The 57,671-nt window shown below is 58.0% G+C and carries 43 protein-coding genes and 1 tRNA gene (2 of these 44 only partly in view); 26 read left to right on the top strand and 18 right to left on the bottom strand.

What is annotated here, in order from left to right:
- Positions 1–773, bottom strand: the 5' portion of a protein-coding gene (locus DSM110093_RS03180; RefSeq protein WP_243266653.1) for a transporter substrate-binding domain-containing protein. The gene continues 37 nt to the left of window position 1, outside the view; 773 of the gene's 810 nt are visible here — the first part of the coding sequence; it begins with the start codon at positions 771–773; its stop codon lies beyond the left edge, outside the window.
- Positions 774–946: 173 nt separating this feature from the next.
- Here DSM110093_RS03180 and DSM110093_RS03175 point away from each other — a divergent pair, with 173 nt between their 5' ends.
- Positions 947–1,603 (top strand): GntR family transcriptional regulator, encoded by a 657-nt coding sequence (locus DSM110093_RS03175; RefSeq protein WP_243266652.1) that lies wholly within the window; start codon positions 947–949, stop codon positions 1,601–1,603.
- On the opposite strand, the gene DSM110093_RS03170 is transcribed toward DSM110093_RS03175, so the two are convergent.
- Positions 1,600–2,487: a LysR substrate-binding domain-containing protein gene (locus DSM110093_RS03170; protein ID WP_243266651.1), complete on the bottom strand. Its 888-nt coding sequence runs from the start codon at positions 2,485–2,487 to the stop codon at positions 1,600–1,602. The two genes, DSM110093_RS03175 and DSM110093_RS03170, sit on opposite strands and share 4 nt — an antisense overlap.
- Before the next feature lie 117 nt (positions 2,488–2,604).
- Between DSM110093_RS03170 and DSM110093_RS03165 the strand changes: the two genes are divergently transcribed.
- The 4 genes from DSM110093_RS03165 to htpX all read left to right on the top strand — a co-directional run bounded on the left by DSM110093_RS03165 (position 2,605) and on the right by htpX (position 4,902).
- Entirely contained in the window at positions 2,605–3,309 is a 705-nt protein-coding gene (locus tag DSM110093_RS03165) for an SDR family oxidoreductase (RefSeq protein WP_243266650.1), read from the top strand.
- Positions 3,299–3,547, top strand: a complete 249-nt coding sequence (locus DSM110093_RS03160; protein WP_243266649.1) for a DUF6552 family protein — start codon at positions 3,299–3,301, stop codon at positions 3,545–3,547. The genes DSM110093_RS03165 and DSM110093_RS03160 overlap by 11 nt, the downstream gene beginning before the upstream one ends.
- Positions 3,548–3,654: 107 nt before the next feature.
- On the top strand, positions 3,655–3,894 hold the full coding sequence (locus DSM110093_RS03155) for a hypothetical protein (protein ID WP_243266648.1): 240 nt from the start codon (positions 3,655–3,657) through the stop codon (positions 3,892–3,894).
- Between the two features lie 81 nt (positions 3,895–3,975).
- On the top strand, positions 3,976–4,902 hold the full coding sequence (gene htpX, locus DSM110093_RS03150) for a zinc metalloprotease HtpX (protein WP_243266647.1): 927 nt from the start codon (positions 3,976–3,978) through the stop codon (positions 4,900–4,902).
- A 7-nt stretch (positions 4,903–4,909) separates the two neighbouring features.
- Here htpX and DSM110093_RS03145 read toward each other — a convergent pair whose 3' ends face one another.
- From DSM110093_RS03145 to DSM110093_RS03105, 9 genes are all read right to left on the bottom strand, one after another.
- Positions 4,910–5,953 (bottom strand): siderophore-interacting protein, encoded by a 1,044-nt coding sequence (locus tag DSM110093_RS03145; RefSeq protein WP_243266646.1) that lies wholly within the window; start codon positions 5,951–5,953, stop codon positions 4,910–4,912.
- Positions 5,954–6,012: 59 nt separating this feature from the next.
- Positions 6,013–8,109, bottom strand: coding sequence for a TonB-dependent siderophore receptor (locus tag DSM110093_RS03140; protein WP_243266645.1), 2,097 nt, complete (start codon positions 8,107–8,109; stop codon positions 6,013–6,015).
- A gap of 98 nt (positions 8,110–8,207) precedes the next feature.
- On the bottom strand, positions 8,208–9,032 hold the full coding sequence (locus tag DSM110093_RS03135) for an ABC transporter ATP-binding protein (RefSeq protein WP_243266644.1): 825 nt from the start codon (positions 9,030–9,032) through the stop codon (positions 8,208–8,210).
- The gene (locus tag DSM110093_RS03130; RefSeq protein ID WP_243267660.1) at positions 9,029–10,051 is read right to left on the bottom strand and encodes an iron chelate uptake ABC transporter family permease subunit; all 1,023 of its coding nucleotides are present in this window, start codon (positions 10,049–10,051) and stop codon (positions 9,029–9,031) included. The genes DSM110093_RS03135 and DSM110093_RS03130 overlap by 4 nt, the downstream gene beginning before the upstream one ends.
- Positions 10,052–10,056: 5 nt before the next feature.
- Entirely contained in the window at positions 10,057–11,058 is a 1,002-nt protein-coding gene (locus DSM110093_RS03125) for an iron ABC transporter permease (RefSeq protein ID WP_243266643.1), read from the bottom strand.
- Complete coding sequence (locus DSM110093_RS03120; RefSeq protein ID WP_243267659.1) at positions 11,058–11,975, bottom strand: iron-siderophore ABC transporter substrate-binding protein; 918 nt, start codon at positions 11,973–11,975, stop codon at positions 11,058–11,060. The genes DSM110093_RS03125 and DSM110093_RS03120 overlap by 1 nt, the downstream gene beginning before the upstream one ends.
- Positions 11,976–12,163: 188 nt before the next feature.
- On the bottom strand, positions 12,164–17,203 hold the full coding sequence (locus DSM110093_RS03115) for a GEVED domain-containing protein (RefSeq protein WP_243266642.1): 5,040 nt from the start codon (positions 17,201–17,203) through the stop codon (positions 12,164–12,166).
- 598 nt (positions 17,204–17,801) lie between these two features.
- The gene (locus DSM110093_RS03110) at positions 17,802–20,336 is read right to left on the bottom strand and encodes an ATP-binding protein (protein ID WP_243266641.1); all 2,535 of its coding nucleotides are present in this window, start codon (positions 20,334–20,336) and stop codon (positions 17,802–17,804) included.
- 78 nt (positions 20,337–20,414) lie between these two features.
- Positions 20,415–20,897, bottom strand: coding sequence for a molybdopterin-dependent oxidoreductase (locus DSM110093_RS03105; protein WP_243266640.1), 483 nt, complete (start codon positions 20,895–20,897; stop codon positions 20,415–20,417).
- 206 nt (positions 20,898–21,103) lie between these two features.
- Between DSM110093_RS03105 and DSM110093_RS03100 the strand changes: the two genes are divergently transcribed.
- The 5 genes from DSM110093_RS03100 to DSM110093_RS03080 all read left to right on the top strand — a co-directional run bounded on the left by DSM110093_RS03100 (position 21,104) and on the right by DSM110093_RS03080 (position 32,105).
- On the top strand, positions 21,104–21,724 hold the full coding sequence (locus DSM110093_RS03100; RefSeq protein WP_243266639.1) for a response regulator transcription factor: 621 nt from the start codon (positions 21,104–21,106) through the stop codon (positions 21,722–21,724).
- Positions 21,725–22,131: 407 nt separating this feature from the next.
- Entirely contained in the window at positions 22,132–22,644 is a 513-nt protein-coding gene (locus DSM110093_RS03095; protein ID WP_243266638.1) for a hypothetical protein, read from the top strand.
- Between the two features lie 46 nt (positions 22,645–22,690).
- Positions 22,691–25,300: an NEW3 domain-containing protein gene (locus DSM110093_RS03090; protein WP_243266637.1), complete on the top strand. Its 2,610-nt coding sequence runs from the start codon at positions 22,691–22,693 to the stop codon at positions 25,298–25,300.
- Between the two features lie 117 nt (positions 25,301–25,417).
- Positions 25,418–31,159, top strand: coding sequence for a hypothetical protein (locus DSM110093_RS03085; RefSeq protein WP_243266636.1), 5,742 nt, complete (start codon positions 25,418–25,420; stop codon positions 31,157–31,159).
- 223 nt (positions 31,160–31,382) lie between these two features.
- Entirely contained in the window at positions 31,383–32,105 is a 723-nt protein-coding gene (locus DSM110093_RS03080; RefSeq protein ID WP_243266635.1) for a hypothetical protein, read from the top strand.
- Positions 32,106–32,977: 872 nt separating this feature from the next.
- On the opposite strand, the gene DSM110093_RS03075 is transcribed toward DSM110093_RS03080, so the two are convergent.
- On the bottom strand, positions 32,978–33,901 hold the full coding sequence (locus DSM110093_RS03075; RefSeq protein ID WP_243266634.1) for an alpha/beta hydrolase-fold protein: 924 nt from the start codon (positions 33,899–33,901) through the stop codon (positions 32,978–32,980).
- 300 nt (positions 33,902–34,201) lie between these two features.
- Here DSM110093_RS03075 and DSM110093_RS03070 point away from each other — a divergent pair, with 300 nt between their 5' ends.
- Entirely contained in the window at positions 34,202–35,875 is a 1,674-nt protein-coding gene (locus tag DSM110093_RS03070) for a hypothetical protein (protein ID WP_243266633.1), read from the top strand.
- A gap of 26 nt (positions 35,876–35,901) precedes the next feature.
- Here the strand turns inward: DSM110093_RS03070 and DSM110093_RS03065 are convergent, their stop codons facing one another.
- Entirely contained in the window at positions 35,902–37,638 is a 1,737-nt protein-coding gene (locus DSM110093_RS03065) for an ATP-binding protein (protein WP_243266632.1), read from the bottom strand.
- Positions 37,639–37,669: 31 nt separating this feature from the next.
- Positions 37,670–38,212 (bottom strand): heme NO-binding domain-containing protein, encoded by a 543-nt coding sequence (locus DSM110093_RS03060; RefSeq protein ID WP_243266631.1) that lies wholly within the window; start codon positions 38,210–38,212, stop codon positions 37,670–37,672.
- A 294-nt stretch (positions 38,213–38,506) separates the two neighbouring features.
- On the opposite strand from DSM110093_RS03060, the gene DSM110093_RS03055 reads away from it, so the two are divergent.
- The 8 genes from DSM110093_RS03055 to DSM110093_RS03020 are packed head-to-tail and all read left to right on the top strand — an operon-like array spanning position 38,507 to position 47,234.
- Positions 38,507–39,682, top strand: a complete 1,176-nt coding sequence (locus tag DSM110093_RS03055; protein ID WP_243266630.1) for a SpoIIE family protein phosphatase — start codon at positions 38,507–38,509, stop codon at positions 39,680–39,682.
- Between the two features lie 2 nt (positions 39,683–39,684).
- Positions 39,685–40,029: an STAS domain-containing protein gene (locus tag DSM110093_RS03050; protein ID WP_243266629.1), complete on the top strand. Its 345-nt coding sequence runs from the start codon at positions 39,685–39,687 to the stop codon at positions 40,027–40,029.
- Between the two features lie 17 nt (positions 40,030–40,046).
- Entirely contained in the window at positions 40,047–40,481 is a 435-nt protein-coding gene (locus DSM110093_RS03045) for an ATP-binding protein (RefSeq protein ID WP_243266628.1), read from the top strand.
- Between the two features lie 8 nt (positions 40,482–40,489).
- Positions 40,490–42,232: a DUF3131 domain-containing protein gene (locus DSM110093_RS03040; protein WP_243266627.1), complete on the top strand. Its 1,743-nt coding sequence runs from the start codon at positions 40,490–40,492 to the stop codon at positions 42,230–42,232.
- Between the two features lie 23 nt (positions 42,233–42,255).
- A complete protein-coding gene (locus tag DSM110093_RS03035) occupies positions 42,256–43,380 on the top strand; it encodes an acyltransferase (protein WP_243266626.1) in 1,125 nt (374 codons plus the stop codon).
- 1 nt (position 43,381) lies between these two features.
- Positions 43,382–45,208: a cellulose synthase catalytic subunit gene (locus tag DSM110093_RS03030; protein ID WP_243266625.1), complete on the top strand. Its 1,827-nt coding sequence runs from the start codon at positions 43,382–43,384 to the stop codon at positions 45,206–45,208.
- Positions 45,205–46,557: a DUF3131 domain-containing protein gene (locus DSM110093_RS03025; protein ID WP_243266624.1), complete on the top strand. Its 1,353-nt coding sequence runs from the start codon at positions 45,205–45,207 to the stop codon at positions 46,555–46,557. The genes DSM110093_RS03030 and DSM110093_RS03025 overlap by 4 nt, the downstream gene beginning before the upstream one ends.
- Before the next feature lie 11 nt (positions 46,558–46,568).
- Entirely contained in the window at positions 46,569–47,234 is a 666-nt protein-coding gene (locus DSM110093_RS03020) for a hypothetical protein (RefSeq protein WP_243266623.1), read from the top strand.
- 375 nt (positions 47,235–47,609) lie between these two features.
- Here the strand turns inward: DSM110093_RS03020 and DSM110093_RS03015 are convergent.
- The 4 genes from DSM110093_RS03015 to DSM110093_RS03000 form a co-directional block, all read right to left on the bottom strand.
- A tRNA-Arg gene (locus DSM110093_RS03015) sits at positions 47,610–47,686 on the bottom strand.
- Positions 47,687–47,762: 76 nt separating this feature from the next.
- Complete coding sequence (locus DSM110093_RS03010) at positions 47,763–49,148, bottom strand: HAMP domain-containing sensor histidine kinase (RefSeq protein WP_243266622.1); 1,386 nt, start codon at positions 49,146–49,148, stop codon at positions 47,763–47,765.
- Positions 49,149–49,156: 8 nt separating this feature from the next.
- Positions 49,157–50,578 (bottom strand): FAD-dependent oxidoreductase, encoded by a 1,422-nt coding sequence (locus DSM110093_RS03005; protein ID WP_243266621.1) that lies wholly within the window; start codon positions 50,576–50,578, stop codon positions 49,157–49,159.
- Entirely contained in the window at positions 50,575–51,309 is a 735-nt protein-coding gene (locus tag DSM110093_RS03000) for a TVP38/TMEM64 family protein (RefSeq protein WP_243266620.1), read from the bottom strand. Before DSM110093_RS03000 ends, DSM110093_RS03005 begins: the two co-directional genes overlap by 4 nt.
- A 317-nt stretch (positions 51,310–51,626) precedes the next feature.
- On the opposite strand from DSM110093_RS03000, the gene rpmH reads away from it, so the two are divergent.
- The 7 genes from rpmH to DSM110093_RS02965 form a co-directional block, all read left to right on the top strand.
- On the top strand, positions 51,627–51,761 hold the full coding sequence (rpmH, locus tag DSM110093_RS02995) for a 50S ribosomal protein L34 (RefSeq protein ID WP_007118882.1): 135 nt from the start codon (positions 51,627–51,629) through the stop codon (positions 51,759–51,761).
- A 26-nt stretch (positions 51,762–51,787) separates the two neighbouring features.
- Positions 51,788–52,210: a ribonuclease P protein component gene (rnpA, locus tag DSM110093_RS02990; protein ID WP_243266619.1), complete on the top strand. Its 423-nt coding sequence runs from the start codon at positions 51,788–51,790 to the stop codon at positions 52,208–52,210.
- Entirely contained in the window at positions 52,207–52,428 is a 222-nt protein-coding gene (gene yidD, locus DSM110093_RS02985; protein ID WP_243266618.1) for a membrane protein insertion efficiency factor YidD, read from the top strand. The genes rnpA and yidD overlap by 4 nt, the downstream gene beginning before the upstream one ends.
- A 66-nt stretch (positions 52,429–52,494) precedes the next feature.
- Complete coding sequence (gene ttcA, locus DSM110093_RS02980; protein ID WP_243266617.1) at positions 52,495–53,364, top strand: tRNA 2-thiocytidine(32) synthetase TtcA; 870 nt, start codon at positions 52,495–52,497, stop codon at positions 53,362–53,364.
- A gap of 107 nt (positions 53,365–53,471) precedes the next feature.
- Positions 53,472–55,013 (top strand): bifunctional diguanylate cyclase/phosphodiesterase, encoded by a 1,542-nt coding sequence (locus DSM110093_RS02975; RefSeq protein ID WP_243266616.1) that lies wholly within the window; start codon positions 53,472–53,474, stop codon positions 55,011–55,013.
- 300 nt (positions 55,014–55,313) lie between these two features.
- Positions 55,314–57,185, top strand: a complete 1,872-nt coding sequence (yidC, locus tag DSM110093_RS02970) for a membrane protein insertase YidC (RefSeq protein WP_243266615.1) — start codon at positions 55,314–55,316, stop codon at positions 57,183–57,185.
- Positions 57,185–57,671, top strand: the 5' portion of a protein-coding gene (locus DSM110093_RS02965; RefSeq protein ID WP_243267658.1) for an MOSC domain-containing protein. 251 nt of this gene lie beyond the right edge of the window; the window shows 487 of its 738 coding nt (coding positions 1–487); the start codon lies at positions 57,185–57,187; its stop codon lies off the right edge, out of view. The genes yidC and DSM110093_RS02965 overlap by 1 nt, the downstream gene beginning before the upstream one ends.

The raw sequence follows: 57,671 nt of genomic DNA, 5'->3' as shown, positions 1-57,671 counted from the left end.
GCAAGGCTACCCTCGGCCGGGGCCACGCCAAGCCATTTTTCATAAAGCGTGGCCATGGTGCCGTCTTCTTTCATCGAAGAGATCGCATTGTTGATCGGCTCCAGATGCTCAGATCCTTTTGGCAGCATGATCGCAAATTTATCGCCTGTAGGAATTTCGACCGACACTTGAAGACCCTGCATCGTTGGCTGGGCAAAGGCATAGCGCAGGCTGACGATATCGTTCACGGCGGCATCAATACGGCCGCTGCGCAGATCGGTCAGCATGTTGGCCGTGGTGTCATAGCTGGAATAAGATTTATAACCCAACTCGGCCTCACGTTCCTTCAACCAGTTTTCGGGAAAGGAGGTCGCGATGGAACCAACACGCTTGCCTTCCAGCCCATCAAGATCAGCGATCCCCGCGTCGGCCTTAGTACCCACCCCAAGCGCGCCCGAGAAATAGGGTTGCGTAAAGGACTGCGCCTCTAGCCGCTCGTTGGTAATGGTCAGCGATGAAATAACCGCATCCACCCGGCCCGATGCCGTGGCGACAAACAGCGCGCGAAAGTCGAGGCCCTTGATCTCAGTCGTCGTGCCAAGGCGGGCGGCGACTTCGTTGATGATATCGACCTCAAAGCCTTCAAATTCACCAGCTTCGTTCTTGAATTCCCACGGCGGGTTCGCCGGGTAAGAGCCGATTTGCAGCACATCCTGCGCCATCGCAGAAACGCCAGTCAATGTCGTGAGGGCCGCAACGGTGAGGCCAACGATCAGATTTTTCTTCAGATTCATGTTTTTCTCCCTGTGAACATCCCCGCGCAGTGCGGCAAGTTTCGCCATATGGCTGCCAGCTTTCGTATACGAATACAATTAAATTTTCGCTGTTTGCAAAATTGTACCTAGCTATAAGCGTATTATTTACGCATGATCGACATTAAATTGAATACTTTTTTCAGGGGGTACGGATGTCTCGCCCAGCCAAACGCCATATGAAAGATCAGATCTACGACATCTTCCTTGGGCGCATCCAGCGGGGGGAGATTGGCCACGGCGAACGCTTTGTCGACACGGCTGTTGCGGAAGAGTTCAACGTCTCGCGCATGCCGGTGCGTGACGCGCTGATGCGCCTCTCTCACGAAGGTTACCTTGATAGTACAACACGCGGCTTCACTTTGCCGAACCTCTCGATGCGGCAAATTTGCGAGATTTTCGAACTCCGACGCCTGTTAGAGCCCCGCGCCGCAGCACTGGCGACCAATCAACTGACCGGAGACGACCTAGCGACCCTCACCCGTGCGGTGGAGCAAGCCGAACGTACGTTAGAGACCGGCGAGATCGAAAACCTTTACGCCGCCTCCGAAGACATCCGCCGCACTTGGATTATGGCGGTGCCAAATATCGAACTGCGCGACACCATCCTACGCTATATGGCGCAGATTCAGGCGGTTCGCATGGCCACGCTCCGTGATGCCACCGCGCATGAAACGCTCGTCGATCTGCAACGCGACATGCTGCGCGCCTTTGTCGAACGGGACGCGGCCAAGGTCGAACTTTTGTTGCTGCGCTATGTGCTTGCCGGGGAAGATAGCTTTCTGCGGCTTAAGGCAAACGAAAAGGGCTAGACCGCCTCACGTTCTGCGACGGCGCAAAGCCAATCACGCACGATAATCGCAGCGCTTGAGACACCTTGCCGCGGGGTGAGCAGGTAGAAATCCAACCCACCTTCCAGCACATGCGCAAACGGGCAGACCAAACGCCCGGCATCAAGATCGCGCTGCACCAAAAAGCGGCTCGCCAGCGCCACCCCCTGCCCTGCCAAAGCCGCATCAAGGCTTAGCGTCGTTTGATTGAATCGCAGAGCCCGCGCCGGTTTGGCGGTGTGACCAAAAGCCTCCTGCGTGAAACGGGGCCATAGGTCATGCGTGTCGTGCAGCAAGGTCAGGCACGACACATCCGCTGCCTTTAGTGGGTCACCACTGGCCTGAAGGTTGGGCGAACAAACCGCCACGACCTCCTGCGCGAACAGCAAATCTGCGCGCAGGCTTGCCCCGAACGGCGGGCGGGCTTGGCGCACGGCAAGGTCGATCCCGTCTGCATGAAAGCTGGCGACCCGGTCTGTCGCAGTGATCCGCAGGTCAATGCCGGGATGCGCGTCGGTAAAGTCTGACAGACGGGGGATTAACCATTTTGAGGCAAAAGTCGGCGTCACGCTGACGGTCACCCGCGCGGGCGCAATGCGTAGGGCATCCGTTGCCTCGAGCAACTGCTCGAAAGCGCGCGACACAGAGGCATGAAAGGCGCGCCCCTCTTCGGTAAAGGCAAGGCCGCGCGGCTCACGCAGGAACAAGCGCAGGCCAAGGTGATCTTCCAATCCGCGCACCTGCTGCGCCACGGCCCCTTGGGTCACGCCCAACTCCTCCGCGGCGGCGCGGAAATTCATATGACGGCCCGCCGCTGCAAAGGCGCGCAGCCCATTTAGCGGCGGCAGAGAAGTCTCACTAGACACAATAGATTTCCTACACTCACGCGACAGCGCATCTGGCTGGCCGCATCAGGGTGTCAGACTTAAATACAGAGCTAGCACAGACAGCACAACCGCTGCACATTTTATGGAGTATATCCGATGACAGCAGAAAAAGTAGCACTTATCACCGCAGGCGGCAGCGGCATGGGCGCTGGAGCGGCCCGCAAACTGGCCGCTGATGGCTTCAAGGTCGGCGTGCTTTCCTCCTCCGGCAAGGGAGAGGCGCTCGGCACAGAATTGGGTGGCTTTGGCATCACCGGCTCGAACCAGTCGCAGGAGGCTCTGGCCCAATTGGTGGACGGCGCGATGGACCGCTGGGGCCGCGTTGACGTGTTGGTAAACTCTGCCGGGCACGGGCCAAAGGGCGACATTCTAGAAATAACCGATGAAGACTGGCACGGCGGACTGGATGTCTACCTGATGAACGTGATCCGCCCCACCCGCCTGGTGACACCGATCATGGCGGCGCAGGGCGGCGGCGCGATTATCAATATCTCAACATTTGCCACCTTTGAGCCGGATCCGCTCTTCCCCACCTCCGGCGTTTTCCGCGCCGGTCTCGCGGGTTTCACCAAGCTCTACGCAGATCAATACGCGGGCCAGAACATTCGCATGAACAACGTCCTGCCGGGCTTTATCGACAGTCTGCCCGAGACCGAAGACCGCCGGGCGCGCATTCCCATGGGGCGCTACGGAACCGAGGCCGAAGTGTCTTCGCTGATCGGCTGGCTCGCTTCCGAAGGCGGAGCCTATGTCACCGGGCAGAACTGGCGCATTGATGGTGGGCTGACCCGTGGCGTCTGAGGCAATCGCGCGCGCAGCCCCGGCGCAACTGGCGTTCTGGGTCAAATGGGTGGCTTCGGTGATCCAGATCCTCGGCTATGCCGCCACCGGCTTTGGCTGGACGCCATGGAACCTCTACCTCTTTGTGGTGGGGGTTCTGGGCTGGCTGATCGTCGGTGTTCTTTGGAAAGATCGGGCGATTACGCTGGTGCACCTTGTCGCCATGGCCGCGATGCTGGCGGGGATGGCGAGCCAGTGATACGCAGGCGGCCCACGGGTTTTCATCCGGGGCCGCTTTATAGATCGCCCTTGAAGATCACCCACCCCCTCGGAATAGTGCCACTGAGCATGCAATCTGAGGCGGCCATGACCGAAACACCAAAACACCCCCTGCGCCGCATGCTGATAAGCCTCGCCATTTGGTTTCTGGTGGTGACCTTCGTGGTGCTGATTTATGCCAAAGGAGACGACCCCATGCCGCTGAGCGTCCTCAGCCGTCTTGGGATTGCCGCAGCCATCGTTGCCTTTGTGAACATTCCGCTGATCCGCAGGATCGGCCATATCTACCTACACACGACACCCGATGACGGTGATCTCGACAACTAGCCTCCTCTGCCGCCGCCTGCCTTGCACCCTGCGTAAATCGACCCATATTTCCTTTACAACAGACAACCGCGAGAGACCAAGATGGGCTATGTAAAGACAGCAATGCTGATGGCGGCGATGACCGCGCTTTTCATGGGGGTCGGCTACCTGATTGGCGGATCGGGCGGTGCGCTGATCGCGCTGGTCGTGGCGGCGGGGATGAACGTTTTTACGTGGTGGAACTCCGACCGCTTAGTGCTGAAGATGCACAACGCGCAGCCTGTCTCTCCCAATGATCGAAATGGGCTTTATGCCATGACGGCTGAGCTCGCCCGCAACGCCGGGCTGCCTCAACCCAAAGTCTATCTGATCGACACGCCGCAGCCCAACGCCTTTGCCACCGGGCGCAACCCGGCCAATGCTGCCGTGGCGGTGACTAAAGGGCTGATGCAAAGCCTCAGCCGGGAAGAACTGGCTGGCGTGATCGCGCATGAGTTGGCCCATATTCGCAACCATGATACCGCGATCATGACCGTGACGGCCACCTTCGCCGGTGCGATTTCGATGCTGGCGAACTTCGCACTGTTCTTTGGCGGCGCGCGGGAGCGGATGGGGATCATCGGCACGTTGATGATGATGTTCCTGGCGCCCATGGCCGCAGCGCTGGTGCAAATGGCGATTAGCCGGACCCGCGAGTACGCCGCCGACAAGGCCGGGGCCGAGATTTGTGGCAATCCGCAGTGGCTTGCCTCTGCGCTTGAGAAGATCGCAATGGGCGCCGCGCGGATCGACAATCATGCCGCCGAGCGTAATCCCGCCACGGCACATATGTTCATCATCAACCCCCTGCACGCGCATAAGCATGACAGCCTGTTCGCGACCCACCCGGCGACCGAAAATCGCATCGCTGCCCTGCGGGCGATGACGCCCGGCGGCAGCTCCGTAGAAGTGCAGCAGCCCAAGCCTACAACAACCCGCAGCCGGATTCCCAAAATCGGCAGACGGGGTGACGCCGGGCCGTGGAGCTAATCAGCCCTTAGGTTCGCCGCCAGTAAGCTGTGCAAATCTGCCGGGTCTTATCCATGCCGAGCGTAGTTTTGAAATGGCCGCGCAACTGCTGGGCGTTCTGAAACTCTCCGGCAAAAAAGGCATAGCCCAAACCGTCATCGGTCAGCGCCTGCGCGTGACCAAGAACGGCAGTTTCGAATTCTGCTGGTGGGAGGGCGTGAACCCGCAACTTGGTCTTTGGCAGGTAGTCTCGATAGGACACACCGCGCGGCAGGGCGGCCACCACATCGCCCACGGCACCCTCTGGCAGACGCGCCAAAAGCTGCGCAACGGCGGGCAGGCCCGTGCCATCTGCGGCTAGAAAATACGATGACGCTTGGGGCAAGGCGCTGATCCCCACCGGGCCCATAGCGCCAATCTTTTGGCCCGCAATCGCGTTCTGCGCCCATTGCGAGATCAGACCAGAGCCATGGCGCACCACGTCGATGTCGACCTCTTCGCACTCCGGGCGGATGTTCTTGAGCGTGACATAGCGCGCGTGCAGCTCATCCGCGCCTTTGGGCCAGACCGGCGCGCCATTTGCGCCCATCACGGGCCAAATCGGCGTGCGGCTGGGATCGCGCGGTAGGATCAACCGCAGATGCAGCCCCTGCGCAGCAAGCGTAGCAATGTCAGGGTAATGCAGGGTAACGCGCTGCATCCCCTCGAACAGGATATCGCTGTTCAAAACAGTCAGCAGCCGGAAGTTCTGCGGCGCAACACCCGCCTCCTGAGATATCCCCTGCCAGCGGATACGCTCGGCCAGCAACGGATCAAATTCTGCAACATGATGCACCATGCCCTCTTTCGAGAATTGCATGGCGTTTTCACCGGGCGCTTGGAGGTTCACTTCCAACCCGCGCGGGCGAAGGTCAAATTCCACGCGGTAGCCGTCTTGTTCAAACACATGGCCGGTTGCACCTTTGGCGCGGAAAACCATGCCGTGATCATCGACGAGATGCGACAGGATCTGCGAGAGCATCTCCTGAGGGGCGTCGAGGGGGATTGTGGTCTTGGCTTTGGCGATGGTCATCTGAGGCTCCTCCCGGTCAAAAAAAACGCGGCACACGAGGGTGGTGCCGCGCTTGAGGCTCACCAGCTGTGGGCCAGCTTCACGGTGACTTCACGGCCGGGGCTGTAGAAGTCAGCGTAGAAACCGCCGTAGGAGGTGTGCTTTTCGTCAAACAGGTTGGTGACATTGGCCGAAAGCGATGTCTGCTCGGACAGGTCATAGGTCACTGCGGCATCCACCACGACAAAGCTACCTGTGTCGCCTGCGGTGTTGCTGTCGCTATAGTAATAGCCGCTGTTGAACCGCGCGCCCAGACCAACGGTCAGATCACCGCGGCCAAGGTTTTCCCACGTCCGGCTGGCCCAGATCGAAGCGACGTTTTCAGGCACCAGACCGGGGCGATTGCCCACGTTGCCGGATGTGCCGTTCTCTTTGATCTCGGCATCCAGATAGCTGTAGGCGGCGGTGAGGGTATAGGCACCGACCTCGGCCTTGGCTTCCAGATCAATACCGCGCACGCCGATTTCACCGATGGTTTCCGGCAGGTTGGTCGCCGGGTTGGTGCGGGTGATGTTGCTTTTCGACAGGTCATAGACCGAGGCCGTCAACAGTGCATTGGTGCCCGCCGGTTGCCATTTGGTGCCCAGTTCGAACTGCTCGCCCTCTTCCGGCTCAACGCCAAAGCCTGCAGGCACGACCGACTGCGCGTAGTTCCCAAAGACCGCAATATTCGGTTTGATCTTATAGGTCAGGCCCGCCCGGCCTGTCGTTTCGCTGATGTCGTTTGTCTGGACCGTACCCGCAAGGTTGTTCGTCTCGGTTACGTCGATCCAGTCATGGCGCAGGCCGAAAGAAGCGATGAAACGCTCGTTCCAGTTCAGCTCTTGCTGGACATAAAGCGCCTTGCCTTCTGTTTCGGTGTCGAGGTCGGCAAAAATCGGAACGTCAGTTGGGCGACCAGTGTAGGTTGGATTGTCTAGATCAACCGAAGGTGCCGCGCCGTAATAGCGTTTGTCTGTGTCATCGGACCAAGAGAATTCGACCCCCGCAGTGGTGGTGCTGGCCGCCCCGCCAAAGAACCCTTCGTAGGTCAAATGCAAGTCAGAGATCATGTTCTCGCTGGTGCCATCGCTGGCAAAGAACGCGCGATCTACGGTGTCATCATCCGGGGTGCCGTCGCTGACATAGGCATAGCCAAAGTCGTCTTCACTGTCGCTATAGCGCAGGGTGCCGCCAAAACTCAGCCCATTGCCAAAGTCATGCGTGCCCAACACAGAGACGGTCGTCCGGTCGGTGCCGCGATAGTTGTAGTCAGGTTCGCCATAGAACACGTCGCCGCGGTCAAAATCGCCGCCCGCTGGGAAGCCACCGCTGCCCGGTACTGAATCGCGGTCAAGATGGTCGACGATCACGGTCAATTCTGACGCATCGGAGGGCCGCCATGTCAGGCCACCCATCGCGAACAACTCATCATTCTCGGAATAGGGATATTCCAGTTCACCGTTGCGCAGAAGGCCGGTGAAGCGATAGCTAAGCGTGCCCTCTTCATCCAATGTGTCGCCGAAATCTACGCCGGTTTCCAAGCTGCCGTAAGAATCCACCGATGTGTAGACGGTGCCGAAACGTTCGGCGCGCGGCCTTTTGGTGACATAGTTAACCGAGCCGCCGGGGTCCGACAGACCAAAGGTCGAGGAAGACGCGCCCTTGATGACTTCAACACGTTCAAAGGCAAAAGGCTCTTCGCGGACGGCACCAAAGTTTGCACCCAGCGTCAGGCCGTCACGGTAGGTATAGGCCTCGAACCCGCGCAGGATGAAATAGTCAAACCGGTCATCCGCGCCATAGCTGTCCGTGGTGGCACCGGCGGTGTAGTTCAACACCTGCTCCACGCTGTCCGCGCCGCGGGCTTCGATCTCGCGGCTGGTGATGACTGAGACGCTGGCCGGGATGTTGATGATCTCACCCGAAAGCTTGCCGCCGCTGCTCAATTCGTTGGCGACAACCGTTTCCGCATCCGCCGCGCCCGAGTTCTGCGCGCTTGCCTCAAGGATCACATCATCCAATTGGTACGTCTCTTGCGCGGATAGCGCCCCGGGCACCAGTGCCGTGCAGCACAAAAGCGCCGTTTTGATAGAGCCGCGCCCCAGTTGAAGATGAGTGAGTTTTGAAGAGGACATGGCGGTCTCCGTAATAACCTAGTTAATCAGTCGGGATTCCCTTACGCCTATGATACGGAGAGCGCCAGAGTCAATCTGACTAATTTAGTAAGTTATTCTCAGGCTGCGGCCTCTTTGTGGGAGTGCACAGTTTTATGGCGCCCAATCGGCACCATGCAGGGGGTCTGCGAGACGGGGTCGCTGACGATACGGCACGAAAGGCCGAAGACGGTTTTCACCATCTCTTCTGTCAGAACGTCAGCGGGCGGCCCCTCGGCACGGATGCCGCCATCGCCCACGGCGATCAGGTGGTCGGCATAGCGAGCAGCAAGGTTGAGATCGTGCAGCACCATGATGATTGTTGTGCCCTGCGCGGTGTTAAGGTCGACCAAAAGGTCCAGAACTTCGATCTGATGCGCCACGTCCAAGAAGGTGGTCGGCTCATCCAACAGCAGCAGATCGGTCTCTTGGGCCAGCGCCATGGCGATCCAGACCCGCTGACGTTGCCCGCCTGAAAGCGTATCAAGGTCTCGCTCAGCCAACTCTTCGGTCCCGGTCGCGGACAGCGCGCGGGCCACGGCGCTGTCATCTTCTGCCGACCAGCGCGAAAACAACCCCTGATGCGGATGCCGCCCGCGCCCGACCAGATCAGCCACGGCAATGCCCTCAGGCGCGATGGGCGATTGCGGCAGCAACCCCATGACTTGCGCCAACTTACGTGATTTCATGCGGTGAACCGACTGCCCATCAAGCAGCACCGCACCGGATTTCGGCTGTAAAATACGCGCCAGCGTCCGCAAGAGCGTCGACTTGCCCGACGCATTGCCCCCCACGATCGCTGTGATCTTACCCGCTGGCACGGTAAGGGAGACATCCTCCAGAATAACACGCTTTTCATAACCCGCGCCCAGATTGCGCGTTTCGAGACGGTGATCGTGGGTCATAATGTGCCCCCATTTCTATTGGCGCGAACGATGAGATATAAAAGGAACGGCGCGCCGATCGCGCCAGTGATGACACCCACAGGCAGGCGCGCGGGCAATAGGAACTGCCCTGCGTAATCCCCAGCGATGACGAGCACAGCGCCCACCAGTCCGGCCCCCAAAAGCAAGCCGCGCGAGCCCGGCAAAAGCCGTGCTGCGATGGGGCCAGACAGAAAGGCAACGAATGCGATTGGCCCGGTGGCCGACGTGGCGATGGCCACAAGCCCCACAGCCGCAAGCGTAACCCTTAGCCGCGTGACATCCGACCGGACACCAAGCGCTTCGGCGGTGTCATCGCCAAGACGCAGCACCTCCAGATCACGGGCGGTGCAGGCCAAAAGCCCGCCAAACACCAGCAGCGCCCCGGCCACGGGCAAGGCCTGCACCAGTTGCATGCCATTCAGGCTGCCGGTCAGCCAGCGCATCGCCTCGGCACGGTCCCACGCAGGGGCCTCTAGCAGGACATAGGCCGTCACACTGTCGAGCATGGCCGAGACGCCGATCCCGATCAGAATCAACCGTGCACCAGCAGCACCCCGGCGCGACGACAGAGCCCAAATCATGGCGGCCACACCCAATCCTGCCAGCACCGCGACAAGCGACACAAGCCAGCCATCGAAGGCCAGAATAACAATGGCAAAGACCGCCGCCGCGCCCGCGCTGGCGCTGATGCCAATGATGTCGGGGCTGGCTAGCGGGTTGCGCAGCATGATCTGAAACGCCACCCCGCCCAAGCCAAAACTGAACCCTGCCAGCAACCCCATCACCGCACGGGGCAACCGCAGCTCGGACACCACGAAAGATGCATTGGCCCCCGGCGCACCGGTCAGCGCGGCCACAACATCGCCCGGTGCCAGACAGCCGCGCCCGCAGCTGAGTGTCAGCAAGACAAGGCCTAACACCAGCGCTGCCAGAAACACCAATACCTGCAGGCGACGCGTGCCTGCTTTGCGGGGCGCCAGAGGGGCGGCAAGGCTCATATCACTCATAACCCGCGCATCCTGTGATTGCGCACCGTCCAGATAAAGAAGGGCGCGCCGACAAAGGCGGTAACAATACCAACGTCCAATTCATTCGGCCGCGCGACGATACGGCCCAGCACATCCGACAGCCCCAACATCGAGGCGCCTGCCAGCGCCGACAGCGGCAGCACGAGCTTGTAATCCACCCCGGCAATCATCCGACACAGATGCGGCACCACCAGCCCGACAAAACCAATCGGCCCGCAAAGCGCCGTCGCCGTGCCACATAGGATCACCGCCCCCGCCGCAGCCATGAGGCGCCCCAAGGCGACGCTTTGACCAAGGCCAGTGGCAAGCTCTTCGCCCAGAGCCAACGCATTCAGAACGCGGGCCGATGCAAGGCTTAATAGCAAGCCGACCAAGGCAAAGGGCACTGCAGGCAAAAGTGTCTCGAAACTTGCACCGCCAACACCGCCGACCTGCCAAGATTGCACAGAGCCCGCGATATCGTTGCGCGGTAGCACCACCGCGATGATAAAGGCCGATACCGCGACCGAGGTCGCCGTGCCCGCAAGGGTGAGTTTCAGCGGCGTCGCCCCGCCCTGACCGGCTGAGCCGATCAGATAGACGAAGACCGCCGTCACCCCCGCCCCGGCGATCCCGAGCCACAGATAACTATGCGCACCGTTGATGTCGAACCAAGCGATGCCCACAACGACAAACAGCGCCGCCCCCGCGTTGACACCCAAGATGCCCGGATCGGCCAGCGGGTTGCGGCTGATGCCCTGCATCACCGCCCCCGCAAGACCAAGCGCGGCACCCGCCAATATGGCCAGCGCCGTGCGCGGCATCCGCACTGCAACCGCCGCAGCCCCGATGGTTTCGATCTGGCCGGTTATCCCCGCCCAGATCTCGTCCCATGGGACAGAACGCGCGCCCACGGTCAGCGACAGGCCCGTCATCAGAGCCAACAAACCGAGCAAAAGCGCAAAGCCTGCCAACCGCTGGGGGCGCTGCACCTGCATTATTCGGCGCGCGTGGCTGCGGCGCTCAGGCGCGCGAGGTAATCGTCGAGCACATAGTCAATCGACAGCGGCGTCGGGTTAGCAGCGGTGCCCATTGGATCATTCGCGAGCAGCACAACCGACCCACGGGCAACCGCCGGGAACCGTGCGATCAACGGGTTTTTCGTCAACTCATCCAACCGTGCCTGATTGCCATAGGTGACCACCACGTCCACGTCTTCAAATAGGTCGATCCGTTCTGCACTGACGCGGCCTGAGTATTTTCCTGCCTCACTGGCGTCACGCACCGCTTGGGGTGTCGCCATGCCAATATCGGTCAGGAATTGCACGCGCTGGTCGGCGGCAGCATAAAAACCGATGGTACTGAGGTCACGCGGATCAAGGTGAGTTACGAACATGCCGGTTTTGCCTGCCAGTTCAGGATGCTCTGCGCGGGCGGTTTCGATGCGTGTTTCGATTTCGGCGACCATCGCGTCGCCCTCCTCGGCCATGCCAAGGCCGGCAGCATTCTGGCGGATCATCTCGCGCCATGTGGTTGTCCACGCCGCTTCGGGATAGGCGATAACCGGTGCGATACGGCTTAGCGTTTCATAGTCGGACTGCGACAGGCCGGAATATGCGGCGAGGATCACATCAGGTTGGGTGCTGGCCACGGCTTCGAAGTCAATCCCGTCGCCCTCATCGAAAAGCGTTGGCACCTCAGCGCCCAATTCGTCGAGCGCTTCGGTCACCCATGGCAGCAACCCATCGCCATCGTCATCACCCCAGGAGGCGCGTGCGAAACCGACCGGGACAATGCCGAGGGCCAAGGGCACTTCGTGGTTGGCCCAACCAACCGAAACCACCCGCTCGGGGCGCTCTGCGACAACCGTTTCGCCAAAGGCGTGTTCAACGGTGACGGGAAAGTCCTGGGCCATGGCGGCAGTCGCGCCCAAAGCCACACAAATGATTGACAAAGTTCTGAGCACTTTGGCCCCCTTTAATCCGATTCTTTTAGTAAACTATTGCGTGTTAAGCCGCGGTGCGCGGGGATGCAACAGGGCACATCGTCGGATCAGGGATTAGGAGGGTGCAGGGCCGCCTGCAAAAGCGACCCGTGTTTTGGCTATTGAATGCTGACTTCGAAGGCAACAAATCCCTGCGCGCCCGGTTGCAGCACCCCCGTGCAGGACCAGCGCAATGCACCATCATAGCCCGGTGCATTTGCCAGCGGTTCATCCAGCGTGCACTCCACCCCATCGGCCAATGTAATCGGGCTGGGCACCGCAGATGACAGCGCAGTATAGGGCGGCGTTCTGTCGTAGACGACGATATCACGCGCGGGCACGGTGCCGACGGTTTCGACATAGATGCGGTATTCCAGCAAATCCCCGGCAGAGGCACCGTTGCTGACCCCTTCGGGGCTGCCTTGGGTCACATTGCGGACGGTTTTGGTCAGTTGCAGCGTGCCTTGGGCCGCCTCTACCACCAATCGATCCGTGTTGTCGTTTTGCTGGCTCAACCCGCTGGCACCATAGCTGGTATCGGCCAAAAGGTCGAAACGATAGGTCGATCCCTGCGTCGCGGCACCTGAGGCAGTGACCCTTGCCAGCACGCAAATCAGCGTGCCCGCATCGGTTGACAGCGGTCCAGTGATCGTTTGATCGGCTGTGCCGTCGCAATCTGTGTCTTCGTAAAGCGCGGTTGAGAATGCCCCGTCGGGGGTAGAGGCTTCGCCCGCGATGCTGAACGATACGCTGCCCGGTGCGGCGGCGATATATTCATGCCGCAGCGCCAAGACCTGCCCGGCTCGGATAGTTCTCTCTTGCGACTGGTTCAACCGGGCCGCTTCGACCATGCCGAAATCGAGCGTAGCATAGGACGTGGCCGCCGCAGGTGTGAAGGTGATGCTGCCATCATACGGGTCACTGTTGACCAGCCCCGGCAGTGCGGCGCCGCTCTCTGACACGTTCAACAGGCCAGTGCCGGGCAATGCTGTGACAGTGACCGCACCGCTATACCCATCAGGCAAAGTCGCGCGCCATATGCCATCCGCCGCCACGGCGGGCGTAGCAAGCAACACGCCACCCGCATCAAATATCTGCACTTTGGCGCGATCTGTTCCCTGTTCACCGCTCTGCTGCGTTCCGTCATAGGCCGCGCCGCTGGCACCGATGTCAAAAAAGACTGTACCGGAAAGGACGGGTCCGGTTGTGCTAAGGGTCACGCTGGCGCGTGCCTCATCATCGTCTACCAACCCGTCGCCCAGATCATCCACCAGCGCGCCGGTGTCGGGATCACTGTCTGGGTCGATCAGCGAGCTGCCGATGATCTCTGCCTGATTTTCATATGTCCCGTCGCTCTGCATTGTCACGCGGATCGTCAGACTATGGCTGCTGCCCGCAAGAAGATCGCCGAGCAACCACACCCCGGTCGCGGGGTCATAACTATCGCCCTGCGCCGCCGCATCATCAGAGACATAAGCAAAGCCATCAGGGATCAGATCAAGCACGCGAACATCTGACGGGCTGCCGGGGCCACTGTTCGATAGGGTCAACACAATATCCAACGCATCCCCCGCCGCTGCCTCGGTCGCGGGCGTACCGTCCCCGGCGTGCAGGATGGTCTGAGCGAGCGCCAGATCGGCCTGTGTCGGCGCATTTTCAAACCCAAAGTCATAGCTGACGGCGCTGCCGCTTCCGATATCAACGGCAAGGCTTGCGATCGGGTTGCCAGTGGTCAGAACCAGCCCCGCAGGAATCTCGGGATCTGTCTCATCCACCTCCACCAGATAGCCGCGTGCCGTGTCAAGGTTGCTGAACAGATAGGCCCCCGCCGCATCGGTTTCGGTTGTCCCGACAACCGTGTCATCCGCAGGGTCAACCGGGGTGCCGGCATCATCGAAAAGCGTCACGCCAATGCCCGCAGGCAATGTGGTTTCCGCCCCATCGCGGCTGCCAGAACTGTCGGCGTCTTCGTAAAGTGTGCCCTCTATTGCGCCTTGCGGAAGCAGATTGACGAGGGTCACAAGGTAATCCTCGACCTCCCCATCGAAGTTCAAACCGCTGAACGGGTCTTGGGTCAGCGCGCTCGACGTCGACCAACGGACGCGCGCAAAGCTGGTGCCATTGCCGATGTCGGCGGGCACCGGGATATTCAGGGTGATCTGGTTGTTGAAGCTGCCATCAGTATCGCCAAGACCACCATCGCGGAAGTTGACGGCGACCTGCTCGGTCGGGTCAAAGACATTGTTCTGGTTGAAGTCGATCCACACTTGGAGGTTTGTGATACCTTCGATCACAGGTATGCCAAGGGCAAGCTGCACACTTAACGTCTCATGGGTTTGAATGGTCAGCGGCACGATCGTACCTGCTTCAAGCACCGGAAAGACGGCGATGGAATCCTCATCGTCAATCCCATCAAGATCGTCCCCATCCGCGTTAGAACTATACATGGTCTCAGTCTCGGAATCGGGCAACCCACCGCCAAGATAGATGTCCGGCACAATGATGTGACGCGGTTCGCCATAGCTTGCAGGTGCATCACCCCGGTCCACCAGATCGGCAGCCGCGATCACAAGCGAGTAATCCTCGACCTCGCCGTCGACGGCAAAACTGGCGACAGGCAACCCAGCCTCGGAAGAATAGCGGAAGCGCGCGAAAGTAGTAGAGGTCGTGGCATCGCTGGGCACGCTCACGTCGATCTGGATCACGCCATCGCCCGCCACGTCATCGAACCCGGTGCCATCGTCGCGCAGATCGCTTGCGATGTTTTCGCCAAAAGAGCCTTCGAAAACCCCATCGCCATTAAAGTCGATCCACGTCTGAAGGTAGCCCACACCCGTGACCGGAACATTGAGCGTGCTAATCACACCTTGGGTCATTAATGGGAAAACCACCGCGTCTTCGTCATCAGTATCCAGCAAGTCATCCGCCGTGGCCGAAGCGTCAGATTGTGCCACAAGTTCAATATCGGGCGGGACGTTTCCAAGGTAGATGAGGGGCGTATCGCTCACCCCATGGGATGCCGTCAGATATGAAATCGGCGCATCGCCAAAATCGACGCCCAACCCATCAAAGACAGCGATGATTACACGCGCCCGGTCACATTGCGTGGGGTCTAGGCTGTCGCAAAGCTCATACTCGATCTCATAGGTGCCAGAAGGCACGCCGGGCGGAACAATCACCCGACCCGCATCTGCGCCTTGTGTCTCAAGTACGGGCACCGGGTCGCCGGTGTTTTGTGGCACGGCCTCGGTTAGGACATCCAGCGTTGCGGTTGGGAAGGCGGCTGGCAGGCCGTTGATCGTGTCGTTGGTCATGACCTCTCCGGCGGTGCCACCCAGCAAGCTGTTAAGGGGGGTCGCCGTATAGTCATCGTCGCCCGCCACCACGCTGGCCGAGGTATTCGTCACCGCGCAGAGCCGGATCGAAGAACCGCGCGCCGCATCATTTTGCGAAGTTCCGGTATAGCCGTGAATGAATTCACCTTCCGTAAAGGTGCTGTATTCGTAGGTCACATAGTTGTCGAAACTGCTCTCATTCGGCTCATCAATCCAATTGGTCGGATCGCCAGACTTGGCGGGGTCCATCGTGACGGCCTGCCCATTAGCGGGGAATGAGGCAAGCGGTGCGGTGTGAAAATATGAAATTCCATCGGGTGCAAGCAAAGGGCCGACAACGTCAGAACTGTCATCCGTTGTGTCGCGGCTGTCCACATCGGTCTGCTGAATGATCACACCGTTCATGCGGCTTTGCTCGACCGGCGTCCCTTGGGGGTTGGACGGGGTCGCACTGCCGTCTTGGACAAGACGTAGCCGGTAGGTGACAAAACCATTGTCAGTCGGCGTCATTCGCGCTTCGAGCGTCCCGTCAATATTGACGTTTATGGCGTTACTAATTTGTGTCGCCTGAAACACGACATCCAAATCGTTACCGTTAATGTCTGTGGTGACATTGTCATAAACGAAGATGTCTGAGGTGGTCAGCGCGAAGGCGCTCCCCGCACCTGCCAATTGGGTGCGCGGCTGCCCAAAGACAGATTGCGGCGTACAGGTTTGCGGCCCCGTATCGGTCGACAGAACATTGGCGACGATGCTGGCATTCTCTGGGTTGGATTGCAGGCGGGATACGAAAGGCGTGCCGATTGCACCGATCCCTGCAGTTGCCGTGCTATCGACCGCGCCCGACAGCGCATCAGCGGCCGTAACAGTATATTCCGCCGTACAGGTTACCGTGCCACCGGGTGCCACGGGTGCGGTGATCGCGGGGCAAGTGACCGTGTCTACAAGGCTGTCTTGGATCACCACATCTTGGTTCGGATTAAAGGGCAGCTCGCCTGTGTTCGTCACCTCATAGATAAAGGTAATCGTATTGCCTTGGAGCGCGGACAGCGGGCTGGTGAAACGCGTAAGGTCGATGGTCTGATCCGTGGTGAAATTCACCTCTGCAAAAATGCCAATCCCCCGCGCGCCCGCGTCGTAAGGCAGCGTCACAGGGTTGTAGTAGCTGCGCACCTCACCGATGCTTTCATCGTACCAAATCTCGATCCGCGAGGTTGCGTCGGGATAGGTAAGCCGGATCGACCCGTTCGGATCGTTGTCGGATGTAGGAGAAAGAACGGCGCTCCCTTCGATGAACAAACACTGCGCCTCGTTTGCATTCAGCAGTCCCGTATCGCCAGAGCCCAGACCGGGGCCAACAACCACGGTGGGCGCGGAGCCTAGCGTGCTAATGCTCGGGTTGCCGTTGTCACCAAAGGCAGTGACAAAGTCGCACCGATCGCCCGTGCTGTGCGCATCTGTGGGATCCAAGTCGAGGATATCGACCGATAGGTTGTCGACTTGAAACGCCACTCCGCCAGAGCTTGCCGATACGCTTGCGGTGATCCTGTCATCCCCGCGCCGCCCCGCGTTCAGCGCGGCATCGCCGATGACAACCAATGATTCCACACCGCCGCCGAAAATGTCTACGTCATCCGGGCTAAAAATCGGGTTGCCCTGCGCATCAGTGCTATAGGAGCGCAGCAGCCCTGTCATCTCTACGGTCGCATCAATCTCAAAGCCGTATTGATCATCTAAGGTTCGCACCAGGGGCCCGGCAAATCCTGCGGGCCAATCGAATGTCGACCAATCGATAGAGAAATCCCCGGCTTCCGCGGCTGTCATGGCGACTGTGGCGCAAACGGATAAGGAAACGCCGCACAGCATTTTTCGACAATGAAGATGTTTCACAATATACCTTTCGGTCCCGGCCATTGAATCCGCAGAAACAGGCACCCAAACGATGTTACGAGCTTAATTTTCCCTACCTTTATCGCGAAGTTTCGCCCCCGAGGCGAAGGTCCATTCGATCAAACCCAACGGCCCAGTGGATAGCGCGATATACTTGAGGATAGGTGAAGATCCCTGACAAACCCCCGTCGAATGCGCCCCCCGGCCTTCCCCCAAGGGGAGGGATGGAGAAAGCCGGAGGGGCGCATCGCTGCAAGACAATCAAGGAGCCGCTCCCTGGGGTAGGGGAACGGGTAGCAGCTCCTGAGAAGGCCCGCGCGCCGAAGCATTTTTCAGACAGATCGGTCGAAAAAAGCCGACTGTCAGCTTGGGGGAGCGGTCATTGAACGGGTCAACGATGCCTTCATGCAGACCCATCGATTGGCGGGTACATTTCAACATAATCCGTGCCGCGCGCTGTTGCATCTCAGCGGGGGTATAATCGGGCTAGCCTTAAGGATAGGTTACAATCCTCTTGGACTGCTTCCCGTTCTCAGAAGCCAACCCGCGCCTGCATCGCCGCCTTCGTGGCGTTCCACGTATCCGGCAAAGCATTGCATAGGCCGCGTGCCTCTTCGTGCCTGTCGGTTTTGCATGCGGTCTCGATCTCTTTGAGCAACCCATGCAGCCGATCCGCCCCGAGCATGCCGCACATCCCGGCCATGGCGTGGGCACGCGCCTGTAGATTAGGCAAGGCGTCGGCCGCCATCAGGGCTGGCAGATCATCCGCGACCTGATCGGACAGTTTTTGAACACGTTCGCGCAGTTTCTCTTCGCCCAGCAGGTCGATCAAATCCAACATCTGTTGGTCGTTCAACAAAGGACGTTTCGCGGGTTTTCCCTGAACCGGTGTCGGCGCATTTTCCGCCTGTTTTCGCAACGCCTCTTCAGGCAAAGCCGTGCGCACCTGAACCTCTCGCAATTCAGCGCGCAATACTTTCATATCCAAGGGTTTTTGCAAGAAACCCGACATGCCGACTGCACTAAACTCCTCGCGCTCTTTGGGCATGGCATGGGCCGTTACGGCAATAATCGGCGTCGCATGGTTAGGGCCACTGCCGGATAGAATTGCCTTTGTCGCCTGAATACCATTCACCTCTGGCATGGAGATATCCATCAAAATCGCGTCGAAAGTTGCGCCTTCCGCGATATCAATCGCTTCGCGCCCCCCGGTCGCAAGGGTGACATCATGGCCGATCCGCTCAAGCATCGCTTTGATAAGCTCGCGGTTGATCTCATTATCATCCACCAACAACAGGTTCAGCCGTTGTGCTGGGGTCTGCTCAACACGTTTGTTATGCACATCAGGCGTCTCATCACAGCAGGTCTCTATCATCACAGCGAGTTCCACCGGCAGGCGCAGCGTGAAGCTTGTCCCCTCCCCCACCGTGGACTCGCAGGTGATCTCGCCGCCCAGCCGTTTGACCAAACGGCGCACGATCCCAAGCCCCAACCCGGTGCCCCCGGTTCGGCGCTCATACCGGCTGTCGAGCGAAACGAAATCTTCGAAGATACGGTCAATATCACTGGCCGGAATGCCAGAACCGTTATCTGCGACCTGCAGGTGAAACTCCTCCCCCGCATCTGCTTTGGCAAACCAGCCTCTAAGGGTCACATCGCCGCCGGGGCTGAACTTGATCGCGTTGCTTAATAGATTGACCAGCACCTGCTGGATCGCCCGAGGATCGGTAACGATGGATTTGTCGTCCAACTGTGTCAGATCAAGATGCAGTTGGGTGCCACCAGCTTCGGCCAGAGGCTCCATCGTGTTGATGATCCCCGTCATCAGCGCGGTCATATCGCAGGCCTGCCGCACCTGTTCATAAGTCCCCGCCTCGCTGCGCTCAATCGCTAGCACGTCATTAATATGCCCCAGCAGAATTTCCCCCGAGGTCATTGCTGCATCAAGATAGCGTTTCTGCTCATCATCGAGCCTATCATCCAGCAACAATTGCAAAGCAGAGATCACACCATTGAGCGGGGTGCGCATCTCATGGCTCATCATGGCGAAGAAACGTGATTTTTCTTGATAGGCGTCCAAGGCCTCATCACGTGCGGCGATGATTTCGGCTTCGCGCAGGCGCTTTTCGGTGATGTCACGGATATAAGCGATGAAAAGCGACCCCTGCGCCGACGGCGATTGCGAGACGGACATCTCTACCGGGAAAATGCGACCCTCTTGGTCGATCATCTCGAATTCGCGTCGGCCCTTATCGGCCACCTCTGTTTCACCGGTTTGGTGGAATTTCATAAGACGTTCGCGGTGCGCCATGCGGTCAGCAGGGGGAATCAGCAGGCTGATATAGTCACTGCCCTTCGCCGCCTCATGGGTGATCCCAAATATCTCTTCAGCTGACCCATTGAAATCTTCGATCTCTCCCTGCGCGTTGATGACCACGATAGCATCCAGAGAGGCTTGGAGTGTCGTGGCAAGGCGGAGGTGGTTTTCTTCGACCATCTGCGACGTGCTGTTTAATCGGCTGGCCTGCCGCGACAGGCGATAAACAGCGCCGACCAATGCCAAGGTAACGATCAATACAATCGCCGCCATCACTTCGATCAGGCGCACAATTTCATGGCGTTCGTTTTGGGATATTTCACTGGCGATCGCGATGGAAGCCAAAGCGATTTCGCGCGGGATATCTTCTACTGCGCGCAGCATCCCGTCAATATCGCCCAGCGCGGCGGCCAGTTCGGCATCCGTGCCATCAATCGTCGGCAAGAAACTATCGAGTAGAACCCGCAACTCGCGGATCTGCGGCTTGGCCTCGGCATTGTTGCGTACCCGCTCGGCCAAAAGAACGCGGCTGTAGAAGATGTCGAACCGTTTGCGAAGCTCATCCAGCGCTTCGGGCGTGGCGGATTGTGCCTCGGCCAAAGCACGGTCTGTCTTGAGAAACTCAATCTCAATTTGGGTAAAAACCCATTCGGCGTGATCCTGCTGCGCACTATCGAGAGCCCGAATCCGATCCCAGATGTTATAGGCCAGATAGGCGGCGATACTCATCCCTACAACAAGGATGAGCATCAGAACCTGCCGGCTTCTGGCGCCTGTTGGCCCAACTCTTCCTGCGTCGTTCATCTGGGCCCTCTGAACCATTTTCAGCTACTCGACACTAATTCGATCAAGCTGCCAGATCGATCGGCTGTAGACCAGTTCAGTCTGGTAGGCGATGTCGTTGTCATAAGGGTAAACAACCCAGAGCGGCCCTTTATCACGGCGCGACATTTCTTCACCGTTGGTGTGGTAGGCGATGATCGGGCCATCCTCGACGGCGTCGGACATCGGGATTTCCACGGCGTAGTCATTGATAGCCGTTGCGGTGATCGTTCCCTCATCGACGTTCAAGGTCTCAAACAGGTGTTTAAGAGAGACGCCTTCAAACGCCTGCGCGCCATCGGTCCAGATGGTTGTCGTCTCAAAGCGAGAGACCGGCATCGACTTAAGGTCTGATAGCGTAAAGCTGTGGGTTTCTTCGGCCAACGTCACATTAAGCACTGCTTCTTCGTTTTGGGCGACCACCGCAGAGGCAAGGCCGATTGTGAGTGCGGCAGCGGCGATGGTCTTGGCGAGAGTTTGAACGATCATGTCTAGTTTCCTTATCTAGCGTTATGACCTGACATACCCTGCCCGAAAGGAAGGCGCGAAGGCGCAAGAGTGCATCCCTACTATACCAAAGGATAGGTACACGTGCCTTTGCGACCTTTTCACTCCGGGCTTTTATCTTTCTTTCCAAAGAGGCACCCTCTACCAATAGGAGTACCCCGGCCACGTTAGGCTTCAGGAGAACTATTATGTCTTTGCGTATTTTAATTGCCGATGATCACGACATGGTCCGAGAGACCATCGCTATGTTTCTTGATGCAGATGGTGCAACCGTCACCGAAGCGGCAAGCGTTCTGGCAGGCGCACTGGACAAGATCAAAACCCAACCACCCTACGATTTGGTGCTGCTTGATTATACTATGCCCGGCATGAAAGGCCTGCAAGGTCTGCAGACCGTACTTGATATAAATGAAGGCCGCCCCGTCGGGCTGATCTCTGGCACGGCGACCAGACTAATTGCAGAACAAGCACTGGAAATGGGGGCTATTGGCTTCCTGCCAAAAACATTACCCGCGAAATCACTGGTCAACGCGGTTCGCTTTATGGCCGCGGGGGAAACCTATGCCCCGGTCTCATTCATGTCGGGCAAAGATAACCCCGAAGAGACCGATTTTGAGAAAGCCCTGTCAGAACGCGAGCGCCAAGTGCTGCGCGGATTGATGACTGCCCAGTCTAACAAAGAGATCGCGCGCGACCTCGATCTGCAGGAAGTAACGATAAAACTGCATGTCAAAACACTTTGTCGCAAATTGGATGCAAAGAATCGCACGGATGCTGCGATTCTTGCACGTGACGCTGGCTTCGTCTGAAGCTGCGTTTTCACGCTTGCCCCCCCCTCTGCGTTTGTAGCGAAAGCGTGGCGTAACCCGCCTCAGTCTACGCCGCCTTTGTAAACCTTGATCGCCCGCCTTGCGCGGGCGTTTTTGCGTTAGCTTTATGGCCCTGGCCAGCGAATTAAAGATTCGCGGGCGCCATTTTTCCCTTCGAAATTAACCATCTTCGTGCCTCATCACCGCGCCAATTGATAGCCCGCAGCGCGACTTGATAGGCCCTCCTATCCTTTCGAATAAACGCCTGACCGCAGGCTCAGCGCATTAACCGTTCGCTCAGATGATCTCGGTATCCGTTTCCCCGAAGATCAGAACAGGACAACGCAATGGGCGTGTCCGTTCATTGCAACTGCCGGCGCTTCACCGGTCAACAAGGGAACTATTAGATGCGTATCCAAATCTCCCAGCTATCCAAAACACTCATTGCCAGTACGGCCTTGTCCATCGTTGGCTTCGCCGCCGCCGCGGACGCACTGTCGAGCGAATTTTCCTTCCGCGTGGTAGAAACCAACGCCGAGGGTGAAGAGGTTCTCGTTGAGCGCGAAACCATCCGCCCGGGCGAAGTGATCTCCTATGAGCTGCGTCACGAGAACATGACCGACGGCGCGATGGAAGGTCTCGTCATTGCCGCACCGGTCCCAGATGGCGTCTCTCTCGCGCTCGGGTCCGAAGTGACCTCGGTCGCCGCCGTGTTTGAAGTCCAGGCCGAGATGGATCCAGAGCAGGAAGGGCTGGAATGGTCGACCGTTCCCGCCACCCGCAAGGTCGTCGATGCCGAAGGCAACATGACCGAAGAGCCGCTCCCCGAAGAAGCCGTCGCCGCTGTGCGCTGGACCCTGTCGGAACCGCTCGAAGCAGGCGGCTCTGCCTTCAACAGCTACCGCGTGCGCCTGAACTAACCCCGGCGCCTCTCTCTCCAACCTCCATAGAACTAGGAATATTAACGTGAAATACCAAACAACCTTCTTGCGCTCTGTCAGCGCTATCGCATTGACTTCTGTGATTGGCACCGTTGTTTTCGCGGCCCCCGAAGCGGGCTCGGTGATCGGCAACCAAGCTGTCGCGACCTATACCAATGGTGCTGGCGATACGATCACGGTAACCTCCAACACAGTTGAGACGATCGTTCAGCAGGTTGCTGGCGTGTCTATGACCTCCGACAACACTGAAACCATCGCCCCCGGCGGTAAGGCTTTCTTGCCTCACATCATCACTAACGATGGTAACGGCGCAGATGCGTTCTTGCTGGAAGCGGCGGAAAACAACAGTGGTACGCTCAATTTGCAACCGTTGGTCTTCTACCCAGACGCCAACATGGACGGCGTGGCAGATAGCGCCACTCCGCTGTCTGAAACACCGACCCTGGCCCCGGGCGAGCAGTTCGGCGTCGTGATCGAAGCCACGGCCCCATCTACGGCTTCCGGCTCTGACACGATCACCGTCACAGCGACTTCCAATCTCGATGGCACAGTGCTCATCACCAACACAGACACGCTGACAATCTCCAACGACGCAATCGTCGAACTTGTTAAATCTATGACGGCGGACCCGGCCTCGGGCGGGAACCCCAACATCATCGACGCTGGCGACGAAGTGACCATCACCTTAACCTATTCCAGCACCGGTCTGGCCGCAGCCAACAGCTACTCCGTGCAGGATGTTCTTGATGGTCGCTTGACCTATGTGCCCGGCTCGGCCCGCTGGTCTGACTCTGCAGTGCCCCTGAACGATGACAACGGCTCCACCGTCGTCGATGCCACGAACGGCTCTGGTGAGACGATGGCTTGGGACTATGATGATGGCCAGAACGTCAACTTCTTGATCTCTTCGGTAGGCTCTGGCCGTTCGGGCGAGGTGACATTCCGCGCCGTGATCGCCGACACCGCGAATGCGGGTCTCATTACCAACGTGGCAACCCAAGACGTAGACGGCACAGCCTTTCCGCCGTCGAACACCGCCTCTATCATCGTGGACAACCAATATGCGGTGGCGATCGCCGACACGGCGATTAACGCCAACGGTACTGCGAACGCGGCGATCGCATCGGCAACCGATGATGACGCGGCCAACAACGATGTTGTCACCGAAACCGGCGATGTCTTTCAGGGCGGCGTGATCCGCCAGGAATTTGTGCTGACCAACCTTTCCAACAGCCCGGACAGCCTGCAGCTTGATGTGGCCAATGTGGACTTCCCGCAAGGCACCACCTTCCGCTTTGTCGGGGCTGACGGTGTCACACCTGTGGTAAGCTCTGTCGGTCCGCTCGGCATTGGTGACAGTGCCAAAGTGACGTTGATCGCCACATTGCCAACAAATGTCACAGCAACCGCCACCACCAACTACACCGCGACGATCACCACCACTTCGGACAACTCGGGCGTCTCTGACGTGTCGACAGCTGAATTCTCAGGTGCGGTGCTCGCCGCTTCGGTCGACCTTGAAAACGACGTTGCTGGTTCCGAAGGTGACGGAGCCGCGCCGACAAACGGTGGCAACCCGTGGGTGACAGAAGCGACAGACCCCGGCGAACCCGTCATCTTTGAGATGCTGGTCGAAAACAACGGCCCCGTCTCGGACAGCTTCAACCTATCGCTGGACCAAGCATTGCCCCCAGGCTGGACCGTTGAGTTCCAACTGCCCGATGGCTCGGTTGTGTCCAACACTGGCACCATCCCGGCAGGGGCTTCGCAGTCCATCCGCGCGGTGATCACGCCGACAGATGATGCCCTGCCCGGCGACACCTTAATCGACATCGCGGTTGTCTCTTCTGTCTCGGGACAGGGTGACCGCATCGTTAACCAAGTGTCGGTCAACGAAATCTACGATGTAAAGATCATCGACGATCAAAGCGCGCAGGCTTCGCCCGGTGGTATTGTGGACATCCTTCACACGATCTCGAACGAAGGTAACGTGGCCATCACCGAAGGGACGATCACTGCAGGGGGCCTGACGAACTTCTCCGGCGCGATCTTCTGGGACCAAGACGGCAATGGCGTTATTGATCCAAACGAGCCGGTCATCGATGACTTCGATGATCTGGGTGTAGGTGGGCTGGCCCCCGGTGATAGCATTTCGCTGATCTACCGTGTGCAGACCCCATCTACAGCAACCCAAGGTGTGTCCGAGATCGGTACGATCACCATCGGAGACACGCTGAACGGGACCGACATTGACCTGACCAACAACGCCGTCGAAGACCGCGTGGTCATCATCTCGGGCGATGTCACGCTGAGCAAGTACCAGTATATCGACGCTCAATGCGACGGAACCGCGGGCACCTTCACCAAGACGCGCCTTGATGTCGAGCCCGGCCAGTGCATCCGCTACATGGTCGAAGCCGAAAACACCGGGGCTTCTCCGGCGGACGACGTGAACATCTCGGATGCGGCCCCTGCCTATACTACAGTAACTGACTGTGGCGGCGCCTGCTCTGAAAGCCTATTCCCGGTGGCCAGCACGGCAACCATCACCTCGACAAACGTGTCGAGCGCGCATGGTACGATCCTTCCCGGCGGCTTTGCCCGGGTAGAGTTCACCGTAAGGGTCGACAACTAATCGACCTCCTCGGTGCCCCCGGCTGAGCCATGCTCACCGGGGGTGCCACCTCCTCCCCCGTTTTCGTCTCCCCATTCTATTCACGCCCTTCGCAGGGATCGCAACAGGAGCAAACTGATGCGCAGTTTCCTTATGTCTACAGCCCGCTCGGCTCTGGCCCTGATCAGCGCCTCCGCATTGGGTCTCAGCCTTCTGCCCCAATCCACCGCAGCTGACGCGGCAAACGCCGGAACCTTTATCCGCAACGTGGCAGAAGTAAGCTATTTCAACACGTCGCTCGGCATCATGGAGCGCGTCTTCTCTAACCCGGTACAAGTCGAAGTCGCCCCGGTTCCTGGGCTCGAAGTGACAGGCTACTCTGACCTTTTGCTGACCCGTGGTGCGTTTGGCCGCTATCACTTTGACGTGGTCAACAGCGGCAACGTGCGCCTTTTCACATCGCTCAGCATCGACGAAGAGAACCAATCCCCGCTGATGTCGCACCAAACGCTTTACCCCGATCTTAATGGCAACGGCCAGATCGATGGGGAGGACATAGCAGCAGACATGTCAGCCCCGTTACTGCTGGCCGTGGGCGAGCGGCTCCAGCTGATCTATGACTTCCGCATTTCCGCCGAAACCCCGGTGAGCACCCAGTTCTCCAGCATATTGACGGCGGTTGGCGTTGCCGACGATGGTCAGAGCCTGACAGGTCAGGCGATGGGTATCTCGCGCGTCGAAGAAGGCGGGCTTGAGATAGCCAAAGGGCAGGTCATCTCCGAAAACGAAGAAGGCGCGATCATCACCTACACCCTGCGCATGCGCAACGACTCTGAGCGCGACGCTTTTGGCTACCCTGAGATCAACGGCCAGCCCATCCTGATTGATGGCGCACCCCAGACGGGGGTTTTGCTGCGCGATGCGATCCCGCTGAACACGACCTTCGATGCAATACAAAACGCAGGCGGCATGACGGCGCTGGTCCATATGCGGGGCGCGCCTGTCCATACCTACCGCAGCGCCGTTCCTGCGGGTCTTGCCAACGACGTTGATGCAGTGGCCTTTTTCCACGAGGGCGACTTTGCTGTCGGCCACGCCTCTGCCCCCAGCTTTTCGGTGCGCGTGCCAATGGCTTTGGGCGCGGTCGAAGTGCACAACACCGCTTCTGCCTTTTACAACAACCAAGAAAATACCTTGTTGTTAGACTCGAACACCGTGGTCTATGAGCGCGAGACGGATACCCCCGGAACGCTTGTATTCGAACACCCCGAAACCGGTGCAGACCAACCCTACGGCACACCGGGTAGCGATACGCGCCTGCGCGTCACTGCTGGCATGTGCAACGGCACCACCGAAATCGACAGTACTCCGGTAACCGTCCGCAGCGTACTGACCAATGATGTCGAGACGCTCATCGCGACCGAGACCGGAGCGAACACTGGCGTATTCCTCACCCCCGCTCTGCCTATGGCGCAGATGTCCCCAGCCGTGGCTGGTGACCAAGTCATGGCGACAGACTTTGGCGATACTTTTATCGCCACGGCGCTTTGCGACAACGAGGTGCTTGAAGACGATCTGTTGATCAACCCCGGCAACTTTTTGTTCAACTCAGTCACCAACGCTCCGATCGACGATGTGGTCATCGCTATTGTCGATGCGCGCTCTGGCGCGGAAGTGGCGCGCACCCAAACAGACCAGCGCGGCTTTTTCACCTTTTTCGACATTCCTGAGGGCGAATACCGCTATGCCGTGATGGATGCGCCAGCGTGGATTTTCCCATCGGCGCGAACGGACTTTGTCGGTATGGGCCGCAATGTGATCGATGCAGGCTATGGCGAAGAGTTCAGCCATGCGGGCGGGGCACTTTTTGTCTCTGACATTCCGGTCGATCCGCATTACGGCACACCGCTAGCGCTGGATAAGACGACAAATCTCGACAGCGTTGGGCATGGCGAATTCGTTACCTATACACTCAGCTTTACCAACAACATGCACCAAGCCTTGATCGCTGGCGAAATCCTTGACCGCCCTGCCTATGGTGTAAGCATCGTTCCCGGCTCGGTTACGCTGAACGGCGCACCGCTGGACGATCCGCAGCAAATTGGCAATGGCGATCTGCGCTTTGATGTTGGCATGCTTGAACCGCTGTCTCGCCATGAACTGTCCTATGTGATGCTCTTCTCTGCCGCCGCCCGTGAAGGCCGCAACGAAAACGCCGCAATCCTGTCGGGCCGCCAAGCGGGGACCGGAACACTGCGCCAGTCGCAGACTTCCCGCGCCATGGTACGCCTCGACAACTCGGGCGGCGTCTTTGCCCGGCAGGGCACAGTGCTCGGCGCTGTGTTCATGGATTGCAACGGCAACGGCCTGCGCGACCGTGCATCGGATGAACCCGGCATTCCCGGCGTGCGCATCGTGACCCAAGAAGGCCTCTTTGTTGTGACCGACATTGATGGTGCCTATTCGCTGAATGGCATGCGCCCGGTGACACACGCCTTCCTCGTGCAGCCAGAGACCCTCCCCGCCGGAACCGAAGTGCAGGTGACCCGCACCAACGATCTGCGGCGCGGTGGCTCTCGACTGGTGCCGCTGAAGAAAGGCGAACTGCGGACCGAGAACTTTGCGGTGGCCCAATGTACCCCCGAAGCGCTTGATGAGGTCAGCAAACGTCGCGACCACTTTGATGGGAAACGTCAGTCCCCCGGCATGAATGCGATCGACCTGCCGATTGATGGCCAACGCAGCAGCACCCGTTCCGTGCGCAGCGAAGCGGGTATCGCGACCACGACACAGCTGACTCCCGGCATGATCGCCGCCCAGAGCGAAGAGGCCGGCGCGAATGCCGCCTCTGTGGCCCAGTCCGCCCGCGCGTCGGCCCAGCGCCAGTCACTCGATAGCATGATCCGCAACCTTGATAGCGCCCCCGGCTTTGTCGACTTTGCAGAACACACCAGCGTATCCCGCGCCACCCAGAACATTCGGGTTAAAGGCAAAGCAGACCTGACGCTTGCGCTGTTGGTCAATGGCCGCGAACTCGGCCAAGATCGCGTGGGCGAACGCACAAATTGGGAAAAAAACAACGTTCAGGCACTGGAATATGTCGCAGTCAAACTGGGATCGGGCGAAAACGTTCTGACACTGGTGGGCCGTGACGGATTTGGCATCGAGCGTGTCCGCAAGGAACTGCGCCTCACCGCCCCCGGCAAGCCAGCCCGGATCGAGATTTTGTTGCCCGACACGGCAGCGGCCAACCCGGCCTCTGTGGTGCCCGTGGTCGTCCGCGTTCTTGATGCCGGTGGCCGCCCAGTGCCAGCCTCTGGCACGGTGACCCTTTCGGCCCGCCGTTCGCTGTGGGATGTGACCGATATCCGCAGCAGTACGCCCGGCGTGCAAGCCTACCTCGACAATGGCGAAGCCACCTTTAACCTGATCCCGCCGCAGGCCTCTGGCCCCGACTTGATCACCGTGCGCTCTTCTTTTGGGGAGGCTGAGGCGACGCTGACCTTCACCCCCGACCTGAACGAACGCGTGCTGATCGGCGTGATCGAAGGCGCGGTATCGCTGAGCGGTGATGCAGGCAATGTGCTTGAACAGGATCGCTTCAGCTCTTTCGAAGACACCACCACCGGTGTGCGAGGTGAGCTTTACCTCAAGGGTGTGATCCGGGGCGATGCCCTGCTCACCCTGCGCTACAGCTCGGATCGTGACACCGAAGACCGCCTGTTCCGCGACATCCGGGGCGAAGAATACTATCCCGTCTACGGCGACAATTCCGAACGCGGTGCCGATGCGCAGTCCTCCTCCAACCTCTTTGTGAAGGTGGAAAAAGGCCGCTCCTATGTGCTTTACGGCGACATCGCCATTGAGCCGGAAGCCAGCGCACTGAAACTCGGCGGTCTGCAACGTGTCGCCACCGGGGCCAAGGGGCACTGGGAGAACGACCGCGTCTCGGTTACCGTGTTCGCAGCCCGGACATCACAAGAGCAGCAAGTACAGGAAATCCGTGGTCGTGGCGTCTCTGGCCCCTATGACCTTGATCTCGGGGGCTATGTGCAAGGCTCTGAGCGCGTGGAAATCCTGGTGCGGGACGAAGATGGCGGCGATATCCTGTCGGCCACGCCACTGCTGCGCGGCACCGACTACCTGCTCGATTTCTTCCGCAACACGATCACCTTCGACAGCCCCGTGCGCCAGTTCGACCTTGATGGTAACCCCGTGTCGATCCGTGTGACCTATGAGGTTGAGGCCGAAGGCGCCGAGGCATACTGGCTCTATGGCGGCGAGGTGAACTACGCCCTGTCCGAGCGAACCTCAATCGGTGCCCGCGCGGTTCATGCAGATGCACCGCTTGGCAACACAGCCCGCCAGCGGATGCACTCTGCCTACCTGCAACACGAAGACCGTCAGGGCGGCGTTTGGGAGGCCGAAGTGGCCCGCTCAGAAAATGCCATGGGCGAAAAAGACACCGCTGCGCGCCTATCTTATGAACTCAAGACCGAGACTCGCCACTTTGCTTTCGAGGCAATCCACACCGGGCGCGACTTTTATGCGCAGGGGGGGCTAGCACGCGCAGGCACCAGCCAGGTTCGTCTAAGCTATGGTGCAGAGATCGACCAACGCAGCGACATTGCTTTTGGTGCGGAATATACCCGTGATCGGATCAACAACCGCGAACAACTGACCGTTGATGCGATCTATTCGCGCCGCCTGAGCAAGACCCTGCGCGGCGGGATCGGCCTTGAATACCGCTATGACCGCAACGATGGCACCAATGAAAGTGATACGGCCTTGATCCTCGGCGCCCATTGGACCCCAGCGGCCCGCCCCGGCACCGTGATCGAAGCCAAGCTGCGCGCACCGCTCAATGGGGACACCCCAACTGAGCTGATCTTGGGTCTTTACGACGAACCCAAGAACGGCTGGCGCGTCTATAACGAGATCGAGCTTCAGTTCGGCAGCGATGAGTTGGTCACCCGGGCGGCTTACGGCTTCACCTACACGCTAAACGAATGGGTGACCGGACGGACCGAGATGACCAAAGCCAGCGGTACCAGCGATACCAACATGGTGCAGGGGCTGTCGGTTGATTGGGACCTCAATCAAAGCACCAACCTGCGCGCCGATCTGGAACATGCGCGCAACCTCGACACCGAAGAAGGCGAACTGACATCCTTTGCGATCGGCACCAGCTGGGAGTCGGCTGATGGCGATTGGGTTGGCGATGCCGAGTTGGAAACCACTTGGGAGGATGTGGGCAAAACGCATTACGCCAGCATCGGCATTGCGGGCAACGTCACCCCTGACCTGACAGTTCTGGCGCGAAGCCGCGCGGCACTTGATCGGCGCAATGGCGAGAATTCCCGCCAGATGCGCACCCGTATCGGGGCGGCCTATCGGCCCAAGGACAACGCCCGCCTCGATGTGCTGGCGTGGTACGAACACCGGCTTGAGGAAAAGCACAGCAGCACCGAGACACATTTGTGGTCGATCGATGCCAACTATGAACTGGATGCGGACCTGCGGATCAACGGCAAATACGCTGGCCAGTACCAGAAGGTTGGCACCGCGGCGGGCGCGTCGCCCAATGCCACCACCCAACTGGTCCAAGGCGGTCTGAACTACGAGTTTGGCAATGACCGCTTTCAGCTTGGGCTTAACGCCACGCATCTATGGGACAGTGAGGGCAACTCCTCCAACGGGATCGGTGCCGAGTTCGGCTTCACCCCGCGCGAAGGTGTCTTGCTGGCGCTCGGCTACAACAAAGCACGCGGACGGGTCGCCGGCCAAAGCAGCCTCTATGACGAAGGGTTCTATTTCCGGTTCAACCTATTGTTGGACAACTCGCTCTGGACCCAGTTCGACCAGTTCCTCGGAAGCTGATCGGGAGACTCAGCCACGAGGGAGAGCCACGTTCCAAGCGCATCTGGAACGTGGCTCGACTCGTTTCACACGCGCCATTTCGCCCCAAAGCTTACCTAACTACCCTATGCACCAGTCCAGCTATCCTTTTGAGAAGCTAACTACCTGCCCGCATTAATGAAATATCGATTTTCAGCGGGCATCATCTGGGTCAACGCAACACGAAGCTCAGATGGGAAACCCGATGAAAAAGCTCGCCGCCAGCTCTGCCTTTTGTCTAATCGCCGCAGCCCTTTCCGGCGCGGCCAGTGCGAATGAACTCGCCCGCTTCGATAGTAGAAAGATTGCCGTGACCGGGTTGAACTTTGCGCTCTCGCCCTCCTCCTCGGAAAGTCGCATTCATTTGAATCGCAGCATGATAGCGACACCGTCAAAACCTTCGGCGCGCAGGCTTACGATCCCCACCAGCGGTGGGCCATCAGCGGCCGTGCGCCATGTGATCGCCACGGCAGAGGCCGGTGGCAAAGGCTATGATGCGGTTCAACATGGCGCGCGGATCAAGCCGCCGAAACGCCCCACCGGTATGACCATTGGTGAAATTTATCGCTGGATCGCCGCCACGCCTGGTCAGCAGCATGCGATCGGGCGCTATCAATTCATTCCCAACACATTGAAAACTCTGGTCGCCGAAGCAGGACTGAATAGGAATGATGTCTTTACGCCGCAGGTTCAGGACCTGCTTGCTGATTTCCTGCTTGAAGATGCGGGGTTCACCCCCTTCATGCAAGGAAAGATCAGCCGCCATCGTTTTATGGAGAATCTCGCCCGCATTTGGGCTGGGTTACCGACATCGACGGGCCGCTCATATTATCACGGCCATGCGGGCAACCGGGCCGTCATCACTTGGAATGAGTTCGACAGCCATATGAAAAGCATCTTTGACAGCAGCCTGCGCGGCACCTCCTAACCGCGCGGCACCTCTCTCTCCCTCCAAGCCAAAGCGCCAGCATTTTCTCTGCTTTGGCCCTCTTTATTTGCCGCGCTGTATCTCAATCCGTTTACAGAATCACCGATAATGGCGGGAATTTCCGACGCCGCGGAAGGATCTTTTGCGGGGCTGCGCTGATGAACAGATCTACAGGCAGTGACTCGTTCTTTTAGATTGCGCCATATTACCAGCCGCGCCGTAAGTTGGCCCAGGTCGATATCCACTATCGCCGCGCTGCTTTGCTTGACACACTCAAGGTCATTCATTGCTCGCGTAAAATCATGACAACGAGCTTTCACCCAAAGCTACAAAAACACAGCATGACAAGGTGCTAAACTCCTACGTATATTAAATTCTGGGTAGTGGCGAACCGAGGAGGATTCTTAATCCTCGAAGGAATTTTTGCGACTAGTTGGAGTATAAAATTATATATTCACGTCAATAAAATTGTCATGCAGGTCGTAGAGTTCATATCGCCCAACTTGGAGCATGAAAGCATCCCATGGAGCATGTTAGTAGATTGTGTTGGTTGCGGGTTCTCGATTTGGGCACTGTTTCAGAGGGTTGAGTGAGGCCCGGATTGAACGCTAATTTCTCGCCCTCTTCCCACAAAAGGCAAGATCAACCCTAGCGGTCCTTCATGCAGACTGTTGCGAACGGCCCAAAACTGCACTTGGCTGTCACCCAACACTGCTGCAATTGCAGCCACAGAGTTGACCTTTGCCATAGTTGGGCGTCTTCGGCTGTGCGAACTCACCTTTTAGTTAATGAAGCACGCCTCTTTCTTCGAACTAGGAATCCGAACCCTAGTCAAATTGACCCCTTAGAAAAACTTCAGTTCGGAACGCAGGCTACTCCCCATATCCACGCGTAAAGACAGCGTCGATATGCAAGATCGCCTCCGCCAAAGATCGCCGCCAGAAGTTCCAATCGTGATTGCCTTCGGACACGAGAAATCTGTGCTTTATCCCAGCATCTCGCAACGTGATATGAAGCTCAGCCGCGCCCTGAAAAAAGGGATCATCAGCGCCCATATCGAAATAGAGGCGTGGAATACGGGCAAAGTTACTTTTGTCCGCTGCCGACACGACAGTCGATGGTGATATGGCCTGCCAATGTGAATTGAAACGCTCTTCGCCTTCTAAATCCGGCCCCAAAAGCCCTGCGTAGCGGCTCTCGTAAGCCTCGGGCGAAAGGGCGAGCACCTGACTCTCGGTGCGGAATGCGATGCTCAAAGCCGCGCTACCTGCGAATTCAGTAGGTTCTTTGAGGTTATACAGCGTTGCCGCCACGGCCCCCATGGAAATACCGAGAACCGCGCGGGCCTCTCCATTTCCGATAGCGCGGTGTCGTGTCTCTATCGCCGGGATGAAATCCTCGAAGAACATCGTTTCCCAGCGCAGCGCGCCATCGTGGTCATCAAGGAAATAGGTGGCAATCTTGTTCGCTTTGTCCCGGCGCCCGTCAGGGGCCACGGCGATGAAGGGGCGAATGGTTCCGTCTGAAATCAACTGATCCAGCAGTTGATCCAATCCCGCCAGCGTGAACCAATCGCTTGGTTGGCCGCTGCCACCGCCGTGCAAAAGATAAAGCACCGGATAGCTACGGTTATCAGTGTCGTATCCGGGGGGCAGATAAAGCGCATAGCTGACAGGCCGCCCGAATGTATCACTGCCAACCGCGCTTTCAAACCTCACCTCGGCGGTCGCGACCGCCCCCATCAAGGCGAAAATGATAGTCTGGCAGAACAAGCCAAAGGCATTTCGTATATTCATGCGCGCATCATCCTATCAGGTCATTCTATTCTCTGCGGCGACATCACTTCGGCCACTTCGCCTGTAGAAGTATTGGATAGAAAAGTGGCAGCATGTTGTTACCGGCGCAACCATGAAGCGCACTCTCACCGACACCGTGATCTATTGGCTATAGCTGAGAACTCCCGGCAAATACGGCTTTGAGCGGTTCTGGTTTCTTGGTAATTTGCGGCTGCGCCGCCCGCCCAACATCGGCGTCAGGGGCCGCAGCAGTGCAATCGGGAAAAGCCTGAAGACTTCAGCCAAGGGCTAATTAGCAACATGCCGATCGATCAGTCCACAACAGTGACGAAGGGTGCCGCGCCGCGCCGTTGCAGCCTGTTTTGGCCGGCGTCTTTCCCCGGTGCTTTGATCCAGTGTCTCCTGCTGGCATCGGTCAACTTGCCTCTGGCGACGACCGTTCAGGCGCAGCCGGTGACCGACGACGGCCTCGCTGAATTGGCAGATATCCCTGCTGGAGATGCAACCGTGATCAACACGGCAAAACCGGCCATTCCTTCGGCACAAGAGGTCATTCAAGACCTGCCAAGCGCCTTGCATCTGTCGCGCCACCAGCGCGGAGAAATCAATGGCCTGCGCTATGTTCTATTCCCCGATGGGACCGGCACGGTGATGCAGGCTAACGAATTGCGCAGTCCCCTGTTCCGTCTGTCTTGCGAGAAGGGGGTCGCTTGCACCGTCTATGGTGAGGATGGCGAAACCACGTTAATCCCCGCTGTCGGCGCGCCGGAACCCGACATGCCCTCGGCTCCTTCGGGAAAAGTGCTGGCACGGTATCTATCTGAATGGATCCTCGCCGGAACAGGAACGCCACCGGTTGTAGAGCCTGCACCGCCGCTCCCATCGCAGATAGATGATGCGGTACCCGATTGGGCAGAGGGTAGCGAGCCTGCAGATCCCGAAAACAAACCCTCTGACCTGAGCACAGACACAGAGGCTACACCCGCAGCCCCGCAAGAGCCGGACAGTTCCGAGATTACAGCGTTTGAAACAGAGGTCACGCCAGTCGATGCGGCACAGCAGGTAGAAGAGATTCTGCCCGCGCCAGTTGAACAGCCAGCGCATTTGCCCTGCACAATCGAAGATCCAGACGTGGATTGCAGCGAGCCGCAGCTTGAAAAACTGAGTAACATCGAGGCGGTTCAAACCGCAAAACAGCAGGTCAAAACAGCAGCTTCACCAGCAAAAAGAACGGCGTCTACTGTAAAGGCCATTGACGTCGCGAAGATTCCGGTTTCGGCACCCACGCCCCCTGAGAAGGAAACCTTCTTTCAGCGTATCAAGCTTGCATGCTCGATCACCGGGAGCGTGACACTGCGCTACAAGCACCACAGTACGGGTGCGAAACGCTTTGGCAAACCGCGGGCCAGCCTGAACTGCGGTGCGCAGTTGTCCGAAAAATTAACGCTACGAGCCTCCGTGATTGGCTATGGCGATAACAACGAAAAATCGCCCTTTGACGCCGAATTCACCTATGCGCTTTCTTACAAGGCCACGGATAAGATCACGTTAAGCTACTCAAACTACTCCGCCCGTTTCGACAGCGCCAACGGGTCGTTTTTTGATTCCCTCATATCCGGCGCGCTGCGGGCCAGCTATCGTTTGCCAAAGATCGAACTACCGAATGACAAGACCATCGGCTGCTCTTCCAGCGTCAATCTGCTTGACCTTGAGTATAGCTCTTTCAACCTGTTCTGTAGCTACGCCCTCACCGAACGTTTACGCATCAGCGGGACGGCCTATGCCTATCTGCCCGGCAAACAAGACGTCTGGGACCCCGACTTTTCCTATGCGGCAAGCTACAAGATCAACGATGATTGGAGCGTCACCTACAGCAATTACGGAAACAACCGTTTCTTTTGGAATCCCAGCAGCACCCCCGGCGAGGGCGTTTGGGGCGGAACGGTATCGGTTGCCTATAAATTCAAGTTTTAACGCAGCGTGGGTCGCGCATCAGATGCTCATGTGAACGTCCGAAGAACCGCCAACTCGCTTCGGATTTGGTTCAACCAACTCCTCGGCTCCCCATCGCCCAAAGGAGTCTGTTCAAGAAGGCCTGCCCACTCGCCGATATTGTTAAAACCCAACATCAAAGAAGAGCCTTTAATCGAATGCGCCTCGGCCCGCACTGCAGCCGCATCGCCCGCGTCGAATTGAGCTTCCAAACGCTCGCACCGTTTGGAACAATCATCCACATACTTATGCGCAAGTTCGATCAATTTATCTTCTGAGAAAAGCTCACGAATATCGCCTAGGGTGGCATCGCACATTCTATCAAGGATCGAGGTGCCCTGCCCTTCGGTTGCCGAAACAGCGTCTTGCGCCGCTCCCGCCGCTTCGTCTGCACTGGGTGCTTGACCGCACAAAGCAACCTCAAGCGCAAATTTGAGTTCCGCAAAGGGGATCGGCTTGGAAAGGATCGTATCAATCCCGACGACACTCGCTTCTTCCTCGATGGCATCCATCAAATGGGCGGTCAGGGCGATGATCGGCGGATAGGTGAATGCACCCCATTTTTGGCGAATGCGTTGAGTCGCCTCAAGCCCGTCCATTTCTGGCATGGCAACGTCCATCAGCACCAGATCGTATGTCTTGGGGTCGAACATCTCAACCGCGATACGGCCATTCTCGGCGAGGTCGGCAACAAGGTTTAGGCGATCGGCATAGGTCAAAAGCAGTTTCTGGTTGATGATGTTATCTTCGGCAATCAGCACGCGCTTTCCATCTAGAATATTGCCGTTGCGCTGATCCCGTTTCCCCCCTTCAGCGTCGGCACTGGCAAGCCCACCGGTTTCGACGGGAACCTCAAACCAGAAGGTCGAGCCGACGCCGACCTCGCTTGCGACACCCACCACGCCGCCGGAACTTTCGATAATGCGTTTGCAGATCGCAAGCCCAAGCCCCGTACCCTGCGCAGCGGCAGTCAAGGAATTGGAAACTTGCGAGAAGTCCTTGAACAAGTCCTTTTTGCCATCCTCGGAAATGCCAATGCCAACATCTTCGACCTCAACCCTCAGCAGACAGCCAACCGGATGTTGCGAAGCGGCAGCACGGATATGGATCGGCCCGTCGGTAGAATAGCGTAAAGCATTGGTCACAAGGTTTGAAATGACTTGCCGGATACGCGTTGCATCGCCCAGAAAAATATGTGGCACGTCGCGGGACACTTCGATGTTCAGGTTGCGATGCCGTGTCGCTTCGTTACTACCGGCCAACGCGCAGACACTTTCAATCAATGCGCGAATATCGACGTTCTCTTTCTCTAGTATGAAAACACCCGCTTCCATCTTCGAAAAATCAAGAACGTCATTCACGATCCGCCCCAGACTGGTGCCCGCCGTGGCCGCGAATTTAAGGAGTTCTTTCTTGTCAGGGTCCGTTTCGTCCATCTCCAACAGGTCGATCATTCCCAACATACCGCCGAGGGGGGTGCGTATTTCATGGCTCATGGTGGCCAGAAAACGGCTCTTGGCCCGGCCCGCAAGCTCGGCCTGTTTCAGCGCCTCCTCCAACTCCTCGGTGCGAACCCGTACCGCTTTTTCCAATTCGGATGAATAGGCGCTAAGCCTTTCATTTGCCAAATAAAGCTCACGACTTTTCTGCTCTAGCAATTTCTCCGCTTCGGCACGGGCGGCTTGTTCGCGCTGATAGCGACGCCGGGATACTTCAGTTTTTGCGGGTAAAGCTTCATCGTGCATTTTAACATCAGACCTTCAATGATCGCTTTATTCACTTTTCCAAACGAATATCAAAATCTGTCGCATTCTCTTGGTGCGGCACAGGGCAACGATCAACCTGCGCTTTTTGATCGTATCGCTCTAGGCAAGCCTCAACCATACCGTGGCAAAATTCCACCAATGGTCGTGGCGAAGAATAAGTGAGCTTTAGTCGATCATCGCTAAGACGGTCTGTGGCAAACTCGGGAAGCTCTGCATCTGGGTATAGTTTTTTAACCTCAACATGAATTTCGCCATCCACCGCTTCGAGCAGTGAAAAACTGTCGTTCTTACCCTCAAAAAACTCTGCGTAATTTTCGACAAAATGGTTCATCATCCAGTGACCGAACATGCGCTGAAGCTTCTCTGCGCTGATGCCCGAATGCTCACTAAATGCGACGACGATCTTAATAAGCTCTGAGCAGGGGTAATTTCCTACGGTCGTAAACGCGCCGCCATTCTCAAGGTCGGCGCTTTCCAAAACCTCATCGACAACATCCTCGCCGAAAGCCTCCTCGGCCATGTTGACCAGTTCTACGAAAATCGTACCCTTCATCGCGTCTCGCTCCCTTTCACTCTTGGCTACGACCACTCACAGCCGATTGTTTTCGGTGTCACCACCATTCCTCAAACCGCCACCCCTACCACCTCAGCGGGTGGCCCCCACAGTCTGTGGACTCCGGCGCATTATCGCAAGCATTCTATCTCTTTACCTCCCAAACCTCTTAAAAGGTTAGCGAAATAAGGCTTTTTTCACAATTTACTGCGATTCCTGCCAACTAAATGACAAAGTTCTGCTATCTATATGAATCAATGTGCGAGAACCAAAAGCTGGAGGAACAGACACGCGATGGTAGAACGGCTTAAGATCATCGTCGCAGAAGATAATCTGGTTCAACGGCTATACTTATCCAAACTGATAGAAAGTCTGGGGTACGAGGCGATCCCCGTTGATGATGGTCAAGCAGCGATACAAGAACTGCGCAGATCAAGGATTCAAATCGTTATCAGCGACTATCAAATGCCCAATATGGACGGGATACAGCTGACCAAAGCGGTACGCGCGCTTGATTTGGACCATTACGTTTACATCATCATGATCACCGGTAGTGAGAATGACGAGCTGCGCACCGAGGCGCTTGACGCCGGGGTTGACGACTTTCTCAACAAAACGCGCAGCCCCGTCATGCTGAACGCCCGTATTCGTGCGGCGACACGGTTGATCCAACACGCGGATGAACTTGCGGAACGAACACGGATTTTGAAAGAAACCAACGACCGCATTCAAGAAGATCTGCGCGCCGCAGCAGCAGCCCAGCGACAGCTTTTACCCGACTTTAAGGAAGAGATGTCTGGCTTTGATATTTCTTCGGCCTTTGTCCCCTCGTCTTTCGTTTCAGGCGATATGTTTGGCTGCTTTCCTTTGAACGAGGATACGCTGGGGTTTTACATGATCGATGTGTCGGGGCATGGCGTTCATGCCTCGCTGTTGTCCGTCGCACTGGGTTATCTGATCACGCCGGAGTTTTTCCGAACATTCGCTCTGCAAGACGGGCAGCCCTTTGACCCAGCAGCCTTGGTCGCCAATCTTAACGACCGGTTCTACAGCTCTGACAACGACGAATATTTCACAATGTTCTGTGGCGTTATTGATACAGCAAGCGGTGATTTGACCTATTGCCAGGCTGCCTACCCTTCGCCCTATTACGTCGATGATGAAGGCGCTGTCGACATGGTGGGGGATGGGGGGTTCCCCGTCGCGCTGCTGCCAAGCATGACCTATGAAAACAATTCAATTCACCTCGCTCAAGGTAGCACATTGGTGGTGTGCTCTGATGCGGTCACCGAGGCCGAGAACGAGAAGAACGCACCCTTCGGGCTTAATCGTCTCAAGCGAATGGTTGGGACAATGCCATATGTCGGCGCAAAGCAAATGCCAGAGACGATCGTGCAATCATTGACCGATTGGCGCGGCGGGAACACACTGGAAGATGACCTGACCGTCGTCGCCCTTAAGAGGAACTGAGAATGATCCATACGACCCAACATGACGACTCCATCACTGTCGTACGCCCCGGCGTAGAGCGCCTGACAGCGCAGAATGCGACCGGGTTCAAGAACGAGGTCGTCGAACTGATCGATCAGGGCAACAGCCAGATCATCGTCGATTTTTCGCAGGTATCTTTTCTGGATTCTTCCGGTTTGGGCGCGCTGGTCGGTGTCTTAAAAAAGATCGGGCACCGCGGCGACCTACTGATCGCGGATCTTAACAGCGATGTGGAGCAGATGTTCCGTATCTGCCGCATGGATCGGGTGCTGCCCATTCACCGAAACGTCGATGCAGCGCTCCAGTCGCTGCGAGAGCGCCAGTGAACAGCCAAAGCTACACGATGTCCAACGCCCTAGAGGCGGTGGACCCGATGGTCCAGCGCCTGAGCGCTGCGGTCGAGCCGTCATTGTCCGATCCGACACGGTTCAAATTCGAGCTTTGCATCTCTGAGGCTCTGAACAACCTCGTGGCCCACGCCCGACCAAAAGCATCCGCAGCTGAGATCAATATTAACCTAAGGGTCAAGCCCGCTGCCATTCTGATAGAGATATTTGACCCTGCTGGCGCAGAGCCTTTCGATCTGCGCGAAAAGGCCACCGACTTGGCGCAGGTTGACGAAATGGCCGAAGGCGGCCGCGGGCTTGGCCTGATCATGGAATTCGCGAATGAGGTCGAATACGGCCAATCTGATTTCGGCTACAGCCTACTGTTAAAGTTCTGGGATATTGAACCCAATCATACCACCATGCCCCCCGCAGAAGGAGCGTGCGAATGAGGCACCCCATGTCATTTAAATTCGTTAATTGCATTGCAGCAGCTTTTGTCGCCTTGGCCACTGCGCCGCTGGTACATGCCCAAGACACGCCAGAAGCCACGCCCAAGGCAGAAGCAGGGGCCGAAAAGGTTACGATCGGCAATATAATCGTCGAAGGCACACCCTACGACAGTATGACGATCCGCTCTTCCGCGCCCTTGATTATCGATTTCAATGGCGATGGGAATATGCGGAAAGAATGCAATCGCGGCGCAAGATTTGATGATGAAACGCATTTTGGCCGCAATGGACAGCTAACCGACCGCGAATACGCAATGGCGCAGACAGCTTGGTCATATTTCGAAAAGCGCTTCCAGCCTGACACGGGTTTGGTCAACGCCGTAGGGGCCTATCCGTCCACCACCTTGTGGGACACTGCCTCCTATATCAGCGCCTTGGTCTCCGCGTATGAGCTTTGCGTCATCGACAAACGGGATTTTGACACCCGCGCAACCAAACTGCTCAATACGCTGCGCAATCTTGACCTGTACCAAGGGGAAGCCCCCAACAAGGTTTACAACGCCAAGACCGGGGAGAAGGTGAACTACGCGAATGAGGCGGGCGAAGTGGGCATGTCCGCGCTTGATATCGGCCGTATGTTGGTCTGGCTGCGCATCTTGAAAGAGCGCCACCCCCATCTGGCAAACAGTGTCGACAACGTTCCGATGCGGTGGAATTTTTGCAATCTTATCAACGAGGATGGCCGGATGTTCGGGTCATTCAAACGCGGTGATGGTTCCACCCGTTATGTCCAAGAGGGGCGTTTGGGCTATGAAGAATACGCTGCCAAAGGGTTTGCGCTTTGGGGTTTCGATGTCGATCGCGCCCTGTCACCCGAGCCGCTGTCCTATACGACCATCTATGATGTCAAAGTGCCCTTCGACGGGCGCGATCCCCGTATTTTCAAGAACCAGAACTACGTCCTGACCGAGGGCTATATTCTGGACGGTCTGGAACTGGGGTGGGACATCCCTTCCGACACAGATGGTGACGGCGAAACGGCAAGCCACGGCTGGCGCGCGGAATTCGCCAACCGCATCTATCTGGTGCAACAGCGCCGGTTCGAGCAAACGGGCATCGTGACCGCGCGTTCGGAGCATCAGGTCAACGGCAAGCCCTACTTCGTGTATGACACGATCTTCGCCGATGGTTACCCTTGGAACACGCTTGATCCTACGGGGGAGTACCAACCCGACCGCGCCGCCATTGCCGCGAAAGCCGCAATTGGCATGTGGGCACTGTGGGAAACTGAATATACCGACCTTCTATTTGAAAGCGTTGCCGATCTTTCGGAGCCCGAACTTGGGTTCTACGAGGGGCTATACGAAAACGGCAACGGCTATATCCCGCTTCAGTCGTCGAACAACAACGGCATCATCCTCGCGGCTCTTTTGTACAAGGTGCAAGGACCGATCCTGAAGAAGGCGAACAACAACACGCAGACCTGGGATATGGCGAATAACGGGACTGACCTGCGAGACAACAAATGCCACCCGAACAAGATGATCAAAGAGGTGCCCTGCTGTGCCTGCGCGAACCCCAACCGCGTCGATCCTGTGATCCCTGTAGAGGAATTCATCTATTGCCGCCCCGTCCTGACAGGCGGCGAAATCGGAGCGACCGAATGCCAACCGACCGAGCATAAGATGCTGCCGCCAAAAGTGCGTGAAGTTCTGCCGAAATCATGCCCAATCCCCGCTGCCAACCCATGAGCCAAAGCAGCAAGACAAGACTGTTGTGGTTTGACGCAAACCGGGTTTTTGCGGCGATTGGCGTTGTGCTGATCCACTCCTCCACGGATTTTTCGGGGCAGCCATTTGCCGATGCAGAACCCGCAGCGCGCCTTATTCCGGTGTTCCTGCGATCAATCGGCGAATTCTCGGGCTCCGAGATGTTCTTTATGTTTTCGCTTTTCCTGATGGCAATGCGGGTCGATAGAAAGATGCCGGGCTACGGGACGGCAATCGGGCAGCAAGCCAAACGGCTGCTGGTGCCTTTCGTCTTTTGGACATTCTTCTATGTGTTCTTCCGTTTGGCGAAGGCAGAGGCGTTTGGCTACACGCCCTATATCTGGGATCAGATCACCGATCTGAAGAACTGGGCGGGCTATCTCATCTTGGGCAAGTCCCAGTACCACATGCACTTTTTGCCTACGCTCTTTGCCCTGTTCTTGTTCTATCCGGTGATGCGGGTCGCAATGCGTTATCCCATGTTCGGCTTCGCGGTGCTGGTGACCATAGGCGTCATGAACAGCGCGCAGGCGTTTATCTGGGGCACCGGGATTGATCCCTTTTTCCGCGACTACATCATTCGTGCGCTGAAAATATTCGGCTATGTCGGATACGGGTTGGCCGCCTTCGCGATCTATGGCCTGTGGAAGGACGGCATTCCCAGAGGCGAATCTCGTCTGATCCGGCGCGCTGCGTTCTATTTCGCGGGCTTGGCCTATATCGCGACCCTGCCCTTTTTTGCCATCGCCTATGAAACCGGCGGTTGGGGCATCAGAAGCGGCTGGGACTTTTACGGGCATTTCTTGATGCCTGTCTTTGTATTTTTTGTCTTTCTTGGCGGGCAGTTCCTGCCGTGGTCAAAGCAATGGTCGTTCTTCGCGAGGTTCAGTTTTGGGGTGTATCTTGTGCATCCATTTGTCATCGACCTCTTTGATATCTTCGTGTTCAAAACGGGTCTGTCCCAGATGATGCAACCTTGGCTGCTTGTCCTGTCCCGCTACACGGTGGCGCTGCCGCTGTCTTTCGCGGTGGCCTATGGGCTTTCCAAAGGGGCCATGGTGGCATGGACGATCGGCCTTGGCCCGCTGCCTTGGGAACGGCGCAAGGCCAAGCCATTGGCTGGTGCATAGAATGGACGATTATTTCCTCAAGTTTGAAGACCGCCAGCCGGAGCCGCCGCTACCCTATTCGCCACTGCGTGAAATGCTCTGGCAGTTCCTTGCGACAATCGCCCTGGTTGTCGGGGGCTGGTACATTTGGTGGCGGTGGGCCCATTCGCTGAACCCCGACGCCATGTGGTTTGCGCTGCCCTTGGTGCTGGCCGAAACCTGTGCATATTTCGGCATGTTGCTGTTCGTTTTCAATCTTTGGAAAGACGATCCGCTCAAGATCGAAAGCCCCCCGGCAGTTCTGTCGGATGTCGTCGATGGCCATCCCGAAGGGGACCGGCCAATCTCGGTCGATGTGATGTTTGCCACCTATGACGAAGACCCCGAGCTGGTGCGGCTCGGGATCCTTGATGCAAAGCAAATGACCTACCCCCACCCGATCGACATACGCATCCATATTCTTGACGATGGCCGCCGCCCCGAAATGCGCGTCGTCACCGAAGCGGAGGGGGCAAACTACATCACCCGCAGCACGAACGAAGGTTTCAAAGCTGGCAATCTCCGCAACGCGATGGAACAGACCTCGGGCGATTTCATGGTGATCTGCGACGCGGACACCCGCCCTTTCCCGACGTTCCTCGAACATACGATGGGCTATTTCCGGGACAAGAAAATGGCCTGGGTTCAAACGCCACAGTGGTTCTACGACCTGCCCGCCGGAGAGCATCTGACCGACAAACTGCAGCGCCGCTTCGGTCGGTTTGGCGACAAGATCGGCCGCGCGGTCGAGCGGGCGATTGGGCCTGTGGTTTACGGTGCGGATCCCTTCGTCAACGACCCCAAGATGTTTTACGACATCATCCTGCGGCGTCGGAATTGGGTGAATGCCGCCTTCTGTTGCGGGGCCGGTTCTATCCATCGCCGCGAGGCGGTGATGGAGGCCGCCTTGCGCAGTTTCGGCGACAAGGTCGAACAGCGGTCTTTCGCAGTCGAAGAGAATATCACCGTCTCCAGCAAGGAGCGCGAGATTGCCCAGGATTTGATGGCAGCCATCCGCACGGAATCCGCCGCAACAGAGGTTCTGACGCCCTATCGGTTCCACGTCTCCGAAGACATCTACACGTCGATTGTCCTGCATTCGGATAGCGAACGCGGCTGGAAGTCAAAGCAGCATCCGATGGTCGAAAGCAAGATGCTGTCGCCCCAGGACCTGCTGACATGGACCGTGCAACGCTTTAAATATGCGGGCGGCAGCTTGGATATTCTCAAGAACGACAATCCGCTGTTTCGCCGTGGCCTGTCGATCGGCCAGCGGCTTATGTATGGCACCACATTCTATTCCTATCTGGCGCCGTTGTGGAACATTGTCTTTCTCTTTGCCCCAGTCGTGTATCTCTTTACCGGTGCTTCGCCCGTTTCTGCCTACTCGGACGAGTTCTTTTTCCGCCTGATCCCCTTCCTCGTCACGCTAGAACTCGCAATCATGGTCGGCACCTGGGGGATTGCGGGTTATGCCGCCAAAAGCAGCTACCTCGCCTTTTTTCCGCTGGGCATGAAAGCGCTACTGGCTGTCGCCAAGGGAGAGAAAATCTCTTTCAAGGTGACCCCAAAAACCCGACAAACAGGAAATTTTCTTGAGCTTGTTCGCCCGCAAATGGCCGTGATCATCTTTACCGCCATTGGTGCCCTTTGGGGCATCGGCGCCTTGATCTATGGCGGCACTGGGCATTCTGCTGGTGGTGTTGTGGCGAATATTCTTTGGGGTCTTAATAACTGCTTGGCCATGGCCGGAATGATCCGCGCAGCCCTATGGCAACCCGAACAAACCCAAGAGGAGCCGAACGCATGAGCTTTCGTTCTAATCTGATAAAGGCTCGCAGCCATATTACATTCCTCATGGCATTGGGCCTTGGGCTGGCGCTCGTTGTAACCCTCGAAAATACCATTGATAAGCGCGCGACAGACAGCACAGAGCCAACGGAGCCTTCTGCCGTGAAAAATCAATCCCACCTTGCCGCTTTCGAAACCGTTGAGCCATTACCGCTAGCGATCACTGGCGAGGCCACCGAAGATGACCTTGAATATGCCCGGATCGCTTGGCGCTACTTTGAGAATAACACCCACGAGACGACGGGGTTGGTGAACTCTGCCGATAAATACCCCTCCACGACCATGTGGGAAACCGGGTCTTACTTCATCGCTGTCATATCTGCCGAGCTGCTCGGTTTGATTGAGCCTGAAGAAGCGGAAGCCCGCATATCACTGGCTGTAGAAACCCTCAGCGCCTTGCGTTTGTTCGACGATATCCTGCCCAACAAGGCCTATAACGTCCAAACTGCCGAACTGGTTGACTACGGCAATCGCCCGGTCGAGCGGGGGCTGGGTTGGTCGGCCCTAGACATCGCGCGCATGGTCGGCGCGCTTGGGCAGGTCGCAAACCGCTATCCCGAACTGGCACCCGATGTCACCGCCTTGCTCGATAAATGGGACCTTACCCAAATGGTCGAAGACGGGCGGCTGATTGGAGGCAATATCGCCGATGACAACCTGCGCCGCGATCAGGAAGGGCGGGTCGGCTACGAACAATATGCCGCGAAAGCCATGATGCTTTTCGGTTATGATATGGTAAATGCCTACCGTGCCGAAGATCACTTGATGGTGAAAGACGTGCTGGGCCAGCCCATCCCCGTCGATACGCGGCTGCATCGCAACGTCACCCCCGCCTTCACCGTCAGCGAGCCCTATATCTTTGACGGCTTGGAATTCGGCTTCGATGCCCGCTCGCACCGGTTCGCGACCGCCATCTATAAGGCCCAGGAGGCCCGCTATCGTGAGACTGGCATACTTACCGCCGTGAGCGAGTCGCATTTGGACGAAGCGCCCTATTTCGCCTACGCCTCGGTCTGGGGCGGCGGCGCCCCTTGGGCGGTGATGACCTTCAAAGGGGAGCGTCTGGACAGCAAACGCACCATCACCACCAAGGTATCCTTTGCGATGGATGCCCTGTTTGGCACGGACTACACCCGCGAATTGATTGCCGCGATTGCGCCGCTCGCGGATATGGAACGGGGTTGGCCCGAAGGCATCTACGAAGAAGACGGTTCGACCAACGTATCGATCACCACGAATACGAATGCGACGATTCTCGCCGCCCTCGCCTTTCGGGTTCACGGCCCTCTGATCCACGCGGCCCCGTGAACAGGGCCGCCTTGCACCTCCTGCTCGCGCTTTGCGCACCGGCGGCCATGGCCGATACGGCGCCCTGCGTCTCGTCCACCTTCGATACGCCATTTCCCAGCGCCATCGACGTGGTCACCCGCCATGCCGATGTCCCTTCCCCCCAGTTTCCCGGCCTTTGGCAGGAAGGTACAATCAGGGGGTTTCTCTATGCGATGTATGCGAACGGCGAAGGCTATTTGAAACCCAGCAGGGAGCGCGCAGGCTGGGAGATCACCTTTGCCTGCCCGGACCAAGCCCAAGAGTGTGCGACCAATACCAATGGCAGCCCGCCAGCAGAGGCTTTCGCAATCACCAACCGCCTGACCTCCTGCCTGCGTGGCGAAGTGCTAACCGTCAGTGAGCCCGAGCCCGAACCACCACAAGCCGCGCCCGCCATCGACAACACCGACCCGGAACCGGAGGCCGAGAGCCCTTCCCCTTGCAGTGCTGAGGAAATTCAGGGCGAAACCGAAGGCATGACACTTCAGATGTTGCTTGTAGAAGCGGGGGCTGATCCGGGCCCGATAGACGGTTTCGTAGGGAATAAGACGCGCAGAGCGCTGAATGAAGTTCTGGATAGCGCTGCGGATGAGATGCCGCTTACGAACGCTATCCGTGCTGTACGATCGGCTTTGTGTCTGGAGGCGGCTGAGTAAGTGGCACTTGGCGGGAGCCTCGATCTTAGCCTTTAACAATGCCGGTTTTGCACTGTATCCTGCGGCGCCTTCTGGCATGTCAGGATGTAAGAGCCTTTTGGCATGTCAGGATGTAAGAGTCTGTCTCGCGCGAAATAGAGACGATTCTTCTGCGCGTTTCAACATGCTCATACCGCTTCGGGATTCGCCGCATGAGATACCAAGTCTCGCCGCGCAGGGTCAGCTTTAAGGCTTTGGGCATGGCGGCTTCTATATGCAAGAGCAGCCACTATACCCGAATGTCACGCAAATAGTCATGCAATCAAAAGCCGCTGGCTCTCGTTATTCACTATTTCCGTCCCAGATCAATCACCTACTGAAAGGCTTTTGGAGAAGTGGCGGACCGAGGAGGATTCGAACCCCCGACCCCCTGATTCGTAGTCAGGTACTCTATCCAGCTGAGCTATCGGTCCACTAAGCGGGGGTTTAGTCTTACCCCCGGAGAGTTGCAAGCCCTCGTTTTGAGGAAATGCAATTTTCTTCGAAAGTTTATAAAGTGCCGTCGCCCTTGGGCAGGGTAATGTCAAAAACCGTGCCTTCGGGCCCAGTGCTGCGCAGCGCCAAAGTGCCGCCATGGCCGCGCACCAGTTCCGACGCGATAACCAAACCCAGCCCCGATCCGCCCTTGCGCGCACCGCCCTGAAACGCCGTAAACAGATGTTCGCGCGCTTTGGGCGGCAGGCCCGGGCCGGTATCGCTGACTGTGATGCACCAGGCCCCTGCCCCATCTTCGGCACGCAGATGCACCTCACCCGGCTTGCCGGTGGCTATGATCGCCTGACGGGCGTTGCGCATCAGGTTAGCCAGCACGCGGTACATCTGTTCAGGGTCCGCACGCACAGTCAGATGGGCAGGAATGTCGGCAGCAAAGCTGATCTCGCTTTCGGGATCGGCAAGGCGTTCGCCATCAATCACCTCTTCTACCAGTTCATCCAGCGCCATAAGGGTCAGCGTCGGCCCCGGCTCTTCGGCCTTGCCGAAAGCCAGCGTCGATTCGCACAGATGAACCGCGCGGGTGATCGAACCAACCAGTTTTGGCGCCATGCGCTTGACGGTAGGGTCTTCTGACATCTCAATGCGGTCGGTGAACAGCTGCGCCGAGGTTAGGATATTGCGCAGGTCATGGCTGATCTTGCTCACCGCGCTGCCAAGTTGGGCCAATCGCTCTTTCTGTTTCAGCGCCTGCGTCAGGTCTGTTTGCAGCTTTTTCAGCGCCTCTTCGGCCTCGCGCAGCTCGGTCACGCTGGAGGATGGCTCAAAGATTCGGCGCGCATCTTCGGGCGCGGCGGCATAGCGCTGCATATGGCCCGCCACCCGCTTGATCGGCTTTAGCAACAAGGCACGCATGGCAAAAAACAAAAGCACCGCCGTAATAACCGAGATCACCGCCGACAACATCAGGATCCGAATCCCGTAGTCGAGCATGGCGACACGCATCGGCGCGGTTTCCATCGTTACTTCGATCAACAACCCCGCCTCGCGCACGGGTGCACCGATCACCCGCACAACTTCATTGCCGGGCCGGAACAGCCGCAGCATCGCGTCGCGGATCAGCACCATCGCAGTGGCATCACGCAGGTCATAGGTTTGCGACACGGTGCGCGGCATGGGAGAGGCCAACATCAGCTGCCGCGCCTCATCCCGGCGCAAGACGACGTTGAAAACTTCGGCGTTGCGCAGCAGCTCCTCTTCCAGCTCCGGGTCGAGCATGTCGTCAGCCAGCAGCGCCAATGACGCAATCTGCGCCCTTTCCAACCGCGTCAGCATATATTCCTCGCGGAATCGCGCGATCGAAGGAACAAAGATCAGCACTTCGGCCAGCATCACAAAGATGGTGGTGAGGATCAGCAGACGGCCAGAAAGCGAGTGGATCATAAGCTATCTCAAGCCAGCAAGCGCTGCACAGCCCGCACGACCGTCTTGACCAGCGCGCTTTCAAACAGGCGCGGGCTGAAATAGGCACCCGCAGCGCGTTTGTTAATCTCCGAGATCGTGGGGTAAGGGGCGACCATAGCCGCAATTTGGCTCATCTTCATGCTATTGACCAGCGCCAGCGACCACAAAGAAATCAATTCACCCGCTTGATGGCCCACGATACTGGCACCAACTGGGCGACCTTTAACCACCATAACCTTAATAAAACCTTTCGTCTGACGCTCGGCGATGGCGCGGTCGTTGTGGTTATAGTGAAAACGCACAACCTCCAGCTTATCCCCATGTTCCCCATGCGCCTGCGCCTCGGTCAGCCCAACCTGTGCCAGTTCCGGCGCGGCATAGGTGACCCAAGGGATATGATTCAGCTTGGTCTTGCTCGGCAGGCCAAACAGGATCGAGCGGATCACCACCCCGGCGTGATAGCCTGCCACATGGGTGAATTGCAGACCGCCCGCCACGTCGCCAATGGCATAGACGCGGCGGTTGCTGCTGCGCAGGCTGTCGTCCACCTTGATGCCCGCCTTGGTGGTCTCCACCCCCGCTTTATCGAGGTCCAGCCGGTCGATATTGCTCTTGCGGCCCACGGCCATCAGCAGATGCGAGCCATTGATCACCCGGCCATCCTTGGTTTCAACCGTGATCGCGCCCGCCGCGCCGCTGATTTTGGCGGCATCACTGCCCTCTTCGAAGACCACACCTTCGTCGCGCATGGTTTGCAAAACAACTTCGGCCAGCTCTGGATCATCCTTGCCAAGCGCACGACTGCCTTCGATCACCGTAACCTTGCAGCCCATCCGCACATGGGCCTGCGCCATTTCAATGCCGATAGGCCCGCCACCGATGATGATCAAATGCTCCGGCTTCTCCCGTAGCTCAAAGAGGGTTTCGTTGGTCTCATAGGGCACATCCTTCAGCCCCGTGATCGGCGGCACCAGAGGGGATGACCCTGCGGCCACAACAATGCGCCGCGCGGTGATAATCGTATCGCCTGCCTGCACTTCTTTATCGGAAATGAAACGCCCGTATTCACGGATCACCCGCACGCCCAAGCCTTCAAAGCGCTCAACCGAATCGACCGGCGCGATTTGCGAGATGACATCGGCCACGTGATCCTTGGCCGCCGCGTAATCCACCGTACCGGCGGCATTTTCGACCCCGTACAGCGCGCTGTGTTGCTGGGCATGGGCGGTCTTGCCACTTTTGATCAGAGCTTTTGAGGGCACGCAGCCATAGTTCAGGCAATCGCCACCCATCTTGTGCCCTTCCAGCAGCGTCACATCCGCGCCCATCTGCACGGCCCCCGCTGCCACCGACAACCCGCCAGAGCCTGCGCCGATGATCAGAACGTCGGTCTTGATACGGTTGGTCATTTCAGCAGATCCTTTTTGCCGGTAAATGTCTTGATCGCCACAGGCAGCAGCGACAGAACGCAAAGGCCCAGAATGGGCAGCAAAATATGGGGCTCAAAGATGATCCCGAGGTCCGGCGTCTCGCCTCGGGCAAAGACTGCACCTAGCCCCGCCCCGACAGAGGTAAAGACCAGCGCCCCCGGCATGATGCCGAAAAACGTTGAGATCGCGAAGCGAAACAGCGGCACGCCGAGGAAGGCCGGCACCAGATTCGCAACAAAGAACGGCACCACCGGCACGAGCCGGATAAAGAAGAGCATTGACCACTGGTTCTCGTCGATCCCCGCCTTGATCTTGCGCACCACCCCTTCAGAGGCATCCATCCGCTCTTTCAGCCGGTCGCCCAGACCCCATTGCGCGGCTAGAAAGATCACGATCGCGCCAATTGTCGCGCCACCCACATTATAAAGAACACCCGGAAACAGCCCAAACAAGAACCCACCCGTCAGCGTCGCCACCGTGGCACCGGGCAACGAAAAGGCCACGATCACCACATAGGCGGCGACAAAGGCCAGCGCGGTCAGCAGATAGTTGCTGTCACGAAAGGCGATAAGCGCCTCGCGATTCTCACGCAGGGCGTCGAAACTCAGGTAATCACGCAGGGTAAACGCGCCGATGGCGGCAACAGCCACGATCACCGCGAGGGGCAGATAACGCATTAGCGTTGGTTTACTTTGGTCATTGGGGCTCATGTCATCACTTCCATTGGGCCTGCATCAGACCATCTGTGTTTCTATAATGATGGCGTGCCGCGACCCGCACGAACAGGCTCCTCACGCGTGGTTGATAGGACTTGTGCGCAAAGGGCCGATTTTGCAGGGTACGGGGGCAAACTGAAACAATCTGGCCCCTACGGACCGGCATTTTGTTGCAAAGCGCGGTTTTTCCCTGTCAGGGGGTTTGACTTGCGCGCCCTCCCGCTTTAGAGGACGGGCTTGAATTGACGCTGGCCGCGGTGGAACCCTCTAAGTGATTCCGTGCCCAGCCAGCTTTAAATGGAGACGGAGCGATGAAACGCACCTTTCAACCCTCGAACCTCGTGCGCAAGCGGCGCCATGGTTTCCGCGCGCGTATGGCCACCAAAGCCGGTCGTAAGATCATCAACGCACGCCGCGCACAGGGCCGGAAATCGCTGAGCGCGTAAGCGCTTTCGATCTTCGGAACCAGAATATGACACCGCCGGAGGCACCCTTGAATGGCATTTGCGCCACAAAAGGGAACCCTGCCCCGGCGGTTTCTCTGCGTTTGGAAACCCTGACCAAACGGGCGGATTTCCAGCGTGCAAGCCGCGCCAAACGTGTGGCGACCCCGGGATTCATCCTGCAAATGCGACCCCGCCGGGAGGAAGAGCCCAGCGCGGCGCCCATTCGTGTGGGATTTACCTGCTCGAAAAAGGTTGGCAACGCCGTTGCCCGCAACCGCGCCAAACGTCGTTTGCGTGAAATCGCCCGGCTGACCCTGCCGCAGGCGGGCCAAGCGGGCATGGATTATGTCTTTGTCGGGCGCCGCGAGGCGACCGCAGCCCTGCCCTTCGATCAGTTGCTGACCGATCTCACCCGTGCGCTTGGCATCCTGCACGGGGCGCGCAAATGACCCCCTTGGCGACTTTGCTAGCGCTGCCAGTTCGTGGCTACCGGCTGATTTTCAGCCCTTGGGTTGGCTACAATTGTCGCTACCACCCCACCTGCAGCGCTTATGCATTGGAAGCCTTGCAAAAACATGGCGGGTTGCGTGGCGGATGGATGGCCGCGCGGCGCATCGCCCGCTGTCATCCATGGGGCCGCAGCGGGATCGACAACGTTCCAGACTAGCGCCGCGCTTGCGACAGAGGGGCAAAATGCCCTAGGTGAAGCAGAGCAGATAGCGAAAGACCGATGATGCTGGACCAAACCAACGAGATTCACCCCCTCTTTGCCGGTGCTCCGCAAAGCACCGAATTCAAGAAGCTGCGCAAGCGTATCGTCCGTATGACCCGCGAGGCGATCGACCAATACGGCATGGTGGAGCCGACTGCCGAGGGCGCGCCGAGGCCCAAATGGCTGGTCTGCCTTTCCGGCGGAAAAGACAGCTATACCTTGCTCGCGGTCCTGCATGAATTGCAATGGCGCGGCCTGCTGCCTGTCGATCTTTTGGCCTGCAATCTTGACCAAGGCCAACCAAATTTCCCCGCGACCGTGCTGCCTGAATTCCTCGAAAAGATGGGGGTGCCGCACCGAATTGAATACCAAGACACCTATTCGATCGTGATGGACAAGATCCCCGCCGGGCGGACTTTTTGCGCCCTCTGCAGCCGCCTGCGCCGCGGCAACCTCTACCGGATCGCGCGGGAGGAGGGCTGCTCTGCCGTGGTGTTAGGGCATCACCGGGATGACATTCTAGAAACCTTTTTCATGAATCTCTTTCACGGCGGGAGGCTGGCAACGATGCCCCCCAAACTGGTTAACGAGGAAGGTGACTTGTTCCTCTACCGCCCCCTAGCCCATGTGGCAGAAAACGATTGCGAACGCTTTGCCACAGCGATGAATTACCCGATCATTCCATGCGATCTCTGTGGGTCTCAAGACGGGCTACAGCGTCAGCAGGTAAAGGCGATTCTCGATGGCTGGGAGACTAATAGCCCCGGCCGACGGCAGGTGATGTTCCGGGCCCTGATGAATGCCCGCCCCTCGCATCTTCTGGATCCAAATCTCTTCGACTTTGCGGGGCTGATGCGGAACGTTGAGGGTACGAAGCAAGAACAATTTTAGATAAGAATCCACAAGAAACTGCTCTCTGTTAACCCACGGCACACCCCAAAGGCGATATTCCACTTTCGAAGGCGCAGACATTGCGTACATAAGATAGGGATATCGCGATGGCACTTTACCAGCGTTCTGGGCTAACGCAGCTGCGCCAATCGTTTGCCGCTTTGCTCAGCGGACAGGCGGCTCTGGCTTTCCTTCCTGCACTGTCATTGCTTGCGTTTTGGCTTGGCGGTGAAATTGCGTTGATCACGACCTCCGCCGCGCTGCCGCTTCTATACCTTGCAGGACAGCGTTTCGGTAGGGGGCTAATGTTGCCCCGGGATGCGGTCAGCGGCATACTTCAGCGCCGCACTTTTGAAGAACAGACCGAACAAGTCTTTCAGCGCGCCCAATCACTGGGGCGATTGTCAGCGACGTTTTTCATCGCACTTGAGGAATTCGATCAGCTTATCGAACGTTACGGTCATGCAGCTGCCGACACCATTGTCCGACAAAGCGGCCAACGTCTGGTTAGCGTCCTACGGGATGACGACAATATCGGCAAAATGGGAGAGGCACGTTTTGCGATCTGCATGGCCCCAGTCCGCCAGCTTGATCTGGAGCTTTGCATCCAGCTCGCTGGAAGGGTTCAGACAGCATTGGAGGAGCCTATCTCTGTCGACGGCGTGACCGTTTATCTAACCGCCTCGGTTGGCTTTTGCCTCAACACCCGCGCCCCGGGTCCCGATGGCGCCGCATGGCTTGCTGCTGCAGCCACCGCCCTGCGTATTGCGCAACAACACGGACCTTCTTCCATACGTGCCTTCTCTGATCAGATGCGGCGCGAAACCGAAAACCGCGCAGAACTGCGCGAGGACGTCTTGATCGCCTTGGATGGCGGCCAAATTCAGCCTTGGTTCCAGCCGCAAATCTCAACCGACACAGGCCAAATTACCGGGTTTGAAGCCTTGGCACGCTGGAACCACCCGGTGCGCGGCATGATCCCCCCTTCGGATTTCCTACCCGCGATCGAAGAAGCCGGCCTTCTAGAACGATTGGCCGAGGTGATGATGTACCATTCCTTCGCCGCGCTCAAAGCCTGGGACAGCGCCGGCACAGAGGTGCCGCAGATTGGCGTGAACTTCGCAGGGGGCGAACTTGCCAACCCCCGGCTGGTCGACAAAATAACTTGGGAACTAGACCGTTTTGATCTGAGCCCAGAAAGACTTGCTGTCGAAGTTCTTGAGACTGTCGTCGCATCTACCCCCGACGATGTGATCACGCGAAATATCAATGCCTTGGGCAAGCTGGGCTGCCGTATTGACCTTGATGACTTCGGCACTGGCAATGCCTCCATCGCCTCAATCCGCCGTTTTTCGGTCAGTCGGATCAAAATTGATCGGTCGTTCGTCATGAAAGCGGACCGAGACCCGGACCAACAGCGTATGATTGGTGCGATCCTCACCATGGCCGAAAGGCTCGGCGTCGAAACCCTTGCCGAAGGGGTGGAAACGGTGGGAGAGCATGTTTTGCTGGCGCAACTTGGCTGTGATCATGTGCAGGGATTCGGCATCGCACGCCCCATGCCGTTTGAACAAACACTCGACTGGATTGCCCGCCACAATGCAAAACTACAAGATGTTCCACGTATCATGGACGGCCGCGCAACATAGCGAGTCCATTTTGCCCAAGCATCAGCAAAAACCAACATTTAGCCGCAGCAGGCAAACGAGAAGCGCATGACAAGCCAGTAACCGTTTCACAATCCCCAAGAACTTCCCGGCTTGCGCGATGGGCCAAAGCCGCCACGCAACCAACCCCATCAACTCACCCCGGCAAAACTCCGCAAAACCCATGCCAGATGGAGCAAAACCACCCCATACGCCCCGTGATCCTACCCGATTCCGCTTGACCTTTGGCCCCGCACTCTGTTGAACCCCCGTGATATTCAAAGACATCAGGTGGCGGTCCCCATGGACGAACAGAACAAGAATCTCATCCTTGCCACGGCGCTCAGCTTTGCCGTCATCCTCGTGTGGTTCCTCTTGTTCCCGCCCCCCGAAGCTGACCCCGCGCTAGAGAACAGCGTCGAGATGACCCAAACCGAAGATGGCACCTCCGTTCCCGCCTCCACAGTAGAGACGGCTGCCGCACCCGGTGCGGATACCGGCGAAGGCGCCGCTCCCGAAGGCCGCCGCGCCGCTTTGGCCGATGCGCCTCGGGTGGAAATCGCGACCGACAAGGTCAGCGGCTCTATTTCCCTGATGGGTGGTCGGATTGACGATCTCAAGCTGAATGACTACCAAACCACTCTTGATGAAAACGCCGAAGTGGTCACCCTGCTCTCTCCCGAAGGGTCAAGCGACGCCTATTATGCTCTGCACGGCTGGGCGGCAGGCTCCGGCCTTGGCCCTGATGCAGTTCCGGGCGTGGACACGCTTTGGACCCTCAGCGAAGGTGAGGCATTGGGCGTTGACAGCCCCGTCACCCTGACATGGGACAACGGTGCCGGTCAGGTCTTTACCCGCAAAATTTCGGTTGATGATGAATATATGTTCGACATCACCCAGAGCGTAACGAACAATGGCGAAGCGCCCGTCAACCTTGCCCCGTTTGGCATGATCGCTCAGCACGGATTGCCCGAAGACCTGAAAAGCTTCTTCATCTTGCACGAAGGCGCCGTATCGATGGCCAATGGCGAGTTGTCGGAAGTTGATTGGGACGATATTGCCGAAGCTGAGGTAAACAGCACTTGGGGCCGCCCCGCCGTGGTTACCGAAGGCGTCACCGAAGGCTGGGTCGGCTTTACCGACCACTATTGGCAGGCGGTGCTGATCCCCGAAGCAGGCGAGACCTTTGAACAGGCCCTCACCTATGACCCGCGCGCAGACACCTACCGCGCCTTCACCCGCCAACCCACCCGCTCGGTCGCCGCAGGCGAAAGCATCAGCGCGTCCAGCAAATTCTTCGCCGGGGCGAAGGAGTGGGAAACACTGCAGGATTACCAATCCGCAGGCGTTGCCAAATTCATCGACAGCATCGACTGGGGCTGGTTCTTTTTCCTGACCAAGCCGATCTTTTGGCTGCTGCACAACCTGAACCAGCTGATCGGCAACATGGGCGTTGCGATTATCGGCCTGACCCTGCTGATCAAAGCGCTGCTTTTCCCACTGGCCTATAAATCCTACGTCTCCATGGCGCGGATGAAAGAGCTTCAGCCCGAGATGGAGAAGCTCAAGAAGGATGCGGGCGACGACCGTCAGAAGATGCAGCAAGGCATGATGGAGCTTTACAAGAAGAACAAGGTGAACCCCGCTGCGGGCTGTCTGCCGATCCTGATGCAGATTCCAATTTTCTTCTCGCTCTACAAAGTTATCTTCGTCACCATTGAACTGCGCCACGCGCCCTTCTTTGGCCCGTTCCAAGACCTTAGCTCACCCGATCCAACCTCGATCATGAACCTTTGGGGACTGCTGCCCTATGCCGCGCCTGAGCCTGGCTCGATGCTGGCGCTGGTGTTCATCGGCATTCTGCCGCTGCTCCTGGGTATCTCCATGTTCTTGCAGCAAAAATTGAACCCGGCACCCACCGATCCGACGCAGCAAATGATCTTTGCTTGGATGCCTTGGGTCTTCATGTTCATGCTGGGCGGCTTTGCATCTGGCCTCGTGGTTTACTGGATCGCGAACAACACGATCACCTTTACGCAGCAGTATCTGATCATGCGCAGCCAGGGGTACAAACCTGATCTTTGGGGCAACATCGCGGGCGGCTTTAAACGGACGCCCAAGGGCGGCGCGGCCGACGCAGATGCCAAACCCAAGTCGGGAAAATCGAAAAAGTGATGCAGGTCACCGCGCTCAACCGGCATCCGCTCAAGGCCCATGGCCGCGAGACGGTTGAGCGTGTGACCCTGCACGCCGGGCAATCTATGCCCTATGACCGCCTTTGGGCTGTGGCGCATGATGCCTCCAAAGCCATACCCGGCGACTGGGCGCGGTGTTTGAATTTTACGCGGGGCGCCTCCTCTCCGCAGTTGCAGGCGATTACGGCCAAGCTGGATGAAGCGAGCGAGATGCTGACCCTGCATCACCCAGAACGAGGCGAGATCACCTTTCACCCTGATCGCGACAAAGCAGCCTTCCTAGACTGGGTGGGCCCTTTGGTTGCCTCAGGCAGGGCCGCGCCGGTGGGCATCCTGCGCCTTGATGGCCGCGGCTATACCGACAGTGCCGAACCGACACTTTCGCTGAACAGCCTTGCCTCTCACGCCGCTGTCGAAGCGCTTTGCGGCAACCCGCTGCAAACCGCCCGTTGGCGCGGCAACATCT

The sequence above is a fragment of the Sulfitobacter sp. DSM 110093 genome (assembly GCF_022788715.1).
Taxonomy (GTDB): Bacteria; Pseudomonadota; Alphaproteobacteria; order Rhodobacterales; family Rhodobacteraceae; genus Sulfitobacter.
Note: the sequence above shows the minus strand (reverse complement) of the source record. Positions and strands in the feature narration are given on the sequence as shown.

What these genes read in the sequence shown, in the direction of transcription:
- yidC (WP_243266615.1), top strand. Translation starts at nt 55,314, where the DNA reads ATGGACGAACAGAACAAGAATCTCATCCTTGCCACGGCGCTCAGCTTT.
- DSM110093_RS03065 (WP_243266632.1), bottom strand. Translation starts at nt 37,638, where the DNA reads ATGCACGATGAAGCTTTACCCGCAAAAACTGAAGTATCCCGGCGTCGC.
- DSM110093_RS03075 (WP_243266634.1), bottom strand. Translation starts at nt 33,901, where the DNA reads ATGAATATACGAAATGCCTTTGGCTTGTTCTGCCAGACTATCATTTTC.
- DSM110093_RS03175 (WP_243266652.1), top strand. Translation starts at nt 947, where the DNA reads ATGTCTCGCCCAGCCAAACGCCATATGAAAGATCAGATCTACGACATC.
- DSM110093_RS03135 (WP_243266644.1), bottom strand. Translation starts at nt 9,032, where the DNA reads ATGACCCACGATCACCGTCTCGAAACGCGCAATCTGGGCGCGGGTTAT.
- DSM110093_RS03085 (WP_243266636.1), top strand. Translation starts at nt 25,418, where the DNA reads ATGCGCAGTTTCCTTATGTCTACAGCCCGCTCGGCTCTGGCCCTGATC.
- DSM110093_RS03130 (WP_243267660.1), bottom strand. Translation starts at nt 10,051, where the DNA reads ATGAGCCTTGCCGCCCCTCTGGCGCCCCGCAAAGCAGGCACGCGTCGC.
- DSM110093_RS03125 (WP_243266643.1), bottom strand. Translation starts at nt 11,058, where the DNA reads ATGCAGGTGCAGCGCCCCCAGCGGTTGGCAGGCTTTGCGCTTTTGCTC.
- DSM110093_RS03110 (WP_243266641.1), bottom strand. Translation starts at nt 20,336, where the DNA reads ATGCTCATCCTTGTTGTAGGGATGAGTATCGCCGCCTATCTGGCCTAT.
- DSM110093_RS03080 (WP_243266635.1), top strand. Translation starts at nt 31,383, where the DNA reads ATGAAAAAGCTCGCCGCCAGCTCTGCCTTTTGTCTAATCGCCGCAGCC.
- DSM110093_RS03095 (WP_243266638.1), top strand. Translation starts at nt 22,132, where the DNA reads ATGCGTATCCAAATCTCCCAGCTATCCAAAACACTCATTGCCAGTACG.
- DSM110093_RS03100 (WP_243266639.1), top strand. Translation starts at nt 21,104, where the DNA reads ATGTCTTTGCGTATTTTAATTGCCGATGATCACGACATGGTCCGAGAG.
- DSM110093_RS03030 (WP_243266625.1), top strand. Translation starts at nt 43,382, where the DNA reads ATGGACGATTATTTCCTCAAGTTTGAAGACCGCCAGCCGGAGCCGCCG.
- DSM110093_RS03045 (WP_243266628.1), top strand. Translation starts at nt 40,047, where the DNA reads ATGTCCAACGCCCTAGAGGCGGTGGACCCGATGGTCCAGCGCCTGAGC.
- DSM110093_RS03040 (WP_243266627.1), top strand. Translation starts at nt 40,490, where the DNA reads ATGTCATTTAAATTCGTTAATTGCATTGCAGCAGCTTTTGTCGCCTTG.
- DSM110093_RS03165 (WP_243266650.1), top strand. Translation starts at nt 2,605, where the DNA reads ATGACAGCAGAAAAAGTAGCACTTATCACCGCAGGCGGCAGCGGCATG.
- rpmH (WP_007118882.1), top strand. Translation starts at nt 51,627, where the DNA reads ATGAAACGCACCTTTCAACCCTCGAACCTCGTGCGCAAGCGGCGCCAT.
- DSM110093_RS03060 (WP_243266631.1), bottom strand. Translation starts at nt 38,212, where the DNA reads ATGAAGGGTACGATTTTCGTAGAACTGGTCAACATGGCCGAGGAGGCT.
- DSM110093_RS02975 (WP_243266616.1), top strand. Translation starts at nt 53,472, where the DNA reads ATGGCACTTTACCAGCGTTCTGGGCTAACGCAGCTGCGCCAATCGTTT.
- DSM110093_RS03000 (WP_243266620.1), bottom strand. Translation starts at nt 51,309, where the DNA reads ATGAGCCCCAATGACCAAAGTAAACCAACGCTAATGCGTTATCTGCCC.
- rnpA (WP_243266619.1), top strand. Translation starts at nt 51,788, where the DNA reads ATGACACCGCCGGAGGCACCCTTGAATGGCATTTGCGCCACAAAAGGG.
- ttcA (WP_243266617.1), top strand. Translation starts at nt 52,495, where the DNA reads ATGCTGGACCAAACCAACGAGATTCACCCCCTCTTTGCCGGTGCTCCG.
- DSM110093_RS03155 (WP_243266648.1), top strand. Translation starts at nt 3,655, where the DNA reads ATGACCGAAACACCAAAACACCCCCTGCGCCGCATGCTGATAAGCCTC.
- DSM110093_RS03005 (WP_243266621.1), bottom strand. Translation starts at nt 50,578, where the DNA reads ATGACCAACCGTATCAAGACCGACGTTCTGATCATCGGCGCAGGCTCT.
- DSM110093_RS03145 (WP_243266646.1), bottom strand. Translation starts at nt 5,953, where the DNA reads ATGACCATCGCCAAAGCCAAGACCACAATCCCCCTCGACGCCCCTCAG.
- DSM110093_RS03025 (WP_243266624.1), top strand. Translation starts at nt 45,205, where the DNA reads ATGAGCTTTCGTTCTAATCTGATAAAGGCTCGCAGCCATATTACATTC.
- DSM110093_RS03055 (WP_243266630.1), top strand. Translation starts at nt 38,507, where the DNA reads ATGGTAGAACGGCTTAAGATCATCGTCGCAGAAGATAATCTGGTTCAA.
- DSM110093_RS03010 (WP_243266622.1), bottom strand. Translation starts at nt 49,148, where the DNA reads ATGATCCACTCGCTTTCTGGCCGTCTGCTGATCCTCACCACCATCTTT.
- yidD (WP_243266618.1), top strand. Translation starts at nt 52,207, where the DNA reads ATGACCCCCTTGGCGACTTTGCTAGCGCTGCCAGTTCGTGGCTACCGG.
- DSM110093_RS03070 (WP_243266633.1), top strand. Translation starts at nt 34,202, where the DNA reads ATGCCGATCGATCAGTCCACAACAGTGACGAAGGGTGCCGCGCCGCGC.
- DSM110093_RS03050 (WP_243266629.1), top strand. Translation starts at nt 39,685, where the DNA reads ATGATCCATACGACCCAACATGACGACTCCATCACTGTCGTACGCCCC.
- DSM110093_RS03105 (WP_243266640.1), bottom strand. Translation starts at nt 20,897, where the DNA reads ATGATCGTTCAAACTCTCGCCAAGACCATCGCCGCTGCCGCACTCACA.
- DSM110093_RS03120 (WP_243267659.1), bottom strand. Translation starts at nt 11,975, where the DNA reads ATGGCCCAGGACTTTCCCGTCACCGTTGAACACGCCTTTGGCGAAACG.
- htpX (WP_243266647.1), top strand. Translation starts at nt 3,976, where the DNA reads ATGGGCTATGTAAAGACAGCAATGCTGATGGCGGCGATGACCGCGCTT.
- DSM110093_RS03140 (WP_243266645.1), bottom strand. Translation starts at nt 8,109, where the DNA reads ATGTCCTCTTCAAAACTCACTCATCTTCAACTGGGGCGCGGCTCTATC.
- DSM110093_RS03115 (WP_243266642.1), bottom strand. Translation starts at nt 17,203, where the DNA reads ATGACAGCCGCGGAAGCCGGGGATTTCTCTATCGATTGGTCGACATTC.